Origin of the sequence: Sediminihabitans luteus, from assembly GCF_002797595.1 — a bacterium.
GTDB lineage: Bacteria > Actinomycetota > Actinomycetes > Actinomycetales > Cellulomonadaceae > Paraoerskovia > Paraoerskovia lutea.
Genome location: NZ_PGFE01000005.1, coordinates 1 through 57671 on the forward strand (window position 1 = coordinate 1; position 57671 = coordinate 57671).

At 70.7% G+C, this 57671-nt stretch carries 47 protein-coding genes, 3 tRNA genes and 2 pseudogenes (1 of these 52 running past the window's edge); 29 read left to right on the top strand and 23 right to left on the bottom strand.

The features are described 5' to 3' along the window. Window positions 1-70 precede the first annotated feature (70 nt). Window positions 71-409, top strand: coding sequence for a thioredoxin (gene trxA / locus CLV28_RS12905; protein ID WP_100423765.1), 339 nt, complete (start codon window positions 71-73; stop codon window positions 407-409). A gap of 102 nt (window positions 410-511) precedes the next feature. Here the strand turns inward: trxA and CLV28_RS12910 are convergent, their stop codons facing one another. From CLV28_RS12910 to rpmH, 8 genes are all read right to left on the bottom strand, one after another. Continuing rightward, complete coding sequence (locus CLV28_RS12910) at window positions 512-1624, bottom strand: ParB/RepB/Spo0J family partition protein (protein WP_100423901.1); 1113 nt, start codon at window positions 1622-1624, stop codon at window positions 512-514. A 557-nt stretch (window positions 1625-2181) separates the two neighbouring features. Then, window positions 2182-3168 carry a ParA family protein gene (locus CLV28_RS12915; RefSeq protein WP_157802657.1) on the bottom strand — a complete coding sequence of 329 codons (987 nt, stop codon included), beginning with the start codon at window positions 3166-3168 and terminating at the stop codon, window positions 2182-2184. 526 nt (window positions 3169-3694) lie between these two features. Further along, window positions 3695-4366, bottom strand: coding sequence for a 16S rRNA (guanine(527)-N(7))-methyltransferase RsmG (rsmG, locus tag CLV28_RS12920; protein ID WP_100423767.1), 672 nt, complete (start codon window positions 4364-4366; stop codon window positions 3695-3697). A 1760-nt stretch (window positions 4367-6126) separates the two neighbouring features. Next, window positions 6127-6639: a Jag family protein gene (locus CLV28_RS12925; RefSeq protein WP_100423768.1), complete on the bottom strand. Its 513-nt coding sequence runs from the start codon at window positions 6637-6639 to the stop codon at window positions 6127-6129. A gap of 53 nt (window positions 6640-6692) precedes the next feature. Then, window positions 6693-7913: a membrane protein insertase YidC gene (gene yidC / locus CLV28_RS12930; RefSeq protein ID WP_100423769.1), complete on the bottom strand. Its 1221-nt coding sequence runs from the start codon at window positions 7911-7913 to the stop codon at window positions 6693-6695. Between the two features lie 68 nt (window positions 7914-7981). After that, a complete protein-coding gene (gene yidD / locus CLV28_RS12935) occupies window positions 7982-8341 on the bottom strand; it encodes a membrane protein insertion efficiency factor YidD (protein WP_100423902.1) in 360 nt (119 codons plus the stop codon). A gap of 8 nt (window positions 8342-8349) precedes the next feature. Beyond that, complete coding sequence (gene rnpA / locus CLV28_RS12940) at window positions 8350-8751, bottom strand: ribonuclease P protein component (protein ID WP_100423770.1); 402 nt, start codon at window positions 8749-8751, stop codon at window positions 8350-8352. A 2-nt stretch (window positions 8752-8753) separates the two neighbouring features. Next, window positions 8754-8891, bottom strand: coding sequence for a 50S ribosomal protein L34 (gene rpmH / locus CLV28_RS12945; protein ID WP_100423771.1), 138 nt, complete (start codon window positions 8889-8891; stop codon window positions 8754-8756). 372 nt (window positions 8892-9263) lie between these two features. On the opposite strand from rpmH, the gene dnaA reads away from it, so the two are divergent. The 11 genes from dnaA to CLV28_RS12995 all read left to right on the top strand — a co-directional run bounded on the left by dnaA (window position 9264) and on the right by CLV28_RS12995 (window position 21686). Next, window positions 9264-10715, top strand: coding sequence for a chromosomal replication initiator protein DnaA (dnaA, locus tag CLV28_RS12950; protein WP_100423772.1), 1452 nt, complete (start codon window positions 9264-9266; stop codon window positions 10713-10715). A 575-nt stretch (window positions 10716-11290) separates the two neighbouring features. Then, entirely contained in the window at window positions 11291-12421 is a 1131-nt protein-coding gene (gene dnaN, locus CLV28_RS12955; RefSeq protein ID WP_100423773.1) for a DNA polymerase III subunit beta, read from the top strand. Between the two features lie 54 nt (window positions 12422-12475). Beyond that, on the top strand, window positions 12476-13369 hold the full coding sequence (gene gnd / locus CLV28_RS12960) for a phosphogluconate dehydrogenase (NAD(+)-dependent, decarboxylating) (protein ID WP_100423774.1): 894 nt from the start codon (window positions 12476-12478) through the stop codon (window positions 13367-13369). Between the two features lie 179 nt (window positions 13370-13548). Then, on the top strand, window positions 13549-14760 hold the full coding sequence (gene recF, locus CLV28_RS12965) for a DNA replication/repair protein RecF (protein WP_100423775.1): 1212 nt from the start codon (window positions 13549-13551) through the stop codon (window positions 14758-14760). Continuing rightward, window positions 14753-15358: a DciA family protein gene (locus CLV28_RS12970; protein ID WP_239073166.1), complete on the top strand. Its 606-nt coding sequence runs from the start codon at window positions 14753-14755 to the stop codon at window positions 15356-15358. Before recF ends, CLV28_RS12970 begins: the two co-directional genes overlap by 8 nt. Window positions 15359-15638: 280 nt before the next feature. Then, window positions 15639-17696, top strand: a complete 2058-nt coding sequence (gyrB, locus tag CLV28_RS12975; RefSeq protein WP_100423776.1) for a DNA topoisomerase (ATP-hydrolyzing) subunit B — start codon at window positions 15639-15641, stop codon at window positions 17694-17696. 171 nt (window positions 17697-17867) lie between these two features. Next, on the top strand, window positions 17868-20435 hold the full coding sequence (gyrA, locus tag CLV28_RS12980) for a DNA gyrase subunit A (RefSeq protein ID WP_239073180.1): 2568 nt from the start codon (window positions 17868-17870) through the stop codon (window positions 20433-20435). 4 nt (window positions 20436-20439) lie between these two features. After that, the gene (locus CLV28_RS12985) at window positions 20440-21318 is read left to right on the top strand and encodes a DUF3566 domain-containing protein (protein WP_100423778.1); all 879 of its coding nucleotides are present in this window, start codon (window positions 20440-20442) and stop codon (window positions 21316-21318) included. Window positions 21319-21378: 60 nt separating this feature from the next. Beyond that, window positions 21379-21452, top strand: a tRNA-Ile gene (locus CLV28_RS12990). Between the two features lie 28 nt (window positions 21453-21480). Beyond that, window positions 21481-21600, top strand: coding sequence for a DLW-39 family protein (locus CLV28_RS15855; RefSeq protein WP_211281473.1), 120 nt, complete (start codon window positions 21481-21483; stop codon window positions 21598-21600). A gap of 13 nt (window positions 21601-21613) precedes the next feature. Then, a tRNA-Ala gene (locus CLV28_RS12995) sits at window positions 21614-21686 on the top strand. A gap of 115 nt (window positions 21687-21801) precedes the next feature. On the opposite strand, the gene CLV28_RS13000 is transcribed toward CLV28_RS12995, so the two are convergent. Then, window positions 21802-22437 (bottom strand): CueP family metal-binding protein, encoded by a 636-nt coding sequence (locus tag CLV28_RS13000; RefSeq protein WP_100423779.1) that lies wholly within the window; start codon window positions 22435-22437, stop codon window positions 21802-21804. 183 nt (window positions 22438-22620) lie between these two features. Then, window positions 22621-23616, bottom strand: coding sequence for a hypothetical protein (locus CLV28_RS15595; protein WP_157802644.1), 996 nt, complete (start codon window positions 23614-23616; stop codon window positions 22621-22623). Window positions 23617-23789: 173 nt separating this feature from the next. Here CLV28_RS15595 and CLV28_RS13010 point away from each other — a divergent pair, with 173 nt between their 5' ends. Next, complete coding sequence (locus tag CLV28_RS13010) at window positions 23790-24329, top strand: peptidylprolyl isomerase (RefSeq protein ID WP_100423780.1); 540 nt, start codon at window positions 23790-23792, stop codon at window positions 24327-24329. A 194-nt stretch (window positions 24330-24523) separates the two neighbouring features. Further along, on the top strand, window positions 24524-25249 hold the full coding sequence (locus CLV28_RS13015) for a rhomboid family intramembrane serine protease (protein WP_308440376.1): 726 nt from the start codon (window positions 24524-24526) through the stop codon (window positions 25247-25249). 108 nt (window positions 25250-25357) lie between these two features. Here the strand turns inward: CLV28_RS13015 and CLV28_RS13020 are convergent, their stop codons facing one another. After that, window positions 25358-25615, bottom strand: coding sequence for a cell division protein CrgA (locus CLV28_RS13020; RefSeq protein ID WP_100423781.1), 258 nt, complete (start codon window positions 25613-25615; stop codon window positions 25358-25360). 280 nt (window positions 25616-25895) lie between these two features. On the opposite strand from CLV28_RS13020, the gene CLV28_RS13025 reads away from it, so the two are divergent. From CLV28_RS13025 to CLV28_RS13035, 4 genes are read left to right on the top strand one after another with little or no spacing between them, the layout of a single operon-like run. Further along, the gene (locus CLV28_RS13025) at window positions 25896-26654 is read left to right on the top strand and encodes a DUF881 domain-containing protein (protein ID WP_157802645.1); all 759 of its coding nucleotides are present in this window, start codon (window positions 25896-25898) and stop codon (window positions 26652-26654) included. After that, on the top strand, window positions 26651-27424 hold the full coding sequence (locus tag CLV28_RS13030) for a class E sortase (protein WP_100423783.1): 774 nt from the start codon (window positions 26651-26653) through the stop codon (window positions 27422-27424). Before CLV28_RS13025 ends, CLV28_RS13030 begins: the two co-directional genes overlap by 4 nt. 11 nt (window positions 27425-27435) lie before the next feature. Next, window positions 27436-27594, top strand: coding sequence for a hypothetical protein (locus CLV28_RS15710; RefSeq protein WP_170062674.1), 159 nt, complete (start codon window positions 27436-27438; stop codon window positions 27592-27594). Between the two features lie 22 nt (window positions 27595-27616). Further along, window positions 27617-28267 carry an aminodeoxychorismate/anthranilate synthase component II gene (locus tag CLV28_RS13035; protein WP_100423784.1) on the top strand — a complete coding sequence of 217 codons (651 nt, stop codon included), beginning with the start codon at window positions 27617-27619 and terminating at the stop codon, window positions 28265-28267. 169 nt (window positions 28268-28436) lie between these two features. On the opposite strand, the gene pknB is transcribed toward CLV28_RS13035, so the two are convergent. The 7 genes from pknB to CLV28_RS13070 are packed head-to-tail and all read right to left on the bottom strand — an operon-like array spanning window position 28437 to window position 38563. Continuing rightward, on the bottom strand, window positions 28437-30542 hold the full coding sequence (gene pknB, locus CLV28_RS13040) for a Stk1 family PASTA domain-containing Ser/Thr kinase (protein WP_100423785.1): 2106 nt from the start codon (window positions 30540-30542) through the stop codon (window positions 28437-28439). Beyond that, the gene (locus tag CLV28_RS16105) at window positions 30543-32543 is read right to left on the bottom strand and encodes a serine/threonine-protein kinase (RefSeq protein ID WP_239073167.1); all 2001 of its coding nucleotides are present in this window, start codon (window positions 32541-32543) and stop codon (window positions 30543-30545) included. Next, the gene (locus CLV28_RS13050) at window positions 32540-34003 is read right to left on the bottom strand and encodes a peptidoglycan D,D-transpeptidase FtsI family protein (RefSeq protein ID WP_100423786.1); all 1464 of its coding nucleotides are present in this window, start codon (window positions 34001-34003) and stop codon (window positions 32540-32542) included. The genes CLV28_RS16105 and CLV28_RS13050 overlap by 4 nt, the downstream gene beginning before the upstream one ends. Beyond that, entirely contained in the window at window positions 34000-36003 is a 2004-nt protein-coding gene (locus CLV28_RS13055; protein WP_203968132.1) for an FtsW/RodA/SpoVE family cell cycle protein, read from the bottom strand. The genes CLV28_RS13050 and CLV28_RS13055 overlap by 4 nt, the downstream gene beginning before the upstream one ends. Continuing rightward, window positions 36003-37283, bottom strand: coding sequence for a protein phosphatase 2C domain-containing protein (locus CLV28_RS13060; RefSeq protein WP_100423787.1), 1281 nt, complete (start codon window positions 37281-37283; stop codon window positions 36003-36005). The genes CLV28_RS13055 and CLV28_RS13060 overlap by 1 nt, the downstream gene beginning before the upstream one ends. A 7-nt stretch (window positions 37284-37290) precedes the next feature. Beyond that, the gene (locus tag CLV28_RS13065; protein WP_100423788.1) at window positions 37291-37839 is read right to left on the bottom strand and encodes an FHA domain-containing protein FhaB/FipA; all 549 of its coding nucleotides are present in this window, start codon (window positions 37837-37839) and stop codon (window positions 37291-37293) included. 10 nt (window positions 37840-37849) lie between these two features. Continuing rightward, complete coding sequence (locus CLV28_RS13070) at window positions 37850-38563, bottom strand: FHA domain-containing protein (RefSeq protein ID WP_100423789.1); 714 nt, start codon at window positions 38561-38563, stop codon at window positions 37850-37852. A gap of 316 nt (window positions 38564-38879) precedes the next feature. Here CLV28_RS13070 and CLV28_RS13075 point away from each other — a divergent pair. The 4 genes and pseudogenes from CLV28_RS13075 (at window position 38880) to CLV28_RS16350 (ending at window position 43615) form a co-directional block, all read left to right on the top strand. Then, a tRNA-Leu gene (locus CLV28_RS13075) sits at window positions 38880-38962 on the top strand. 987 nt (window positions 38963-39949) lie between these two features. Then, entirely contained in the window at window positions 39950-41008 is a 1059-nt protein-coding gene (locus CLV28_RS16110) for a DUF2599 domain-containing protein (RefSeq protein ID WP_239073168.1), read from the top strand. A 921-nt stretch (window positions 41009-41929) separates the two neighbouring features. Further along, a pseudogene (locus tag CLV28_RS16345) lies at window positions 41930-42511 on the top strand (MBL fold metallo-hydrolase); the annotation flags it as partial. Window positions 42512-42852: 341 nt separating this feature from the next. Then, window positions 42853-43615 (top strand): annotated as a pseudogene (locus CLV28_RS16350) (alkyl sulfatase dimerization domain-containing protein). A 60-nt stretch (window positions 43616-43675) separates the two neighbouring features. On the opposite strand, the gene CLV28_RS16120 reads toward CLV28_RS16350, so the two are convergent. Both CLV28_RS16120 and CLV28_RS13095 read right to left on the bottom strand, forming a co-directional pair. Continuing rightward, window positions 43676-44068, bottom strand: a complete 393-nt coding sequence (locus tag CLV28_RS16120; protein WP_239073181.1) for a DUF1214 domain-containing protein — start codon at window positions 44066-44068, stop codon at window positions 43676-43678. Continuing rightward, entirely contained in the window at window positions 44035-45024 is a 990-nt protein-coding gene (locus CLV28_RS13095; RefSeq protein WP_203968135.1) for a DUF1254 domain-containing protein, read from the bottom strand. The genes CLV28_RS16120 and CLV28_RS13095 overlap by 34 nt, the downstream gene beginning before the upstream one ends. Window positions 45025-45523: 499 nt before the next feature. Here CLV28_RS13095 and CLV28_RS13100 point away from each other — a divergent pair, with 499 nt between their 5' ends. From CLV28_RS13100 to CLV28_RS13110, 3 genes are all read left to right on the top strand, one after another. Continuing rightward, entirely contained in the window at window positions 45524-46342 is an 819-nt protein-coding gene (locus CLV28_RS13100) for a hypothetical protein (RefSeq protein WP_157802646.1), read from the top strand. 439 nt (window positions 46343-46781) lie between these two features. Further along, window positions 46782-49508 carry a pectate lyase family protein gene (locus tag CLV28_RS13105; RefSeq protein ID WP_100423792.1) on the top strand — a complete coding sequence of 909 codons (2727 nt, stop codon included), beginning with the start codon at window positions 46782-46784 and terminating at the stop codon, window positions 49506-49508. Window positions 49509-49681: 173 nt separating this feature from the next. Beyond that, on the top strand, window positions 49682-50110 hold the full coding sequence (locus tag CLV28_RS13110; protein ID WP_100423793.1) for a hypothetical protein: 429 nt from the start codon (window positions 49682-49684) through the stop codon (window positions 50108-50110). Between the two features lie 21 nt (window positions 50111-50131). On the opposite strand, the gene CLV28_RS13115 is transcribed toward CLV28_RS13110, so the two are convergent. Then, complete coding sequence (locus tag CLV28_RS13115; protein WP_203968136.1) at window positions 50132-51115, bottom strand: LacI family DNA-binding transcriptional regulator; 984 nt, start codon at window positions 51113-51115, stop codon at window positions 50132-50134. 121 nt (window positions 51116-51236) lie between these two features. Between CLV28_RS13115 and CLV28_RS13120 the strand changes: the two genes are divergently transcribed. From CLV28_RS13120 to CLV28_RS13135, 4 genes are read left to right on the top strand one after another with little or no spacing between them, the layout of a single operon-like run. Beyond that, window positions 51237-52943 carry an HAD family hydrolase gene (locus tag CLV28_RS13120; protein ID WP_203968137.1) on the top strand — a complete coding sequence of 569 codons (1707 nt, stop codon included), beginning with the start codon at window positions 51237-51239 and terminating at the stop codon, window positions 52941-52943. Window positions 52944-53001: 58 nt separating this feature from the next. Further along, the gene (locus tag CLV28_RS13125; RefSeq protein WP_100423795.1) at window positions 53002-54012 is read left to right on the top strand and encodes a DUF8171 family membrane protein; all 1011 of its coding nucleotides are present in this window, start codon (window positions 53002-53004) and stop codon (window positions 54010-54012) included. Then, window positions 54012-55787, top strand: coding sequence for an ABC transporter ATP-binding protein (locus tag CLV28_RS13130; RefSeq protein ID WP_100423796.1), 1776 nt, complete (start codon window positions 54012-54014; stop codon window positions 55785-55787). Before CLV28_RS13125 ends, CLV28_RS13130 begins: the two co-directional genes overlap by 1 nt. Then, entirely contained in the window at window positions 55784-56692 is a 909-nt protein-coding gene (locus CLV28_RS13135) for an energy-coupling factor transporter transmembrane component T family protein (RefSeq protein ID WP_100423797.1), read from the top strand. Before CLV28_RS13130 ends, CLV28_RS13135 begins: the two co-directional genes overlap by 4 nt. Before the next feature lie 6 nt (window positions 56693-56698). Here the strand turns inward: CLV28_RS13135 and CLV28_RS13140 are convergent, their stop codons facing one another. Beyond that, on the bottom strand, window positions 56699-57331 hold the full coding sequence (locus tag CLV28_RS13140) for a CoA transferase subunit B (protein WP_100423798.1): 633 nt from the start codon (window positions 57329-57331) through the stop codon (window positions 56699-56701). 1 nt (window position 57332) lies between these two features. Continuing rightward, window positions 57333-57671, bottom strand: partial view of a CoA transferase subunit A gene (locus tag CLV28_RS13145; RefSeq protein ID WP_100423799.1) — the final stretch only. The gene runs 408 nt beyond the window's last position; 339 of the gene's 747 nt are visible here — the last part of the coding sequence; its start codon lies beyond the right edge, outside the window; it ends in the stop codon at window positions 57333-57335.

Sequence of the window (57671 nt, forward strand, 5' to 3'; positions counted from 1 at the left end):
AGCAGGACCTCGCCGGCACCCCGGCCACCCCCAACCCCGAAGGACTTCCCACCGCACTCGAGGAGATCCGATGACCGACACCACCACCGCGACCGTCGCCGTCACCGACGACACCTTCAAGGAGATCGTCGCCGACTCCGAGATCCCCGTGCTCGTCGACTTCTGGGCCACCTGGTGCGGACCGTGCCGCCAGGTCGCGCCCATCCTCGAGGAGCTCGCCGGCGAGTACGCCGGGAAGGTCACGATCGCGAAGCTCGACACCGACGCGAACCCTGCGACGACCGCCGCCTACGGCATCGTCTCCATCCCGACGCTCAACATCTACGTCAAGGGTGAGCTCGTGAAGTCGATCGTCGGCGGTCGACCCAAGCGCGTGCTCGCGAACGAGATCGACGAAGTGCTCGCCTGAGGGGCAGTCCTTCCACGAGAAAGGGGCGCCTGACAGCCAGTGGCTGTCAGGCGCCCCTTTCTCATGCCCCGCGGTTCTCCACGGCGTCACTCGGGCCGGGTGTCAGGCGCTCTCGGCGCCCGGTGCACGCAGAAGTCCCGGGTCCTCCGGAGCCATCTTGTCGAGGATTCGGTTGAGGTCCTCGACCGACGCGAACTCGACCGTCAGCCGGCCCTTGTTCTTGCCCAGGTTGACGGTGACACGCGTGTCAAAACGGTCGGAAAGCCGCGTCGAGAGCTCGTCGATGGCCGCGATCCGCTGACCCGCCCGAGGGGCACGCTGCTGACGCTTCTCCTCGAGGCCGCCCATCGAGACGATCTCCTCGGTCGCGCGAACCGAGAGCCCCTCGGCGACGATGCGCTGGGCGAGCCGCTCGATCGCTGCGCCGTCGCTCAGGCCGAGCAGCGCACGCGCATGGCCGGCCGAGAGGACCCCGGCGGCCACGCGACGCTGGACCAACGGGGGCAGACGGAGAAGTCGCAGGGTGTTCGAGATCTGCGGGCGACTCCGTGAGATGCGGCTCGCGAGCTCCTCGTGAGTGCAGCCGAAGTCATCGAGCAGCTGCCGATAGGCCGCGGCTTCCTCGAGGGGGTTCAGCGCGCTGCGGTGCAAGTTCTCGAGCAGCGCATCGCGAAGCATGTCCGAGTCGTCGGTATCGCGAATGATCGCAGGGATCTGCTGGAGCCCCGCGGCCTGGGTGGCGCGCCAGCGCCGCTCCCCCATGATGAGTTCGAACGTGCCAGGTGCCTCGGGGTCGCGCCGCACGACGACGGGCTGCAGAACACCGATCTCCCGGATCGAACCGATGAGTTCGTCGAGCTCGGTCTCGTCGAAGACCGTGCGCGGCTGTCGCGAGTTCGGGTGGATCGAGAGAACAGGGAGCTCGGCGAAGGATGCGCCGGGCACAGGCACGAGCTCGGGACCGTCCGCAGCTGTTTCACGTGAAACCGGCTCGACATCCTCCGTCGACGGTGTTCGTGCATCAGACTCGTGGGCCATCGACCCCACCGGGGTGGTCTCTCCATCCGTGGACGAGGCCGACGATGTTCCATCCCCGTCCTGCTCGACCGTCGAGGACGGCACCGTGGACTCTGGCGCCGTGGACGCTGGCGCCGTGGTGGACGGGCCTGTCGTGCCGAATGTCGTCGTGCCGGATGTCGTCGCGTCTGATGTCATCGAGTCGGAGGCCGTCGTCGTGCTCTCCAGGTTCTTATCTGCCCCCGCAGCGTCCTCGACCGGCTGGATGGCCGTCTCACCGCCGCTGGGAGAACTGCGGTCCCCTGCGCTAGAGGTAGTCGCTTCGTCATCATGGGCGGAGCCGTGACCTGCAGCGTCACCGGCGACATCGCCGGGGGCCTCGGTGCCACCGTCATTCGTGGCAGCACTCGTGCCATCGACGGCACTGCTGCCCGCAGTGCTACTCCCTGCCGCGCCACTACCTTCCGCGCTACTACCTTCCGCACCGTTCTCCGTAGTGCCACTGCCGCCCGAGACACCGCCTTCCGCGCCCGAGCTCGACTCGGCCGTGTCATCAGCCTCGATGATCTCCTCGTCAGCCTCGCGGACGAGCGTCGCGACGGGGCTCGTGCCGTCGTCGGCACGGGCAGCATCATCCTGGGCAGGGGCGTCCGCCGGAGGCGCCGAGGGGAAGAAGACGTCCACCGGCCTGTCTCGATCGCCACTGGTCGGGATCAAGGCACCGAGCCCACGGCCCAACCCACGCCGACGTTCGCTCATCGAGCATCCTCCTCATGTGTACGCACCGGCGCATCGACGCGCGCTGCGAAGTGGTCGTGTCGCTCTGGTGCTGCACTTTGGCGGGTGGCGCCTCGCTCCGAGACCTCGCGTGCGGCCTCGAGGTATGCCAGTGCCCCGGTTGATCCTGGGTCGTACGTCATGACGGTCTGCCCGTGGCTCGGTGCTTCAGAGATCCGCACTGATCGAGGCACGGTCGTCCGCAACGTCTGGTCAGGGAAGTGGGTCCGCACCTCGTGGGCGACCTGCTGGGCGAGGTTGGTGCGGCCGTCGTACATCGTGAGCAAGATCGTCGAGACGTGCAACGATGGATTGAGGTGTGCCTTGATCATCTCGATCGTCCGCAGCAACTGCGTGAGGCCCTCCAGCGCGTAGTACTCGCACTGAATCGGGATCAGCACTTCACGACCGACCACGAAAGCGTTGACGGTGAGGAGGCCGAGGCTCGGTGGGCAGTCGACGAGTACGTAGTCGAGTGGTTCCATCCCGTTCTGGATGCGCCACTCGAGGTAATCGTCGAGCGCCCGGCGCAGGCGTGTTTCACGTGAAACGAGAGAGACCAGCTCTATCTCAGCGCCTGAGAGATCGATCGTGGCGGGAACGCACAACAGCCGAGGGATATCCGGACACTGCTGAACAACGGCACTGATCGGCTCCCCATCGACGAGAACCTCATAGACCGAGGGCGTCCCCGCGCGATGCTCGACACCGACCGCTGTACTTGCGTTGCCCTGGGGGTCGTTGTCGATGACGAGGACGTTGAGCCCTGCCTGCGCCAGCCCCGCGGCGAGGTTGACCGTTGTCGTCGTCTTACCGACGCCACCCTTCTGGTTCGCGATCGTGATCACACGCGTCGTCGCAGGCTTGTCGAACTGCCGTCCGTGCAGCTCAATGCGTCGGCGAGCGTCCATCGCAAGCTGCGCCGCGAGCGGGGTCGAATCGTCGATCGTCGGGAGACTCGCCATCAGCGCCGCGCGACGATCGTCATCGTGCGAGCGGATGGTCGCCGGCGGGAGCGACACGTGGCCCTCCGATCGAGCTCCATCAGGCCGCTCTGCTGATCCCTCTGTCACCACGGTCTCCTCTGCATCTCTCGTCTGCATCGTTGCACGTCAGCCCTCATATCGCGACACCTTCGCGCTCTCGCTCGGTCCCCCAGGTCCATGCACATGGTCCTCGCCCATGTCGTCCCAGACAGCGCGCAATGCTACTGACGCGAGTCTTGATCTCGAGTCCCCAGGACCCGGCGGTCGGCGCCTTACGGCGGGCGTTCGCCTGAAGCTCGACGTTCGACGCCCCACGCCCACACCCACGAGCCACACCCCCGACCCGCGACGACCGTCGAAGGACCACACACCGAACTCGACGAAGTCGGACATGCTGCGCCGCCGCCAGCAACGAATGCCGGGAACCCTCATGACTCCCCTCGATCGCGCTACGTCGCTCGCGCACAGGAACGTCGCTCGACGGGCACTCTCGGGTCGGGCACCATCAGACCGCCCGCTGGATCCGGACGACCGTCGTCGACTCCAGCCCGGGAGCAGTGACTGCCTCGATGATCTCCGGCTCTCCCATCGCGTACTTGCGCAGCACCTTTCGAGCACCAGGTACCTCACTCGCGACGTTGCGGCCCTTGAGGACCACCATCTCTCCCTGCTTGCTGAGGAGCGGCAGGGACATGCGAGCGAGCTTGTCGAGTGCCGCAACGGCTCGAGCCGTCACGATGTCGACCTCGAAGGCGTCGTGATACTCCTCTGCTCTGCCTCGAAGGATCTCGACGTTGTCGAGCCCGAGCTCGTCGACGACCTCCGCGAGCCATGTGCAGCGACGCTCCATCGGCTCGATGAGCTTGACTGTCAACGCCGGCCTCATCGCAGCGATCACGATCCCAGGAAGTCCCGCCCCAGATCCGATGTCGGCGAGTGTTCCCTGCGGACGGAGGTACGGGACCACGGCTGCAGAGTTCACGATGTGACGCTCCCACAGTCGCGGAAGCTCCCGTGGACCGATCAGTCCCCGCAACTCACCCTCGCGAACGAGCATCTCCGCGTAGCGGCTGACCTGGTCATATGCGCTGCCGAAGACCTCGCGAACCGCCGGGGACTGCGCGAGGTCGCGATCGACGCCGTCGGCATCTCCAGATACGCCGTGAGCTTCTGACATTCGATTCGTACTCCATCACTCGGAACAGTTGCTCGGTGACGTCAGCCTACCTAGTGGCCGGCGTCGATCGTGCATGCCCGGCCGTAGGCATGGACACTCTCCGTGCGCGACTACGCACGACTTCCTACCACCGCGCCAGGCAGTCCCAGTCCTCAAGCCCAGGGCGCGACCCCTCTCGATCGGCACCCGCTGTCGGCGCTTGCTGACCCATCGACGAAGCGGTCGAGTGTCGCGATCGGAGTGCCACGCGCAGTGGATGTTCCACGTGAAACAGCCCCGCGTGGTCACGTCTGTGCCTGATTGCTCATGTACCGGCGCCGCACGAGATGCATTGCTGCCAAGCTCGGTCGATCTGTTGTGCACGACGAGAGTTCCACGCGCGCTCGACCTCGTTCGCTGTGGTTCCACGTGAAACGCTACGCCGAGCCTCCCGTGGCTGTTTCACGTGGAACCTGGTCCGCACCCCCGCACCGCCCTCCGCGGCATGGCCTGACACGCACAGACGCGCATACCTCGCGAAGAACAGAGGGCGCCCCAGCGCCTACGACGGGAATGAATGCTGCTACACGAGCGGCCAGCCACGCACGCTGTGCTCCCGCGCGCGCTCGCGCGTCCGCGTATCCGCGCGTGCGCATCATCACGGCATTCCCCGCTCTCGTACACCTCAGTGAACGCTCGAGGACTACCGGGATCCAGCACGAGACGTTGCCCACAGACACTGACCTCCACGGCATACGTGTCGGCCGCACGGATGCGGAGCCGGTCTCGGCGGGGCGCGCGGAGAGCGTCGGCATCGAAGCGCGAAGCCGTCAACGTGTGGCAGAGCCTCGACCCCGGGGACACAGTGGGCGCGCCGAACCGCAATGTGGCAAGGACCGGTGACATCCGCGACGTGCTCCCGATCTCAGGAGCCGCACGCCGGAGGGTCTGCAGTCCTGTGGCGGCGTGGGATCAGGGTCGACGACAGAAGCAACGTTCACCACTGCCGTTCCACGTGAAACATGTGCCCCGCCTCACGACACCACACGTGAACGTGCACCCACATCACGGAGGAACGAGCGCCTCGCATGGCACGACGTACATGCGGTGCCGTGCACCCAGGTCGGACTCTGCTTGACCACGGTTGGACGGCGCACGCTGGTCGCGCGTCGGCGGCCAACCACTCGACTTCACGATCCAGCTGCGAGATGGAGTTGCAGGCCGACCGATGGCGCGCAAGCGGCCCATCGCCCCTGCAGCGCGAGGGACCGCCCGACCCGTCTCCACGAACGGGCAGCCACCCTCACCGACGGCAGGATGCGCATTCCCTGACGGAGTAGGCGCACCTTGGGCGGGTTCAGGGATGAACGAACCGCGAGCGGCTGACCCCGCCATCCTGCCGCGAAGACACGCTCTCGACGTTCGACAACAACCCGGCCCGTCATTGACGAGCACAAATTGACGAGCACAATGGAAGGCGCTGCTACCCAGACCCCACCCCGACCGCTGCGTGAGGTCCGCTGCGTGGGATCCGTTGCGTGGGGCTTCACCGTCAACGCACGAACGACAACGGTGACGTCGGCCGAGCTCCATCCCGGAGGACCGGCGGGCCTTGCGGCCAGACCGGTCGGACGGCCGAGCGCGGAGCTCGGAGTTGTTCGCACATCGATGGACGCGACCCGCTGCATCTGACGACTGCTGCACTGCACCAACGAGAACGGGGACCGCCGACACGTGTCGACAGTCCCCGTTTCACGTGGAACAGAACGTGATGGGTCGACTCAACTCTTCGGGCGAACGACCACGTAGCGCTGCGGGTCAGTGCCCACCGAGTCGCTCTGCAGGCCGGCGGCAGCCACCGCGTCGTGCACGACCTTGCGCTCGAACGCGTTCATGGGCTCGAGCGACACCTCGGCTCCCGAGCTGTTCGCGGTGCCGATCGCCTCCTCCGCCAGAGCCCCGAGCTCGACACGTCGGCGGGCCCGGAAGCCTGCGATGTCGAGCATCAGACGCGAGCGCTCCCCCGTCTTCGTCTGGACCGCGAGTCGCGTGAGCTCCTGCAGGGCGTCAAGCACGTCCCCGTCGTCACCGACGAGCACGTCGAGGGTTCCGTCGTCCGCGACGATCTCGACTGCGGCACGGTCGTGCTCGACGTCGATGTCGATGTCCCCGTCGAGGTCCGCGATGTCGAGAAGTTCCTCGAGGTAGTCGGCGGCGATCTCGCCCTCCTCCTCGAGCTGCTGCGTCAGGTTGCGTGGCTCATCGGCTGCGGGAGTCGTCTCGGTGCTCGCCATGTCGGTGCCCTTCAGTCGTGTCTCAGGTTCGTGCAACGTCGGTGGTGCGCGCGTCAGTCTGCTGCGCCAGGTCCCTTGGCCTTGGGCTGGGAATTCTTCCCTGCCGTCGATCCGGATCCCTTGCTCGAGCCGTTCGCGCCGCCCCCCGGCTTCGCGTTGCCCGCGGGCTTCGCCTTGGCCGAAGGCTTCGCAGTGCCCGCAGGCTCCGCGCTACCCGAGGCGTCCGCGGGCGATCCGCCCGAGGCGGCGCCGTCCGCAGCAGGAGTGCCGCTGGTCGAAGCGGTCTGCGACCCTCCCGAGGAACCGGCGGGCCGCTGCTGCCCGGCCGGCTTCTGCCGGTTCTTGCGCTTCGGCTGCTGACGCTGCCCACGGGGCTGCTCGATGACCGCCGTCGTCCCGCCGGTGCCCTCGTCGAGGGTGATGCCCTTCGCGGCAGCCTTCTTGGCCTGACGGGCCTTGAGCGCCTTCTCAGCTTCGGAACCCGGCGCCGGCATCTTGCGGATCGTGTAGAACTGCTGCCCCATGGACCAGAGGTTCGTCGTGGTCCAGTAGACGAGAACACCCACCGGGAAGTTGACGCCCGAGATCGCGAAGATCAGGGGGAACGCGTAGAGCATCATCTTCTGGGTCTGTGCGGCCGGGCCCTCGAGCGCCGCCTTCGGCATGTTCTTCATGGTCAGCTGGCGCTGAGTGAAGAACGTGGTCGCGACCATCGCGAGGATCAGACCGGCGATGACCAGCTTGACCTGGAGGTCGTCCGTCTGGAGGAACACGTCGGAGAGCTTCGCGCCGAAGATCGACGACTGCTCGATGTCGCTCGCGACGTCCTGGTTGATCGGACCGATCGTCTTGGCCGTGCCGTTCGCGATCCCCTCGAGGCCGTGGAGCACCCGGAACAGGGCGAAGAAGATCGGTGACTGCGCGAGGATCGGCAAGCACGAGGCGAACGGGTTCGTGCCGTGCTTGCGGTAGAGCTCCATGGTCTCGCGGCTCATGGCCTCACGGGACGCGGGATCCTTCTTGTTCTTGTACTTGTTCTGGATCGCCTTCATCTCGGGCTGGATCATCTGCATCCCGCGGGAGGCCTTGATCTGCTTGAAGAACAAAGGGATCAGGATGATGCGGATGATGATCACGAGGCCGACGATCGAGAGCACCCAGGCGAAGCTCGGGCCCTCTTGGAACCCGATGAACAGCAGCACCTGGTGGCACAGGTACATGATCCAGGCAACGACCCATTCGATCGGGAACAGGATCGTGGAGAAGAAATCCATCGTGGTTTGAACTCCCTAGCCTTCTGTCAGGTGCTGGTCGACGACGGCGTCGCGATCAGAGATGTGGGTCAGCGCTCGTGCTGGTGGTGCGCGTGGTCGGGACGGGGCGCACGCTCAGGGACGTCGTCGACTCCCCCACGGCTCCACGGGTTGCAGCGCAGGAGCCGCCAGACGGCGAGCCGGGTGCCGCGCAGAGCCCCGTGACGCTCGAGAGCGATCACGGCGTACTGCGAGCACGAGGGGTAGTACTTGCACGAGGCGGGCATCCAGGGCGACACGACGAGCTGATATCCCCGGACCAGGAGCACGAGCAGCGCGCGCGGGGCTCGCCCGAGGGCGGCGAGCGCACGCCGGGCAGGGCCTCGGCGGCGCACAGTCTCGTTCGGCTCCCCCGCGTCCACGTCAGGGTCGACGTGCCGGCTGCTCATGACGGTGGTCACGGAACCGGGGCGGAGGCGTCGCCGGGGCGCCCCGTGCTCGACGCGGCGACGCGCGCCGACACTCGACCGACGGTCTTGTGGAGATCTCCCCGCAACGCGTCGTAGGGCGCGGCGGCAGCACCTGGCAGGGCGCGGACGACGACCGTGCTGCCGACAGGGATCGCGTCGAGCTCGACGGCGGCCGCGGCACGGAGCCGGCGCTTCACCTTGTTCCTGTGCACAGCGTTTCCCACGGACTTCGAGACGACGAAGCCGATCTGGGGCACGCCAAAGCTCCCGGTCTCGTTCGAGGCCGGGAGCATGTGGACGACCACCGTGCTGCTACCGGCACGCACACCTCGTCGCACCGTCATCTGGAAGTCAGAGGAGCGGCGAAGGCGATGTGCCGGAGGGAGCACTCTCAGGCAGAGAGCTCGGCGCGGCCCTTGCGGCGGCGCGCGGCGAGGATGCTGCGGCCGGCGCGGGTGCGCATGCGCAGCCGGAAGCCGTGGGTCTTGGCACGACGGCGGTTGTTCGGCTGGAAAGTCCGCTTGCTCACGAGTGCTCCTGGAACGTCGGGGAGTCACACCGTCTTGTCCACGACGATGCAGTACTTCGGATGAATGGGCCCGTCCCAGGGTCCGCGTGTCGCTCGGGTGATCACCTGGTAGGGCGACCGATGATCGGTACGCGGGCGCGCGAAAGCGCCTAGAACGGCTGTATGACGTTACTCCGCGGCGGGCTCCGAAGTCAAACCCGGGTCGCACGGTCGCCCGGCCGAGCCCGTGCCGCCGGACGTCGGTCCGGCCCCCGGGAGCATCCTGCACAGGGTGTGGAAAACTTTGTGGACGAAGCTCCCCGTGCCAGACTCCGAGAGCCTGGATCGCGCTCCCCCGACCGAAGGACGGCCGTGCCGCACGCTGACGAATCGATGGACGACGTCTGGAACCAGACGATGTCCACGCTCGAGTCCAACCCTGACATGACGCGGCGCCAGCTCGCGTTCATCAAGCTCGCGAAGCCGATGGGGATCCTGGACGGGACCGTCTTCCTCGCGGTGCCGCACGAGCAGACCCGCACCTACCTCGAGACGACGGTGCGCGAGGAGCTCCTGGGCGCGATCGCGTCGGTGCTGGGTCGCGAGGTGCGCTTCGCGATCACCGTCGACCCGCAGCTGAGCGCGGAGCCCGCGGCCGGCCCCTCGCGCGACGCCGTGGCGGAGTCCCCGGCCTTCCCCGGCTTCCCCGAGCCCGAGGACGACGTGGAGCCGGGACGCCCGGCGATCGACCTGCCTGACGACGTCATGCCGCCCCGCCCCGTGGCGCCCGCGCCGCGCCGTCCCGCGGAGCCGTCACGCCTGAACCCGAAGTACGTGTTCGAGACCTTCGTCATCGGCGCGTCGAACCGGTTCGCCCACGCTGCCGCCGTCGCGGTCGCGGAGGCCCCTGCCAAGGCCTACAACCCCCTCTTCATCTACGGCGGCTCGGGGCTGGGCAAGACGCACCTGCTGCACGCGATCGGCCACTACGCCCACAACCTCTATCCCCACGTGCGCGTGCGGTACGTGAACTCGGAGGAGTTCACGAACGACTTCATCAACTCGATCGGTGAGGGCAAGGCCGGCGCCTTCCAGCGGCGGTACCGCGACGTCGACGTCCTGCTGATCGACGACATCCAGTTCCTGCAGGGCAAGGAGCAGACGATGGAGGAGTTCTTCCACACCTTCAACGCCCTGCACAACGCCAACAAGCAGGTCGTGATCACCTCGGACCTCCCGCCCAAGCAGCTCGCCGGGTTCGAGGACCGCCTCCGCTCGCGGTTCGAGTGGGGTCTCATCACGGACGTCCAGCCCCCGGACCTCGAGACCCGCATCGCGATCCTGCGCAAGAAGGCGTCGAACGAGAACCTCGCGGCCCCGGCCGACGTGCTCTCGTACATCGGCTCGAAGATCTCGTCGAACATCCGCGAGCTCGAGGGGGCGCTCATCCGGGTCACGGCCTTCGCGAACCTGAACCGGCAGCAGGTGGACCTCGCGCTCGCTGAGATCGTGCTCAAGGACCTCATTACCGACAACGACACGACCGAGATCACGCCTGCGGACGTGATCGCCCAGACGGCCGGCTACTTCGGCCTGACGATCGACGACCTGTGCGGCAGCTCGCGCTCGAGGGTCCTCGTGACCGCACGTCAGATCGCGATGTACCTGTGCCGCGAGCTGACGGACCTCTCCCTGCCCAAGATCGGCCAGCAGTTCGGCGGGCGTGACCACACGACGGTCATGCACGCGAACCGCAAGATCGCCGACCAGATGGCCGAGCGCAGGTCGACCTACAACCAGGTCACCGAGCTCACGAGCAGGATCAAGCAGCAGCACAGGGGATGACATCCCTGTGGATCGTGGTGGACGACCGACCTCGGACTGCAGCCCGTGCAGCCGGGCGTCGGTCGCACAGATGAAGGTGCTCGATTTCTCCCTGGATAGATGAGTAGTCGTCGTCATAGGGGTTGTGGATTCTGTGGGAAACGTGTCTTTCTGCAGGTCAGAGGCACATTCTGGCTGTGGGTGGACTGGGGGTCCAGGTGTGGAGAAGTCGCGCGTCCTGTGGGCGGCGACTTTTTCCCCACAGGCCGTCCACGGATGACCCCACCGCTGTCCACACCTTTCGGTACGTCGTCCACAGTTATCCACAGCGCTGTGCACAGCTGTGAACATTCGTCCTACGCCCAGACCATCCACAGGGTGTGGACAAGTAGCGGTCATCCACATGGATCTCCACAGACTGTGTGCAGAGGTCGGATGACTGCCACGAGCGCGACCCCGGCACCTGTGTGTCGCGAGCCGCGTGCGGCCGGTTTCCGGGATACTCGTCCTCGCGTAGTGTTCAAGCACGACCCCCCACGAGACCCGCGGATCGACGGGTCCCCGGCGGTGCGTCGTGTCGACGAGAGGGAGCAGGAATGAAGTTCCGGGTTGAGCGTGACGTCCTCGCCGATGCGGTGACGTGGACGGCACGCACCCTTCCGACCCGTCCCCCGGCACCGGTTCTCGCCGGCGTCCGGATCGAGGCGGACGCCGCCGGCACCCTGAGCCTCTCGAGCTTCGACTACGAGGTCTCGGCCCGGTCGGAGATCCCCGCGGAGGTGCGCGAGCCCGGCACGGTCCTGGTCTCGGGTCGCCTTCTCGCGGAGATCTCGCGATCGCTCCCCGCCAAGCCCGTCGACGTCGTGGTCGAGGGCAACAAGGTCGTCGTGACCTGCGGCGCGAGCCGCTTCACGCTCCTGACGATGCCCGTCGAGGACTACCCGGCGCTGCCCACGATGCCCGAGCTCACCGGCACGGTCAGCGGCGACGAGCTCACGAGCGCCGTCGCGCAGGTGAGCGTCGCGGCGAGCCGTGACGACACGTTGCCCCTGCTCACGGGCGTGCGCATGGAGATCCAGGGTGAGCGCATCACCCTCCTGGCGACCGACCGGTACCGTCTCGCCCTGCGCGAGCTCGTGTGGAATCCGACGGTCCCGTCGTACGAGGCCGTCGCGCTGGTGCGGGCCCGCACCCTGACCGACGTCGCGAAGTCGCTCGGCTCCTCGGGCAAGGTCAACGTCGCGCTGAGCGCCGACGGCGGGGTCAACCTCATCGGCTTCGAGGCGGGTGGCCGGCACACGACGTCGCAGCTCGTCGACGGCGACTATCCCCCGGTCCGTCGCCTCTTCCCGGACGAGACGCCGATCCACGCCGTCGTCCCGACCGCTGCGCTCATGGACGCCGCGAAGCGCGTGGCCCTCGTGGCCGAGCGGAACACGCCGATCCGGCTCTCGTTCAGCGACGGGCAGGTCGTGCTCGACGCCGGCCAGGGCGACGACGCGCAGGCGTCCGAGGCGCTCGAGGCGGTGCTCGTGGGCGAGGAGATCTCGGTCGCGTTCAACCCGCAGTTCCTGCTCGACGGCCTGGGCGCCCTCGGCACGGACTTCGTGCGCATGGGCTTCACGCACCCCAACAAGCCGGTCGAGTTCACGGGCCAGGAGTCGCTCGACGGCGAGTCGTCGAGCTCCTACCGCTACCTGCTCGTCCCCATCCGCTTCTCGAGCTGATCGAGGACGTACAACAGCACCATCTCCCGTCGTACAACTCCAGGAGGGGCAGTCATGCACATCGGTCTGGTGGGTCTCGGCAAGATGGGTGCCAACATGCGCACGCGGCTGCGCGCGGCGGGCATCGAGGTCACGGGGTACGACAGGGATCCGGCGGTGTCGGACGTCGCGTCGCTGGCCGACATGGTCGCCGCACTCCCGGCGGGGTCGAGAATCGTGTGGGTCATGGTGCCCGCGGGAGCGATCACGCACGGCGTCGTCGAGGAGCTCGCGGGCCTGCTGGTCGCCGGTGACGTCGTGATCGACGGCGGCAACTCGCACTTCGCGGACGACGCGGCGCACGCCGAGCTGCTCGCCGGGCACGGCGTCGGGTACCTCGACGCCGGTGTCTCGGGCGGCGTGTGGGGCCTCGAGAACGGGTACGGCCTCATGGTCGGCGGCGACGCCGCGACCGTCGAGGCCGCGATGCCGGTGTTCGACGCGCTCCGCCCGCCGGGGCCCCGCGAGGAGGGCTTCGTGCACGCCGGCGCCGTCGGTGCCGGTCACTACGCCAAGATGGTGCACAACGGCATCGAGTACGGACTCATGCAGGCCTACGCCGAGGGCTACGAGCTGCTCGCGGCCAAGGACGTCGTCACCGACGTCACCGGCACCATGAAGGCCTGGACGCGCGGCACCGTGGTGCGGTCCTGGCTCCTGGAGCTCCTGGTGCGCGCCCTCGAGGACGACCCCGAGCTCGCGGAGATCAGCGACTGGGTCGAGGACTCGGGCGAGGGACGGTGGACCGTCGACGAGGCGATCGAGTCGGCGGTGCCCGTGCCGGTCATCTCGGCGGCGTTGTTCGCACGCTTCGCGTCACGACAGGGCGCCTCGCCGGCGATGAAGGCCGTCGCCGCGCTCCGCCAGCAGTTCGGCGGCCACGCGACGAAGCCCGCGGACGGTGCCTGAGCCCGCGACCTCGGTCCACGCGAGGGCGCGCCGCCCGCATCCCCACCCCGTGTCGGCGCGCCGAACCACCCGCCCGGCACGATGCACCCGATCGCACTGCAACCGATCGCACTGCATCGCCTCGCAGACCCACCGCTCCACCGCCCCATCGCCCCGCACGACAGTTCGGTAGTCCCCTGATGTACATCTCTCACCTCTCGCTCGTCGACTTCCGGTCCTACCCGGTGGTCGACGTCGAGCTCGACCCCGGCGTCAACGCGTTCGTGGGCCAGAACGGCCAGGGCAAGACCAACCTCGTCGAGGCGGTCGGGTACCTCGCGACGCTCGGGTCGCACCGCGTCTCGGGCGACGCGGCGCTCGTGCGCGCGGGGGCCTCTCGGGCGGTCGTGCGCGCCCGTGTCGTGCGCGGGGACCGCGCGCAGACCGTCGAGCTCGAGGTGTCGCCGGGCAAGGCGAACCGCGCGCGCATCAACCGTGGTGCCGCGGTCCGGGCTCGCGACGTGCTGGGCATCGTGCGCACGGTCCTGTTCGCCCCCGAGGACCTCGCGCTCGTCAAGGGAGATCCCGACGGCCGGCGGCGCCTCCTCGACGACCTCGCGGTGCTGCTCCTCCCCCGGTCCGCGGCTCTCCTGAGCGACTACGACCGCGTGCTGCGGCAGCGCAACGCGCTGCTCAAGAGCGCGGGCGCGGCGACGCGCGGACGCCGCCGGCCGTCGTCCGAGGGTGACGCCGCACCCGACCTGCGCACCCTCGACGTGTGGGACGCCCGTCTCGCCGAGCTCGGGGGGCGGGTGCTCGCCCTGCGTGCCGAGCTCGTCGCGGCGCTGCAGCCGTACGTCGCGACCGCGTACGAGGAGGTCAGCGGCGGGCAGGGGCGTGCCGAGATCGCCTACCGCTCCTCGGTCGAGGGTGCGGAGCAGGACCAGGCCGCTCCCCCGTCGTCCGCGGCCGAGCTCGAGGCCAGGATGCTCGAGGCGCTGACGCAGGTGCGGCCCAAGGAGGTCGAGCGGGGCGTGAGCCTCGTCGGGCCGCACCGGGACGACCTCGTGCTGACCCTCGGTGGCCTGCCCGCGAAGGGGTACGCGAGCCACGGCGAGTCCTGGTCGTTCGCGCTCGCGCTGCGCATCGCGTCGTTCCGCGTCATGACGCAGGGCGTCCCCGACGACCTCGTGCTGCTCGCCGGGGCCTCGGACTGGGGCCCGGGTGGCGAGCCGATCCTGGTGCTCGACGACGTGTTCGCCGAGCTCGACGCGGCCCGCAGGGACCGTCTGGCCACGCTCGTCGAGGACGCCGGGCAGGTGCTCATCACGGCCGCGGTGGCCGAGGACGTCCCTCCCTCGCTCGGCGGCGTCACGTTCCGGGTGCAGCAGGGCTCGGTGACCCGTGAGTGAGGCGGACGGCGGAGAGCTCGTCGACCCGACGCCCCCGGACGTCCCCGGGGTCGAGGAGATCCTGCCGGTGCTCGACGACGACCGGCCGTTGCACGAGCGCATCTCGCTGACGCCGCCCGAGGCCGTCGCCCGGGCCGCCCTCGACCGTGCGCGGGCCGCGGCCCGGGCACGCGGCCTGCGACCGGGGACGATCCGGACGAGCCCGCTCGGCGAGCCGCACGTCGAGCGCAAGGGGCCGGACGCGCGGGACCCCCAGCTCCTCGGGAACCTCGTGGGCCACCTGCTCGCCGCGCGAGGCTGGACGCCCGACGTGACCGTGGGTGGTGTGATCGGGCGGTGGCGCGAGGTCGTCGGCGACCAGGTGGCCGACCACTGCACGCCCGAGTCGTTCGAGGACAAGGTGCTCGTGGTGCGCGCCGACTCGACGGCATGGGCCACGCAGGTCAAGATCCTGGTCCCGCGGCTCCTCTCGCGGCTCGCGCAGGAGGTCGGTGACGGCGTGGTCGAGGACGTCACGATCCTCGGTCCTGCGGGCCCGTCGTTCCGCCGTGGTCCGCGCACGGTTCGCGGCCCCGGACCTCGTGACACCTGGGGCTGACCGGACCCCCGGGGGCGGGCCACGCAAACCGTCCCCAAGCCTGTGGAGAACTCTTGTGGATGACGCGCCGGATCCGCAGGATCTGCGCGGTTCCGGGTACCATGGGTAGATCAATCCGCCCCCGGTGGACCACGTGCCCCAGGACCGCCCAGCGGTGACGGTGCGCGGTGCTCCGAGGTCGGGCCGAGATCCGTGCCGGACCACCTGACGGTGGCCCTTCGCGCGAGGACGAGGAGCGCTCCAACCCGTGGCAGACCATGACGAGACCACTGTTTCCGGCATGCAGGACGACACGGACGCCGTGAGCGGTACCGCACGCGCGACGTCCGGTACCGCACCCACGACGTCCGGGTACGACGCCGGCAACATCACCGTCCTGGAGGGCCTCGAGGCCGTCCGCAAGCGCCCTGGCATGTACATCGGGTCGACCGGTGAGCGCGGCCTCCACCACCTCGTGTACGAGGTTGTGGACAACTCTGTGGACGAGGCCCTCGCGGGGCACGCGACTACCATCGACGTGACCCTCCTGGCGGACGGCGGCCTGCGGGTCGTGGACGACGGCCGCGGCATCCCCGTGGCGATGCACCCGACCGAGGGTCGTCCGACCCTCGAGGTCGTCATGACCGTGCTGCACGCGGGCGGCAAGTTCGGCGGCGGCGGGTACGCCGTCTCGGGTGGTCTGCACGGCGTGGGCATCTCGGTCGTCAACGCGCTCTCGCGTCGCGTGCTGACCCAGATCAAGCGCGACGGCTACCACTGGACGCAGGAGTTCGCGGACGGCGGGACGCCGGCCTCGGAGCTCATCCGCGGCGAGCCGACCGACGAGACGGGCACGACGCAGACGTTCTGGCCGGACCCGACGATCTTCGAGACCGTCGAGTTCGACTTCGAGACGCTCCGCGCCCGGTTCCAGCAGACCGCGTTCCTCAACAAGGGGCTGCGGATCACGTTCACCGACGAGCGTCCGGCGCACCTCGACACGGGCGACGAGGTCGCGGGCGACGACACGCACGCCGCAGACGCCGTACAGAAGCCCCGTGTCGTCTCGTACAAGTACGACGGCGGCCTGGTCGACTACGTGACCTACCTGAACAGCGCGAAGAAGGTCGAGCTCGTCCACGCCGAGGTCATCGACTTCGAGTCCGAGGACACCGAGCGCATGATCTCGGTCGAGATCGCGCTGCAGTGGACGAGCGCCTACTCCGAGTCGGTGCACACGTACGCGAACAACATCGCGACGACCGAGGGCGGCACGCACGAGGAGGGGTTCCGGGCCGCGATGACGTCGCTCGTGAACACCTACGCGCGCGAGAAGAACATCATCAAGGAGAAGGACGACAACCTCACGGGTGACGACATCCGCGAGGGGCTCACGGCCGTCGTCTCGATCAAGCTCGGCGAGCCCCAGTTCGAGGGGCAGACCAAGACCAAGCTCGGCAACACCGAGGCCAAGACGTTCGTGCAGCGCATCGTGCGCGAGCGGCTGACCGACTGGTTCGACTCGCACCCGACCGAGGCGCGCGACATCATCCGCAAGGCCATCCAGGCGTCGCAGGCCCGCATGGCCGCACGCAAGGCCCGCGAGGCGACGCGCCGCAAGGGCCTGCTCGAGTCGGGCGGGATGCCCGGCAAGCTCCGCGACTGCCAGTCGAACAACCCCGCGGACTGCGAGGTCTACATCGTCGAGGGCGACTCCGCCGGCGGCTCGGCCGTGCGCGGACGCAACCCCGAGAACCAGGCGATCCTGCCGCTGCGCGGCAAGATCCTCAATGTCGAGCGCGCACGCCTCGACCGCGCGCTCGGCAACGCCGAGGTCCAGGCGATCATCACGGCGTTCGGCACGGGCATCGGCGAGGACTTCGACATCGTGAAGCTCCGGTACCACAAGATCGTGCTCATGGCCGACGCCGACGTCGACGGCCAGCACATCTCGACGCTGCTGCTCACGCTGCTGTTCCGGTACATGCGCCCGCTCATCGAGCACGGCCACGTGTACCTCGCGCAGCCGCCGCTCTACCGGCTCAAGTGGTCGAACGCCCCGCACGACTACGTGTACTCGGACCGGGAGCGCGACGTGTTCCTCGCCGCGGGCCAGGCCGAGGGCAAGCGGATCCCCAAGGACAACGGGATCCAGCGCTACAAGGGTCTCGGCGAGATGGACTACTCCGAGCTGTGGGACACCACGATGGACCCGGCGCACCGCACGCTGCTGCAGGTCACGATGGACGACGCCGCGGCGGCCGACGAGATCTTCTCGGTGCTCATGGGCGAGGACGTCGAGTCGCGGCGCGGGTTCATCCAGCGCAACGCCAAGGACGTGCGGTTCCTCGACATCTAGGCGGGAGACCCGCGGGGCGCGCGAGCGGCCGGGCGGGCGAGGGGCGGCCGACGCCGCTCGACGGAGATGTACAGATCACGACGTGCACGATGTGCATGCAGGCGACGTACGGATGACAGGACGAGGTAGACGGTGACCGACGAGACTCCCGAGCAGGACCAGACCGGCGGCGTGCCCACGGGCGAGGAGGCTGTCGCGGCCGCGGCGGCGCTGGCCGTGCAGCACGGGCGCATCGAGCAGGTCGACCTGCAGCTCGAGATGCAGAGGTCGTACCTCGACTACGCGATGAGCGTCATCGTGGGTCGAGCGCTCCCCGACGTGCGTGACGGGCTCAAGCCCGTGCACCGCCGCGTGGTCTACGCGATGTACGACGGCGGGTACCGTCCCGACCGCGCGTACTCCAAGTGCAGCCGCGTCGTCGGCGACGTGATGGGCAAGTTCCACCCGCACGGCGACAGCGCGATCTACGACGCGCTCGTGCGCCTCGTGCAGGACTGGTCGCTGCGCTACCCGCTCGTGGCCGGGCAGGGGAACTTCGGCTCCCCCGGCAACGACCCCGCGGCCGCCCCGCGGTACACCGAGTGCCGCATGGCCCCGCTGGCCATGGAGATGGTCCGGGACATCGACAAGGACACCGTCGACTTCCAGGACAACTACGACGGCCGCACGCAGGAGCCGGCGATCCTGCCCTCCCGGTTCCCGAACCTGCTGGTCAACGGCTCCGCCGGCATCGCGGTCGGCATGGCGACCAACATCCCGCCGCACAACCTGCGGGAGGTCGCGGACGGCGTCCGCTGGCACCTGGCCCACCCCGAGGCGTCGCGCGAGGAGCTGCTCGAGCAGCTCCTGAAGCTCGTCAAGGGCCCCGACTTCCCCACCGGCGCGACGATCCTCGGCCACAAGGGCATCGAGGAGGCGTACCGCACGGGGCGCGGCTCGATCACGATGCGCGCGGTCGTCAACGTCGAGGAGATCCAGAACCGGATCTGCCTCGTCATCACCGAGCTGCCGTACCAGGTGAACCCGGACAACCTCGCGCTCAAGATCGCGGACCTCGTCAAGGACGGCCGCATGCAGGGCATCGCGGACATCCGCGACGAGACCTCGGGCCGTACGGGGCAGCGACTGGTGATCGTGCTCAAGCGCGACGCCGTCGCGAAGGTCGTGCTGAACAACCTGTACAAGCACACGCAGCTGCAGGACAACTTCAGCGCGAACATGCTCGCGCTCGTCGACGGCGTGCCCCGCACGCTCAGCATCGACGCGTTCGTGCGGCACTGGACGACGCACCAGATCGAGGTCGTCGTCCGCCGTACGCGCTACCTGCTCAACGACGCCGAGCAGCGCATCCACATCTACCGCGGCTACCTCAAGGCGCTCGACCAGCTCGACGAGGTCATCGCCCTGATCCGCCGCTCCCCCGACGCCGACCAGGCACGCGTGGGGCTCATGGAGCTGCTCGACGTGGACGAGCGCCAGGCGCGCGCGATCCTCGACATGCAGCTGCGCCGTCTCGCCGCGCTGCAGCGCCAGGAGATCATCGACGAGCACGACAAGCTCGAGCGCGAGATCACCGAGTACCAGGCGATCCTCGCGTCGGAGCAGCGCCAGCGCGACATCGTGGGCGCCGAGATGGACGAGATCGTCGACAAGTACGGCGACGAGCGGCGCACGACGATCCTCCCCTACGACGGCGAGGTCTCGATGGAGGACCTCATCGCCGAGGAGGAGGTCGTCGTCACGATCACGCGCGGCGGGTACGTCAAGCGCACGCGCAGCGACAACTACCGGGCGCAGAAGCGCGGCGGCAAGGGCGTGCGCGGCGCGCAGCTGCGCGAGGACGACATCGTCGACCAATTCTTCGTCACGACGACGCACCACTGGCTGCTGTTCTTCACGAACCTTGGCCGCGTGTACCGCGCCAAGGCGTACGAGCTGCCCGAGGGTGGCCGCGACGCCAAGGGTCAGCACGTCGCGAACCTCCTGGCGTTCCAGCCGGGCGAGACGATCGCGCAGGTCATGGAGCTACGGGACTACGACGCCGCGGAGTACCTCGTGCTCGCGACGCGTCGCGGGCTGGTCAAGAAGACCCGCCTGTCGGAGTACAACTCGCCCCGCACGGGCGGCCTCATCGCGATCAACCTGCGCGAGGACGACGAGGGCGTGACCGACGAGCTCGTCTCGGCGCGCCTCGTGAACGCGGACGACCACCTGATCCTCGTCTCGCGCAAGGGCCAGTCGATCCGGTTCGAGGCGAACGACGACGCGATGCGTCCGCTCGGCCGCGCGACGTCGGGCGTGACCGGCATGAAGTTCCGCGACGGCGACGAGCTCCTGTCGGCCGACGTCGTCGAGGACGGCTCCGACCTCTTCGTGGTGACCGAGGGCGGGTTCGCCAAGCGCACGCGCATCAGCGAGTACCGCGTCCAGGGCCGTGGCGGCCTGGGCATCAAGGTCGCGAACCTCGTCGAGGCGCGGGGCGACCTCGTGGGCGCGCTCATCACCGAGGCGGACGACGAGGTCTTGGTGATCATGGAACGTGGCAAGATCGTGCGTTCGGCGGTGTCCGAGGTGAACCTCACGGGTCGGACGACGCAGGGCGTGACCTTCGCGAAGCCCGGCAAGGGCGATCGCATCATCGCCGTGGCCCGCAACGTCGAGCGTCGTCTCGAGGGGGATGGCGATACCGTGATCGAGGACGGGGCGCACGACGCTCCGGCGACGAGCGAGGAAGTCTAGGACGATGACGAGCAACGACCACACGACGACGGGCGCTGCGACCCGGCCCGCGGGGCCGGGCGTGCCGCCCCCGCCGCCCCCGGCGGCAGGTGCGGGCTCCGGTGCGCAGAACGGCACCGCGAACGGTTCGACCGGTGCTGCGAGCACCAGCCCGTCGAGCAACGGCCAGTCCGGCAACGGCCAGGCGAGCAACGGCCAGGCGAGCACCGGCACGGCCGGTTCCGGCGTCCGCAACAGCGCGGCCCGCGCGGCCGCGGCAGCCGTCGCGGCGGCGAAGTCCGCGGCGCAGCGCGTCGCGACCGTCTCGGTGACGTCGGAGGACGAGCTCGACGAGCGCACCGTCAAGCGCGTGCCGGGCAGCGGCGCGGCGAGCACGAACCCCACGCCGTCCGAGGGGGCGTCGAGCACGGCCGGGGCTCAGCGTCCCACGCAGAGCGTCCCGCCCCGCCCGAGCACGGCCCGTACGGCGTCGGCGACCGCGGCCCCGACGGCGGCGCAGCCCCGCCCGGCGGCCGACGCCGGCGTGCGCCGCGTGCGGCTCGTCGTCTCGCGCGTGGACCCGTGGTCGGTCATGAAGCTGTCGTTCATCCTGGCGTTCGCCGTCGGCATCATGACGGTCGTCGCGATCGCGATGTTCTGGGGCGTGCTCAACGGCCTGGGCGTGTTCACGCAGATCAACTCGCTGATCATCGGGATCGTCGGCGAGGAGACCAAGGTCGACGTGCTGCAGTTCGTCGCGTTCGACCGGGTGCTCTCGCTCGGTGCGCTCATCGCGATCGTGAACCTCGTGCTCATGACCGCGATCGCGACGATCCTCGCGTTCATCTACAACATCGTCGCCGCGGTGGTCGGTGGGATCCACCTCACACTGACCGACGAGTGATCGGTTTGGGTTCCACGCGAGGGGTCGTGTAACGTCTACCCTCGCGTGGAAACGCGAGAAGGGCCTATAGCTCAGACGGTTAGAGCGCTTCCCTGATAAGGAAGAGGTCAGAGGTTCAAGTCCTCTTAGGCCCACTGCCAGACACCCGATGGAGGGGAAACCATGAAGAAGTTCCTGCTGCTCGCACTTGCCGCCGGCGCTGGGTTCCTCCTCTGGCGCAAGTACTCCGAGTCGTCGGACGAACGCGACCTCTGGGCAGAGGTGACCGACACCTTCGAGTGATCGGCGATCACGCGGGGCCATGGCGCAATTGGTAGCGCACCTGCTTTGCAAGCAGGGGGTTGGGGGTTCGAGTCCCCCTGGCTCCACCCCACATCACGCAAGAGCCCGGCCGTCTCGGCCGGGCTCTTCGTCGTTCAACGGCAGGCCGTCCGGGCGGGCGGCACGGCAGCCCCCAGGCAGCCCGAGTCGCGGGCCAAGACCTCAGGTCAGCTGCAACGTCGTCAGGCACGTGTCGGCGTCGTCCGAGGTCGTGACCTGCGTCGACGCGGCGCGTCCGTCGACCTGCACCCGCACGGTGAGCTCGCGGTCGCGGGGGAGCCACAGGCCCACGAACCCGTTGTCGGCGGCGGTGCGGGTGTCGTCGACGAGGGTTTTGCCGGTCGCGTCGTCCACCACCGTGAGTGCGACCTCCGCCCCACCGAGCTCGCCGCGGCAGGTGGTCAGCGAGTGCTGCGCGCACGGGTGCGTGGCGGAGACGTAGGGCGCGAGCGAGAGGTAGAACGCGTCGTCGGGCAGGGGGAGCGTCGCGGTGCCGGCGGGGGAGTCGAGGACGACCTCGCGCGGGCGCACGGACGCCGTGAGGTCCGCGGGCCGCTCGGCGAGCGGGGTCGCCTCGAGCGCGTCGACGACCTGGACGGCCTCGAGCCCGTCGAGCCCGTAGGGCGCGAGTACCGCGTCGGCGGACGTCGCGGAGCCCACAGCCCCGGCGGCGCCGGCGTCGGACGTCGCCGCGGGGGAGCGGCCGTCGGCGCGATCGTCGGCGGAGCAGCCAGCGAGGGCGAGCGTGGCGAGGGTCAGGACGCCCGCGAGGGCGGTGCGGGTGCGGGTGTGCGGCATGGTTCCTCCGTGGTCGGTGGCGGACGCCGCACGGTACCCCACGGGGGTATGGCTTCCCTGGGAGGTCGCTGACGGGCCACGAGGCGAACGCACCACGACACCGATGCATCGGACCCGGCGCAGGACCTCCGGACGCACGAGACCCCCGGACGGTGCGTGCACCGTCCGGGGGTCCAGGTCAGGTCAGGGGCGCGTGCCGGGCGTGTCGCCCGTCGCGTCGTCGACCGCGTCGGCAGCCGACTCTGCGGCGTCCGAGGTCGCGTCCGCGGCGTCCTGCGCACCGTCCGCGACGGCGTCCGCGGCGTCCTGCGCCGTGTCGGACGTCGCGCCGGCGGCCTTGCGGGTCGTCGACCGTGCGCGCGAGGTGGCCTTCTTCGCGGCGTCCTTGGTGGCCTGCGTGGCCTCCTCGACGACCTCGCTGACCTTCTCGCCCGCCTCCTTGCCCTTGGCGACGGCGGCACCCGCGGCCTCGCCGACGGCCTCGGCCGCCGAGCCGGCAGCGTGCTTGGCGTCCGCCACGACGTCGTCGAAGCGCGGGGAGTCGGTCGGCTCGGCCCACGGGTCGCTCGTCGGCTGGGCGCGGCGCCACAGCACGAACGCCGTCCCGGCAGCGCCGAGCCCCACGACGGTCCACAGGACCTTGTGGGACTTCTTGTCCGCCTTGGCGGCGGCCTTCTCGGCCTGCTTCGCGGCCTTGTGCGCCGACTTCTCGGTCGCCGCGAGAGCCTTGCGCGCCTTGCGCGAGAGCTTCTCGACGGTGTCCTCGGTCGATGCGGCGAGGTTCTGCGACCCCGCGGTCGCGGCGTCGGCGGCCTTGGCGGCCGCGATGTTGACGGCGGCGACGACCTTCGGGATGTAGTCGCTCACGATCTTGTCGTGCGCGGTGTCGATCGCGGGGGACGCCTTGGCGGCCGCCGCCTCGACGCGCGGCGCCGCGGCCTGCACGCCGTCCTGCCAGGCCTTCTCGACGCGGGGCTTGGCCCACTCGCCGAACTGTCCCGCCCGCTCCTTCGCCTGCCCGGCGAGCTGCGTCGCGGTGGGGCCGACCTTCTCGCCGGCCTCCTGGAGCGTGGCGGCCAGCGCGGCGGCCTGCTCCTTGATCTTCTCGGTGTCCACGAGCTTGCTCGCGTCGAGGTTCTCGACCGCCTCGCTGGTGGACCGCTTGACCCCGTCGAACATGTGGTTCCCCGATCGTCGTCCGGTGACTTCTGCGTCCACTCTGCCACCGGGCCCATCGGCTCGCACGCGGCCGGGGTGCGGACTGCGTCACGCCCCTGTGGAGAACCTGCGCACATGCCGCCGCGGCGTCCACAGCCCCTCGCGGCGGCGGGGCGTCGTGCGAGAATGGCGCCATGTTCGCAACCCTGCACACGACGGCCGGTGACATCCGGATCGAGCTCTTCCCGAACCACGCACCGAAGACGGTCCAGAACTTCACGGGCCTGGCGACGGGCGCGAAGGAGTGGACCGACCCCCGTTCGGGCGACAAGCGCAACGACCCGTTCTACGACGGCCTGATCTTCCACCGCGTGATCGACGACTTCATGATCCAGGGCGGCTGCCCCCTGGGCACGGGCACCGGCGGCCCGGGCTACACGTTCAACGACGAGATCCACCCGGAGCTCGCGTTCGACCGCAAGTACCTGCTCGCCATGGCCAACGCGGGCTCGCGCCGCAACCCGGTCACGGGTGAGGTCGAGGGCACCAACGGCTCGCAGTTCTTCATCTCGACCACGCCCACCCCGTGGCTCACGGGCAAGCACACGATCTTCGGCGAGGTCGCGGACGACGCGTCGCGCGCGGTCGTCGACGCGATCGGCACCACGAAGACGCGTCCGGGCGACCGCCCGGTCGAGGACATCACGATCACCTCGGTCACGATCGAGGACTGACCATCAGCCAGCCGCCGTGGGGAGCGCAGGCAGGGTCCGGCGCGTCGCCCGAGATCCCCGTCTGCCCGCGACACCCTGACCGCCCGTCGTACGTCCGCTGCCAGCGGTGCGGACGTCCGGCGTGCCCGGAGTGCCAGCGCCCCGCGGCGGTCGGCGTGCAGTGCGTCGACTGCGTCGCGCAGTCCGCACGCGCCATGCCGACGGTCCGCACGGTGTTCGGCGGCACGGTCCGCGAGGGCCGTCCCGTCGTCACGCTCACGATCATCGGCATCTGTGCCGCGGTGTACGTGCTCGAGCTCGTGCTCGGGACGGCGTTCATGCAGGAGTTCTGGTTCAGCCCCGCGTCGGGTCAGGACGAGCCGTGGCGGTTCGTCACGGCGGCGTTCCTGCACTCCACGAGCCCGCTGCACATCCTGTTCAACATGTACGCCCTGTGGATCGTGGGCCCGCCGCTCGAGCAGGCGCTCGGGCGCGCACGCTACGTCGCGCTCTACCTGCTGGCCGCGGTCGGCGGGCAGGTCGCTGTGCTGCTCGCGGCCGAGCCGGGCATCGGTCAGGCCTGGTGGCAGACGACGTGGACCGGTGCGGTCGTCGGCGCCTCGGGGGCGATCTTCGGGCTCTTCGGCGCGATCTTCTTCGTGATGAAGCGCCTCGGGCGCAACGCGAACCAGATCCTCGTGCTGCTCGCGATCAACCTCGCGCTGCCGTTCTTCGTGGGCGGTCTCGCGTGGCAGGCGCACGTCGGCGGCCTCGTGGTGGGCCTCGTGCTCGGCGCGGTGTTCGCCTACGCGCCCCGGGAGCGGCGAGCGTTGTGGGGCGTGCTCGGGCCCGTGCTCGTCGGGGTCGTGCTCGTGCTGCTCACGGTGTGGAAGTACAGCACCGTCGTGGTGCCGACGCTGCAGCTCCCGTTCGGCGGGTGACGCGCCGCGTCGTGAACGACGCCCGTGGAACTACACCGCTGTAGTTATCCACAGGGTCGTCCACATGGGGACAACTTCGTGGACATCCACGGCGCCGTCCCGCAGCGGCTACTTCCAGCGGGTCGTGAGACCGAAGCCGGCGATGATCAGCGCGAAGCCGACCGCGAGGTTCCAGTTGCGCAGCGCAGGGATCGGCAGGTCGGCGCGGCCGCTCGTGAGGTAGAAGAGCACGATCCACGCGAGACCCACGACGAGGAGTCCGAGCATCGTCGGGGCGAGCCACCGCGGGTTGACGCTGTCGGCCTTGTAGGTGGCGGGCTCGCTCGCGGGCGAGTTCTTCTTCTTGCGACGCTTCGACACGGGCACGAGCGATGCTCCTGGAGGACGGCCGGCCGGAGTCCGGCGGCGATGGAGGACACGAGGCGGGCGGTGCTACGGGTGGGACGGGACGAACGGTGACGCAACGAACGGTGACGCAACGAAACGGTGACGCACAGGGTGGAAAACCGGTGAAGCCGGTGAACCACGTCCCGCAGGACGCCGCACGTCAACTAGCGTAGTGGGCGTACCGCACGGGTCCGTGCACGGTACACCAGGCGGCGGGGAACTCCCGACCCGGCGAGACCGACAGGGAACGAGGCGAGCGGTGAGCCACTCCGCAGGACCAGCGTCGCCCGTCCGTGAGCGGACGGCGCCCCGGCGCCGCAGCGTGCGCGTCCTGACGGTCGCGCTCGTTCTGGCCCTCGCCGGCGCGATCTTCGGCGTGAGCGCGCGCACCGCACGCGGGGACGAGGGCCGCACGCCCGACGACCTCGCGCAGCTCGTCGCGAACGAGTCCGACCGCGTGACGGACCTGCAGGAGCAGTCCGACGCCCTGCAGGCCGAGATCGACGCGCTGTCGGTCGAGAACGAGACCCCGGTCGAGGGCAGCCCGGGCGAGGCCGAGATCACCGCGAACCGCATCGCCGCGGGCACGACGGCGCTCACCGGGCCGGGCCTGCGGGTCGCGCTCGACGACGCCCCTCCGGGGAACTACCCCGAGCAGTTCCGTCCCGACGACCTCGTGGTGCACCAGCAGGACCTGCAGGCCGTCGTCAACGGCCTGTGGGCCGGGGGAGCCGAGGCGATGACGCTCCAGAGTCAGCGGGTCGACCCCACGACGGCCTTCCGCTGCGTCGGCAACGTCCTCGTGCTCAAGGGACGCGTGTACTCGCCGCCGTTCGTGGTCGAGGCGATCGGGGACCAGGACGCGATGCGCTCCGCGCTCGACCGCGCGCCCGACGTCCAGGCGTACATGAGCTACGTCGACGCGGTCTCGCTCGGGTGGCGGCTCGACGAGGTCGCCAAGATCGAGGTGCCGCGCAGCGACCAGGTCACCCTCACGTACGCGCAGGTGCAGGGATGAGCGCGCCGGCCGCCGTCCGGCACGCGCGACCCGTGCGCGGGCCGGGTGTCGTCAGCCACGTCGTCGGCGGGATCGGCGAGCTGCTCATCACGCTGGGGCTGCTGCTGGGGCTCTTCGTCGTCTGGCAGCTGTGGTGGACCGACGTCCAGGGCGACAAGTTCCAGGCTGAGGTCATCGAGCAGCTCGACTGGGCCCCGCCGCCCGTCGTCGACACGGCCCCGGTCGAGCGCACCGACGACCCGCCCGTCATGGAGGAGCCCGCGGTCGGCGACGTGTTCGCGCAGTTCTACGTGCCGCGGTTCGGGGCCGACTACGTCAAGCCCGCGGCGGAGGGCGTCGACAAGGCGACGATCCTCGACACGATCGGGATCGGCCACTACCCGGGCACCGCGATGCCCGGCGACCTCGGGAACTTCTCCGTCGCGGCGCACCGCACCACGTACGGCAAGCCGTTCAACAAGATCGCGGACCTCCAGGAGGGCGACCCGATCGTCGTGCGCACCGAGGACACCTGGTACGTCTACAGGGTCACCGAGCACCTGATCGTCTACCCCGACCAGGTCGACGTCATCGCGCCGATCCCCGGGACCAAGGCCGGCGACCCCGTCGTCGAGCCCACGCAGCGGCTGCTCACCATGACGAGCTGCCACCCCATGTTCTCGGCCGCGCAGCGGTACATCGTGCACGCCGAGTTCGCCTACTGGTTCCCGGTGAGCGAGGGCGTGCCCCAGGAGCTGACCGAGGCCGGCATCTCGCCGGCCGAGTGGTGAGGAGGAGCGACGTGTACGGAGCCCTGTGGAACGCGATCCCCGGACCCTGGTGGGTGCGCCTGATCGTCATGCTCGCGCTCGCCGCCGCCGTGGTCGCCGTGTGCTTCGAGTGGGTCTTCCCGTGGCTCTCGGAGTACATGCCGCTCAACCAGCAGACCGTGGGGGAGTAGACGCGTGCGTGATACTGGACCCATGACACGCATCCTCGTCGTCGACAACTACGACTCGTTCGTCTACACGATCGTCGGCTACCTCGACCAGCTCGGCGCCAGCACCGTCGTCGTGCGCAACGACGCCGTGCCCGAGCCCGACGAGGACGGCGTGTTCCACGACGAGGACGGCACCCCGTTCGACGGGGTGCTCGTCTCGCCAGGCCCCGGGACGCCCAAGGAGGCCGGCAGCAGCGAGGACGTGATCCGTGCGTGCGCGCGCTCGCGCACCCCGATGCTCGGCGTCTGCCTGGGGCACCAGGCCCTGGCCGAGGTCTACGGCGGCACGGTCACGCACGCGCCCGAGCTCATGCACGGCAAGACCAGCCTCGTCGAGCACGACGACACCGGCGTGCACGCCGGACTGCCGTCGCCGTTCACCGCGACGCGCTACCACTCGCTCGCCGTGATCCCCGAGACCGTGCCCGACGAGCTCGTCGTCACCTCACGCACCGCGTCCGGCGTCGTCATGGGGCTCCAGCACCGGGACCTTCCGCTGCACGGCGTGCAGTACCACCCCGAGTCCGTGCTGACCGAGGGTGGGCACCGCCTGCTCGCCAACTGGCTCGAGACCTGCGGGGCGGACGGCGCGGTCGCTCGCTCCGAGGGCATGGCACCGCTCGTCCGGGCCTGAGCCAGCACGGCCGGCGGCTCTGCGCCGAACGCAGCATCGACGAAGGGCGGACCCCCGCGGGGATCCGCCCTTCGTCGTCGATCACTTCTCGGCCGGCCGTGAATGGTCAGCCGGTCAGCCTGACGGCTTGGCCCCTCGGTCGGGCCGGTCGACCATCAGGTCGGGACGCTCAGCCCTGACCGCCTCCGTCGTCGCCGCCTCCGTCGCCGTTACCCCCACCGTCGCCCCCGCTGTTGCCCGGGTCCTCGGTGGGCTGAGCCGGGTCGGAGGTCTGCGGGCCCGGACCGGACGAGACGACGAAGTTGATCTTGGTGTCCGGTCCGATCTGCACGCTGGACCCTGCCGCGGGGTCGGTGCGGATCACGATGCCGGCCGCGTACTGGGTCGACTGCTCGGTCGAGCTCGACCCGGCGTTGAGGCTCTCCTGGGCGAGGGCCTCGGTCGCCTGCTCGACGGTCATCCCGGCGACGTTCGGCACCTGCGTGGTCTCGGCCGCAGGCTCCTTGGCGACCTTGAGGTCGACCGTGATCTCCTGCTCGACCTCGCCCGGGCTCGGGGACTGCTCGAACACCGTGCCTGCGGCGTACTGCGCGGTCTCGGTCTCGGTGAACGTCGCCCGCAGGCCGATGTCGGCGAGCGCGGCGTCGGCCTCGTCCTTCGACATGCCCGTGACGTCGGGCAGTGTGACCTTGCCGGTCGAGGTGACGAGGTTGATGGTCTCGCCGGCCTTGACCGCGTCCCCGGCGGGCGGGTCGGTGCGGATGACGTCGTCCTTGCCGATGCTCTTGTGGTTCTCGGTGTCGACGGACCCGACCTTGAGGCCGGCATCCTCGAGCTTGGCCCGCGCGTCGTTCTGGGAGAGGCCGCTGACGTCGGGGACGGTGGTCGAGTCGGGGCCGGTCGAGAAGTACGCGGTGACCGTCTTGCCGTGCGCGAGCTCGGTCCCGCCGGCCGGGTCCTGCTCGAGGAACGTGCCCTCGGGCTCGTCGGAGGCCTTGTCGACCTGCTCGAACACGAAGTCGGCGTCCTCGATCTGCTTCTTGGCGCTCTCCGGCGTCGCGTCCGCGGCGATCGTCGGGACGGGGAAGAGCTCGGGACTGTCGTCCTGTCCCATCATGAGGATGATCGTGACGATCGCCGCGATCGCGACGACGCCGATCGCGATCAGCGTCCACATGAGGCCCTTGCGGCTCTTCTCCTCCTCGGGCTCCTCCTCGACCGCGACGGGCTGCGTGCCGGTCGCGCCGACGGCACTCTGCGTGGCGGTGCCCCAGGGGCTCGGCGGCGTCGCTGGCTGCATGACCTGCGTCGCGTCGCCCGCGGGCGGCATGTACTGCGTCGCGGCGGCGGCACCGGCGAGGCCGGCCGCGCTCGCGGCCGCCGCGACCATCGCGATCGGCCCAGCGGAGATCGCCCCGCCGCGCGCGGCGGACTCGAGGTCGGCACGGAACTCGCCCGCGCTGCTGTAACGGTCCGAGCGCTCCTTGGCGAGCGACTTGAGCGTGATGCGGTCGAGCACCTCGGGCACGTCGGGCGCGATGTCCGACGGCTTGAGCGGCGTCTCGCGCACGTGCTGGTAGGCGACCGCGACGGGGGAGTCGCCCTGGAACGGCGGACGGCCCGTGAGCATCTCGAACAGCAGGCAGCCGGTCGAGTAGAGGTCGCTGCGGGCGTCGACGGTCTCGCCGCGCGCCTGCTCGGGCGACAGGTACTGCGCGGTGCCGATCACCGCGTGGGTCTGCGTCATCGTGGCGGCCGAGTCGGCCATCGCGCGCGCGATGCCGAAGTCCATGACCTTGACCGCGCCGGTCGGCGTGATCATCACGTTGGCGGGCTTGATGTCGCGGTGCACGATCCCCGCGTGGTGCGAGTACTCGAGCGCGGCGAGCACGCCCGCGGTGATCTCGACGGCCTCCTCGATGGGAACGGAGTGGCCGTCGCGCACGATGTCGCGCACGGTGTGGCCCTCGACGTACTCCATGACGATGAACGGCACGTGCACCGAGGCGCCCTGCGCGTCGGTGTGGACGTCCTCGCCCGTGTCGTAGACCGCGACGATCGCGGGGTGGTTCAGCGCTGCGGCGGACTGCGCCTCGCGCCGGAACCGGGCGAGGAACGACGGGTCACGAGCGAGGTCGGAGCGCAGGATCTTGATCGCGACGGTGCGACCGAGCCGGGTGTCCCGGCCGATGTGAACCTCAGCCATCCCGCCGCGGCCGATGAGCTCACCGACCTCGTAGCGGGCAGCAAGTACCCGAGGTGCGTTGTCCACCACTCACACGTCCTTCGGTGTCGTCAGTTCCGCGAGGGCGTCCGTACGCTCCGCGATAGGCAGCATCATCCCATCGACGGGCGCGATCCCGTCGACCCCGGGCAACGATCTGGTCACGATCCCGGACATCGCGGACGTGTCGCCCACGGGCGAGCAGCCCGCCAGGGCGATCACGAGCACGACGACCAGGAGGCCGAGCAGCGCCACGAGCGGCCACGAGATCCCGCGCGGCGACCCGCCGACGCGCAGTCCGGTCGTGGTCGACGTCCGGGTGCGCTCCTGCGCCGCGCGCTGGGCGGCGCGCGTGCGGGCGGGCGCGCCGGCGGCGTCGCTCGTCGGGTGCCCCGCGCGTCGCGGGTCGGACGTCGCGCGCCCACCAGCGACCTCGTCGCTCGACCGGCTGCCGGGCCGGAGCATGCCGTGCGGCGAGCGCACGGCCGGGGCGGAGTCCGAGATCGGTCCGCTCGAGCCTGCGGCGCGTGCCGCGGCCCGTGTCGACGGCGTGCCCGACCGCGTCCCGTCGGACGTCGCTCGGTGGCCCCGGTCGGCGTCGGACGTCGCGCGGTGGCCCGCCCGCGTCGCGCCGCGCGTCCCGGGGGCGTCGTTCCCAAGGGTTCCGTGCGTGCCGGCGACCCCGTGCTTGCCAGGAACACCGTGCTTGCCAGGAACATCGTGCGTGCCCGGAACATCGTGCGTGCCGGAGGTGTCGCCGTGCTGCCGGTCGGCGCCCGCCCTGCCCGCCGAGCGCGGGGGGAACGATCGCGGACGGTCGGCGGGGGCGTCGTCCGCCCCGGGCACCGCGGACGACGCGGCGGCTGCCGCGGGCGACGCGCCGGGACGTGCGCCGGCCGAGGTCTCGGTGGGGCGCTGCCACGGCGGGGCGGGCGGCGGGGGAACGGGGCCGGGCTCGGCGCCCGGGCGCGTCGAGGACGTGCCTGACCGGGACGCGGCCGACCGGGACGACCCGGACTGCGGTGAACCGGACTGCGGTGATCCCGGCGCCGACCCGGACCGCGCTGCCGCGCGCGACGCGTCGTCCTCGCGGAGCTCGGCCGGGCGCGGGGTCGCGGGACGGACCGCGCCGGGTCGGGCGGCGTCCGCGGACGGACCGTCCTGGGGTGCGGCGGGACGCTCGTCGCGGCGGGACTTCGTGGTGCGCGCAGGCACGCCCCAGGGGTCGCGCGCGAGACGCACGGCGATCTCGTCGAGCTGCTGCGCGAGCGCGGCACCGGTACGCGGGCGGCGCTTCGGGTCCTTCGCGAGCATCTTCATGATCACGGTCGCGAGCTCGGGGTCGACCGTCGACGGCAGCGGCGGGACCTTCTCGTTGACGTGCGCGACCGCGATGTCGACGGGCGTCGCGCCCGTGAAGGGGCGGCGGCCCACGACCGACTCGTACGCGACGATCCCGAGCGCGTAGAGGTCGGACGCTCCCGTCGCCGCCTGCCCGATCGCCTGCTCGGGCGACAGGTACTGCGCGGTGCCCATGACCATGCCGGTCGCGGTCATCGGCACCTGGTTCGCGGCGAGCGAGACCCCGAAGTCGGTGATCTTCACCTCGCCCGACCGGTCGAGCAGGATGTTCCCGGGCTTGACGTCACGGTGCACGACGCCCGCGACGTGCGCGGCGTGCAGGCCGCGCGCGGTCTGCGCGAGGATCGGCAGCAGGCGCGGGAGCTTGATGATCGGTTCGCGCTCGAGGAGGTCGGCCATGGGTTCGCCCACGACGAGCTCCATGACGAGGAACCCCGAGCCCTGCTGCTCGCCGTAGTCGTACATCTGCGCGATGTTCGGGTGCGACAACGCGGCGCTGTTGCGGGCCTCGGTGCGCAGGCGCGCGAGGAAGTCCTCATTGCCCGCGTACTCGGCACGCAGCACCTTGATCGCGACCTCGCGGTGCAGCGCACCGTCGTTCGCGACCCACACCTCACCCATGCCGCCGATCGCGATGCGGCGCACGAGCGTGTACCGGCCCCCCAGTACGAGGCCCTTGGCCGGTGTCACCTGCCGAGCACCGCCTGCATGACGGCCTTGGCGATGGGCGCGGCGACCGCGCCGCCCGTGGCCTCGCTGCCGGCCGAGCCGCCGTGCTCGACGATCACGGCGACCGCGACCTGCGGGTCGTCGGCCGGCGCGAACGACGTGAACCAGGCGTGCGGCGCCTGCCCGGGCACGTTCTCGGCCGTGCCCGTCTTGCCCGCGACCTCGACGCCCTGGATCTGCGCCGACGTGCCCGAGCCGTCCTGGACCACGCCGATCATCATCTGCGTGAGCTCGTCGGCGGTCTCGGCCGACACGGACCGGCGCAGCTCCTCGGGCTTGGCCTCCGAGACGACCTTGAGGTCGGGCGTGCGCACGGTCTGCACGAGGTAGGGGGCCATCTGCACGCCGTCGTTCGCGATGGCCGCGGAGACCATCGCCATCTGCAGCGGCGTCGCCTTGACCTCGCCCTGCCCGATCGACGCGCGCGCGAGGTCGTTCGAGTCGAAGTCGTCCGCCGCGGGCGGGAACTGGCTCGGCGTGACCGTGAGCGGGATCGAGAGGTCCTGGTCGAACCCGAACTTCTCGGCCTGCTCGCGCATCGTGTCGTCGCCGAGGTCGACGCCGAGCTGCGCGAACGCGGTGTTGCACGAGATCCGCAGGGCGTCCGCGAGCGACATCTCGCCCGTGGGCGAGCAGCGCTCGTTGCCGAAGTTCTTGAGCGTGTCGGTCGAGTTCGCGTACTGGTACTGGTCGGGAGCGGGGACCTCGGTGTCGGGCTCGTAGTCGCCCGACTCGAGGGCCGCTGCGGACGTCACGAGCTTGAACGTCGAGCCGGGCGGGTAGGTGTCGCCCGCGATCGCGCGGTTGAACATGCGCTTGTCGTCGGCGCTGACCGCGTCCTGGTACGCCTGGCCCGCCGCCCCGAGGTCGTGCGACGCGAGCGGGTTCGGGTCGAACGACGGCTTGCTCACGAGCGCGAGGATCTTGCCGGTCTTCGGCTCGATCGCGACGACCGCCCCGCGCTGGTCGCCCAGCGCGTCCCACGCGGCCTGCTGCACGTCCGCGTCGAGCGTGAGCTCGACCGACGAGCCCTGCGGCTGCTCGCCCGTGAACAGCGCCGTGAGGCGCGACTGCCACAGGTCGTCCGCGGTCCCGTTGAGGTACTCGTTCTCGGTGCGCTCGAGGCCCGTCGAGCCGTTCGGGATCGAGAAGAAGCCCGTGACGGGCGCCCAGAGCGGCCCGTTCGCGTACTCGCGCTGGAACCCGTAGGGGTCGTCGACGGGGCTCGAGCTCGCGATGGGCGAGCCGTCGACGACGATCGGGCCGCGGTCGACCCCGAACTCGTCGTAGACCGAGCGCTTGTTGCGCGGGTCGGCGTTGAGGTCGTCGGCGCGGACGAACTGGATGTACGTCGTCGCGACCATGAGCGCGAGGAACATCGCGAGCACGAGGACCGCGACGCGGCGGATCGGGACGTTCACGCGTCGCTCCTTCCGGGGGGTCCGGCCGGGGGCCGGGGGTGGTCGTCGGTGCTGCTGGTGCCCGTGTCGTCGCCGCCGTCGGGGTTCGCTGTGTCGGACGCCGGAGCCGGGCTCGCGTCGGTGGCAGGCCTCACGCTCGGGGTCGGCGTGCTCGGGGTCGGCGTGCTCGGGACGCTCGCGCTCGGGGTCGGTGCGCTCGGTGGCCGGGGCACGGGCGTGATCGACGGGACGGGCGTCGTCGAGGCCACGGGCTCGTCGGCGGCCGGGGCGGGGTCGGGCGCGCCGTCGAGCGTGCTCTCGGTGGGCTCGGCACCGTCGTGGTCGGCACTGTTGTGGTCAGCACTGTCGTGCCCGGCACTGTTGTGGTCGGCACTGTCGGGGTCGGCACCGTCGTGCCCGGCAAGGCCACCGGCCGTCGCGTGATCCACGGCGACGGCCCCGGTCGCGTCGTCGTCCCTGATCTCGTCGCTGCTGTTCTCGCTATCGCCGATCACGGGCACGAGCTCGGTGCCCTGCTCGTCGGCGCCTTCGGCGGCCTGCGCGCGGCGACCGCCGGGGCCGACGACGATCGGCGACGCCTTGCCCACGTCGGGCTCGCCCACGGCGTCGACGGTCTCGACGTGGTGCACGATGCCCCCGGCCGCGACCTGCCCGCGCACCGGCAGGGCGGAAGGCCGGCGGGCGGCGTCCGACACCCGCAGGAGGAGGGCCACGATGATCCAGTTGGCCAGCACGGACGACCCGCCCTGCGCGAGGAACGGCAGCGTCAGGCCGGTCAGGGGGATGAGGCGGGTGATGCCGCCGACGACGACGAACACCTGGATCGCGATGGCGAACGCGAGACCGCCCGCGAGGAGCTTGCCGAACCCGTCGCGCACGCCGATCGCGGTGCGCAGGCCGCGCTCGACGAGCACGAGGTAGAGCGCGAGGATCGCGAGCAGGCCCGTGAGGCCGAGCTGCTCGCCGAGCGCGGTGTAGATGAAGTCGGAGTACGAGAACGGCACGAGCTGCGGGTAGCCCGCGCCCCAGCCGGTGCCGAACAGGCCGCCGTTGGCGAGCGAGAACCAGCCCTGCGCGAGCTGGAACGAGCCGCCCGGGTCCTTGTCGTAGACGGTCTGGTCGAACGTGTGGAGCCAGCCCTCCATGCGCTGCTGGATGTGGCTCACGGTCAGGATCGCGAACGTCGCCCCGGCGGCGAGCAGGCCGAGGCCGATCACGATCCAGCTCACGCGTTCGGTCGCGATGTACAGGACCACGACGAACAGGCCGAAGAAGAGCAGGGACGTGCCGAAGTCGTTCTCGAACACCAGGATCGCGAGCGACGCGACCCACACGAGCATGATCGGCCCGAGGTCGCGCAGGCGCGGCAGCTGCAGGCCCAGCACCTTGGGGCCGGCGAGCGCGAGCGTGTCGCGGTTCGTCACGAGGTACCCGGCGAAGAAGATCGCGAACGCGATCTTCGCGATCTCGGCGGGCTGGAACGAGAAGCCCGCGACGTTGATCCAGATGCGCGCGCCGTAGACCTCGGTGCCGATCGGGGTCAGCGGCAGCATCACGAGCACGAGGCCGACGACCATCGCGGTGTACGTGAGCCCGCGCAGCGCGCGGTGGTCGCGCAGCCAGACGACGAGCACGACCGCGAGGATCACGGCCACGCCGCTCAGCGCGAGCTGGCCGGCCGCGAGGTCGGACTCGCCGCCCGCGGCGATCTTGGTCGCGTCGTAGCGGTAGATCGCCGCGAGGCCGATGCCGTTGAGCGCGACCGCGATCGGCAGGATCACCTGGTCGGCGTAGGGCGCGCGCCAGCGCAGCACGAGGTGCATGCCGAGGCCGAGCACGATGATGCCCGCGCTCTGCAGGTAGAAGTCGCCCGGCAGCGACCCGTCGACGCGCATGCTGACGGTCGCGTACGCGCCGATCCCGAGCGCGAACGCCAGCAGGAGCATGACGAGCTCGGCGCCGCGGCGCGGCGTCCTCGCGGTCGGCTCGATCGACACCATCACGGGCTCGCGGTGGGCTCGGCGGTGGGTGCCGCTGTCGTGGGCGCGTCCGTGGGCTCGTCGGTGGGTTCCGCGGTCGACGGCGTCAGGACGGCCTCGTCCGAGATCTCGCTCGCGCGCGAGACGGCATCCTCACGGCTCGACGCCGGGATCGTCTCCTCGAGGCGGTTCTGGTAGAGCTCGGGCAGCGACGCGACCAGGGTGCCCGTGGTCTCGACGGGCGACGAGAGCGAGATCGGGCCGAGGTCGGTCGGGACGCCCTGGTAGACCGCGACCTCGCCGTCGGCGATGCCCACGAAGTACTGCGTCTGCGTCCACGCGTACCCGGCCCAGCCCGCGATGCCGAGGCCCACGAGCAGCAGCGTCGAGCCGATGACCGGCACCCACGGGCGCCGGGGGTCGTCGCGCACGTCGGCGTCGTCCTCGGGCAGCTCGGGGAGGTCGACGTCCTCGGGGTGCTCGGGCGCGGGGGGCAGCAGCTCGGCCGACGCGGCCGAGCCCACCACCTGGGGGGCGGACGCCGGAGCCGCGGCCGCGGCGTCGTCGAGCGCGTCGAGGTCGACGACCTCCGTCACGACGGCCGTGATGTTGTCGGTGCTGCCCGCGCGCAGGGCGAGCTGCACGAGGCGGTCGGCGCACGCGTCGACGTCCGCGACGCCCTCGAGCGTGGCCGTGAGCTCGTCGGGGCTCACGAACCCGGAGAGGCCGTCGGAGCACAGGAGCCAGCGGTCGCCCGGGCGGGCGTCGTGCAGCGACATGTCGGGCGTGAGGTCGACGTCGAAGTCGCCGAGCACACGCATCACGACGTTGCGCTGCGGGTGCGTCTCGGCCTCCTCGGGCGAGATGCGGCCAGTGTCGACGAGGTGCTGGACGAACGTGTGGTCGGTCGTGGCCTGCGTGAGCACGCCGTCGCGCAGCAGGTACGCGCGCGAGTCGCCCAGGTGCGCGAGCACGAGCTGCGGGCCCGCGAGCAGCAGCGCCGTGACGGTCGTGCCCATGCCCGTGAGCTCGGGCGACACCTCGGTGCGGTGCACGAGGTCCTGCCGGGCGCCGTCGACCGCCTCCTCGAGCGCGCCGAGCGCGGCCTCGGCCGCGGGGCGGGGCTCGTCGAGACCCGTGAGCGCCGCGATCGTCAGGGCGGAGGCCACGTCACCCCCGGCGTGCCCGCCCATGCCGTCGGCGACGACCAGGAGGTTGTCCCCGGCGTAGCCCGAGTCCTGGTTGTTGGAGCGCACGAGCCCGACGTCGGACCGTGCGGCGTACCGCAACGCGATGTTCACTTCGGTGCTACCCCTGGAGCTCAACGGTGCTCTGGCCGATCCGGACGGGCGTGCCCGGGCTGATCTGGACGACGCCGGAGATCCTCTTGTCGTGGATGTAGGTGCCGTTCGTGGAGCCGAGGTCCTCGACGTACCACTGGCCGCCCTGCGGGAAGACGCGGGCGTGCCGCGACGAGGAGTAGTCGTCCTCGAGCACGAGCGTGCACCCCGGGGCGCGGCCGATCAGGATGGCCTGCGACGTCAGGGGGATCGTGGTGCCGCGCAGCGCGCCCGTCGTCACGACGAGTCGCGTGGGGCCGGCGCTGCGGGCGGGGGTCGCAGGCGGGGCCGCCGGGGCGGCGGCGACACGCTGCGGGGGAGCGGCGGCCGCGCGCGGGGCCTGGCCCGCGCTGCGTCGTCCGGCAGGGGACGTCGCCGGGACCGGACGCTTGCGGGCGTCCTTGGTCGAGCGGGACCCGAACAGGTCGCGCCGGAGCACGCCCACGACGGAGAGCACGAACACCCACAGCAGCACGAGGTAGCCCAGCCGCAGCAGGGTGAACGTGAGCTCGCTCATACCGGCGGGATCACCACTCCTCGTCTCCGTGGCGCTCGGGTGCGCCCGTCCAGAACATGATGCGTGTACGACCGATGGTCAAGGTGTTGCCGTCCAGGAGCGTAGCGGCTGGAACCTGGTGCCCCTCGACGTACAGGCCGTTGGTCGAGCCGAGATCCGTCGCGACCACGCCGTCGGGCGTGACGCGGATCTCGAGGTGACGGCGCGAGACACCCGCGTCGTCGACCACGATGTCGGCCTCCGCACCACGGCCGATGACCGTGACCGGGCCCGTGAGCAGGTAGCGCTGGCCGTCGATGTCGACCAGCGGGTGGCGCGCGTTGGGCGAGGCCGTGGCCGGCGCCGTGGCGCCGCGCACGCTCGCCGAGCGCAGCTCGAAGCGACCCGGGTGCAGGTCGAGGTTCTCCTCGAAGCTCACGCTCACCGGGCCGACGAACGCGTAGTGCTGGCTCGCGGCGTACTCGGTGACGTTCGTGGCGAGCTCGTCCGCGAGCGTCTCGGCGCCCCACCCCTCGATCTGGGTGAAGTCGTCGCCCGACAGCTCGATCGTGAACTCGTTCGGGGCGACGGTGCGGTCGCGGCCGACGACGGCGGCGCGGTCGTCGACCTCGCGGCGCAGGGCGCTCGCCAGCTCGACGGGCTTGACCTCGCTGCGGCCCACGCGCGCGAACGTGTTGTTCACGACGCGCTCGACGCCCTTCTCGAAGCGGTCCAGGACTCCCATGCCACCTCCCTCCGTTGCAGTGCTCGCGCCGTGCCCTCGGGCACGGCCTCGCGCCCGCGCAGCGCGCAGGCGATCCCCCCGATGGTAACGACCGGCAGGGACGCCAGCCCCCTGGGATGCGGCCCGAGATGTGGAAGTCCTGGGAGTATCCGGAACGGGTGTCGGATATCCACAGTTCCGTGATCGGGCCGTGACCCGCTCGTGATCCCTGGCGAGATGTCGGACGGCGGGTGGGCGGGGTCGCGTCCAGGGCTGTCCGGGGCCGGCCGAGGCGATGCGGGGACCACGCCCGCACCGTGATATCTTTCTACGGCGCGCGCGAGTGGCGGAATGGCAGACGCGCTGGCTTCAGGTGCCAGTGTCCGAAAGGGCGTGGGGGTTCAAGTCCCCCCTCGCGCACAGTGGGGCTGTTGTCGATAGGCAGCCGATGTATTGACGAATCTCCCGTCCGGAGTCATCCGGGCGGGAGATTCGTCGTTTCAGGGGGTCCGATGGCGCCTTGGTCGGCGGATCGAGCGTCCTGAGGTCGCTCGGAGGGGCTCTGCTACCCGGTTTCGCGGGTGATGGGGCGGGTTGGGGCGCGCCGAAGCGTCGGGGCCCGCTGGGTAGTGACGTGGTCGAGCGACGTGATCGGTCAGGGGCCGCGAGTGCGGTAGATCCAGTCGGGGTCGTCCAGGTCAGGCTTCTCGTCGAGCGTGATCTGCCATGGGTCGGGCAGCTCACGCTCGAGGTACCACTGGTGCAGGTGGCGCATGTTGTAGCCGGCGAACGAGTTGAGTCCCTGAAGTGGGGCTCCCCGTTCCCGAAACCCCCGGCCGGTCGATCCGGTCGGGGGTTTCGCCATTCCGTGGGGTCGGTTCGTGTCTGGCGGCATCGCCGGGGATGCCAGACGGCGCGTGGCGCGGTTTCGCGCGGTCGTTCAGCCGCGAAGGTGCGTGGTTGCGGGCACCTGGCGTTGCCCGTGGGCGCGGCGATTCGGCCGAGATCGTCCTCTCCGTCGTTCAGGTCGTCCTCTTGTCCGAGGCGCGCTGCTCGGGCGGAGGGCCGCGTCGGTGACGTCGCCCACGGCGTGTCGAATGCTCGTGCAGGACCGCCTCCCGAGGAAGGAGGTGGCGAGATGACGAAGTCATCGAAGTCGTCGGGTAAGCCCTCGAAGTCTGCACTCTCGAAGGCCGTCGAGGCACTCGGCAGCGTCTCGTCGAGCAAGTAGGCAAAACCTAAGGCCGCCCGACGCTGGGTGAGGGCTGAACCGGTGCACGGGTGGCCTTGAGAGAGCCTCCAACAGGTCCGCACGAGACAGTGTTGCTTTCGTGCCCGTCTGCCGCTAATGTCAGCGAAATCCCGTGAGCAATTCGCAACGATGCATCGGGGCTAGGTCGTGCTCGCTTGGCGGGCACTCGAGGCTGGAGGGCAGCAGTCATTCTAAAGAGAAAGTTCGGCGCCATCGTAGGCGCCGCAGCAATTGGTCTTGGACTGGGCACAGCCCCACCAGCCATCGCTAGCGGGCAAGGCAGCGCCGCCATTGCAATCGATGCGATCGGGGACATCGCTCCGGAGTCCCTCGATGCGGTCGCCACGAACGACGGCGTAGTCGTCTCTGATCCGAGCGGTATGGAGATTCCGAGCGGTATGGAGCCGGGTGAATTCGAGCGGTCTATGGTCGAGAACGCGCTGATCGACCCGACCGATCCGGACAGCGAAATCAAGGTGGATGTTCCCGACGACCCGGCCGACGGGATCACCGTGGAGCAGGCCGGATTCGAGAGTTTCGTCATCGGTCTCCCGAACAGCGATCTCGCTGACGATGCGGAGTACGGTGATCTCGACATTGTGACCTATGACAACAACGACGGGTCAACGACCGTACCCATCCTCAATCCGGATGGAACCGTGCAGATCACAACCGTGATCTCCGGACTCGACGCTCCGACACGGTACACCTATCCGATCAACCTCCCGAAGGGCGGCGAGCTCGTCGACGCCGGCGATGGATACTTTGCCATCCTGCAAGCCGACGCGACTCCCCTAGCAATGATCGAACCTGCCTGGGCTCTCGATGCGGACGGAAACGACGTCAATACCCACTATGAGATCGAAGGGAATTCTCTAGTCCAGGTTGTGGAGCACGGAGCGGGGACCGCGTATCCCGTCGTTGCTGACCCTGCAGTGGTGGGAAAGTACATCAAAAAATTCACTATTACAGAGAAGTCAAATGGCTTCACATTCGGCGTCTATCCGGTTAACGCCTGGAATGTTACGGTGAGTCCAGACGAGTACTATGCGGAGTACAAGCTGTACGTCAACTCCCACTATGAGGGGCAGAAATACTACGACCAAATCAGGTGCCACTGGGACTTCGCACCCTTCAAGACCCCGTGGAACATCGATTCCTGGCGTCCGAACGTTGGGTACGCCAAGACCGTTCTGGCCAAGTGCAACCCGTGACGAAGACGTCGAGAGCACGCCGACCGTGGAAGCTGCTCATGATCCTCGGCGGTTGCCTAATGGTCGCAGCGGCAGCTGCTGCGATAATCGAGGGGTACGCGTCAGACGCGCAGGAGCGCGTCGGTAGCTCGGTCCTCGACTTGACCCTCGCGGTCGTGTCCGTTCTCGTCACAATTGTTGGGGCAATTGGATACGCCCGGTCGAACAGGATCGAGCGCACCGCGTCCCAGGGCCACGAACACAACGGTGAACCAGGGTCTGACAGGTAGGTGATGGACCCTGGCGGACCGAGGTGCCCTTCTGGATGTACCCGTCAGGAGGTTTAGTGACAGTTCGGGCGGCGGGGGTAGGTGAGGTCCTCCCTCTTGTCAACCGGAATGGCACCAACCTCCTGGCAGGGTATGCCTAGCCGGTGCATCCGCCTGGCTGCCCTCACCTCGGCGTACGGGGTCCGGGACTTGCCGAAACCGCCCACAGTGAGAGGGCTTCGTTCCGAGGCTGTCAGCAAGTGAGAGAGGCCCCGACCGGGAACCCGGTCGGGGCCCCTCTCGTCGGCAAGGGCAGAGGAACTCCGAGTCCGCGGGGCAGGCCGGCCCTCGCGTCGTGGCACCGGTTGCAGTACCCGCGGTCGAGGGGGACCGTCAGCGAGGGAAGCGCGTCCGGCGCGCCCCGCAGTCCCCGCCCACCGAGGGAGAAGACGTGCCGTACGCGCCGAAGGACGCCACCCCCACCACCGCCGCCACGAGCGAGCACGCACGCGTGCTCTACGCGCTCGACGACGTCGAGGACTTCGACACCGCCCGTCGAGGAAAGATCGCGGACATCCCCGCGGGCAAGGTCCTGCTCGACGACGGGAGCGTCGCGTACGACGAGTCGACGCTCGCGTTCCTGGACGACGACGCCGCGCGCAGCCCCGACACGGTGAACCCGAGCCTGTGGCGCCAGTCGCAGGTCATCCACGAGCCCGGGCTGTACAAGGTCGTCGACCGCCTGTACCAGGTCCGGAACAACGACATCGGGAACCGCACGATCGTCGAGGGAGACGACGGACTGGTCGTCATCGACTGCACGACGGGCGTCGAGGTCGCGCAGCAAGGCCTGGCGCTGTTCCGTGAGCACGTCGCGGACAGGCCCGTCGTCGCGGTGATCTACACCCACACGCACATCGACCACTACGGCGGGGTCAAGGGAGTCGTCGACGAGGCCGACGTCGCCTCGGGGAAGGTCCCGATCATCGCGCCCGGGACGATCGCGTCGTTCGACAAGTTCGCGATCGGGGAGAACGTCGTCGCGGGCAACGCGATGAGCCGGCGCGCTGCCTACGCGTTCGGGAACCTCCTGGTCAACGACGCGCAGCAGATGATCACCTGCGGCATCGCATCCATCGGTGGGCACGGGATCACGGTCTCCTACATCTCACCGGCGGACCCGATCACCGAGACCGGACAGGTGCGCTCGATCGCCGGGCTGACGTTCGAGTTCCTCTACGCGCCCGACACCGAGGCGCCCGAGGAGATGCACATCTGGATCCCCGAGCTCAAGGCGCTCACGTGCGCCGAGAACGCGAATCAATCGCTGCACAACATCCAGACGCTCCGCGGCGCACGCACGCGCGACGCCCGGAACTTCGCGCGGTACCTCGACGAGACGATCGTGCGCTGGGGTGACGAGGTCGAGGTGCACTTCGGCCCCACACATGGCCGGTCTGGGGCAACGCGAAGGTCGTCGCCTTCCTGGAGTCCCAGCGCGACACCTACAAGTACATCCACGACCAGGCCCTGCGGCTCGCGAACAAGGGATACACGCCCCTCGAGGCCGCAGCGGTCGTCGAGCTGCCCGAGGCGCTGCGCCGGCAGTGGTTCAACCGGGGCTACCACGGCACGCTGCACCACAACGTGCGGGCGGTGTTCACCAGGGAGCTGGGCATGTGGGACGGCGACCCGGTGTCGCTGCACCCCCACACCCCGGTCGACACCGCGGCGCGTTACGTCGCAGCCTTCGGGCGCGACGCGATCCTCACCGAGGGGCGCCGCGCGTTCGACGAGGGCGACTACCGCTGGGCGACGCAGATCCTCCACCACCTCGTCTTCGCCGATCCGGACGACCGTGAGGCCAAGAACCTCCTGGCCGACGCCTACGAGCAGCTCGGATACCAGGCGGAGGGTCCGCAGTGGCGCGGCATCTACCTCACGTCGGCGCGCGAGCTGCGCGAGGGAGTGATCTCCGCGCGGTTCGCGAGCGGCAGCCCCGACACGATCGCGGGGATGCCGATCGACATCCTGCTCGACTACGCCGCCGTGCACGTGATCGGCGAGAAGGCCGCCGATGTCGACGTGCGGTTCGACGTGGAGTTCACCGACCGGGAGGAGATCTGGTCGGTCCGAGTCGCGACCGGCGTGCTCAACGCCCGCTCCGGGGCGTCGACCACCGCTCCGCTCACGGTCCGTGCCCAAAGCGCTTGCCGCCGCCGTGGTCTTGCAGCCCGCGGCGGCGACACGGCTCGCGACGGCAGGGAAGGTGACGCTCGACGGAGACACCTCGGTGCTCGACGCCTACGCGGCGGTGCTCGACGAGTTCGACCCGAACTTCCCGATCGTCACCCCGTAGCGGCCGGCGGGACGCCCTCGGGGGCCGGGCGACACCCGGTCCTCCGAGGGCGTCGCGCCGTCAGTCGAGGGCCACGACGTCGGGAAGGGTCCAGGACTTGTCGAAGAGCGCGCTCGTGGGCCCGTAGAAGCGGACGAGGATCTCCAGGCGGCGGTCGGGGTGGCTGGGGAGCCAGTTCGACGCACCGCCCTCGGGCGGCGTGGGACCGACGTGGAGGTCGACCGACCCGTCGTCGTTCGTGCGGAGTCCCGGGGTGGTCGACGCGCGGCTCGCGTACGGGACCTCGCGCACGAGGGCGTGCGTCTCCCGGTCGTACGCGGTGGCCGACCAGTAGAGCTCGACCGGCGGGTCGGCCGGGACGGTCAGACGGTAGTGGCGGCTGCCCTCCAGCGGTCTGCCGTCCGCGTCGCGGATGCTAATCAGGTAGAACTGGCCGGCGCCCGTGTGCTTGATGCCCGAGAAGGCCCAGTAGTACGCGCCCCCGCGGGCGTCGACGGGTACGAGTCCGGGGCGTCGAACCCCGTGCTCGCCGCCTTGACGAGCTCCGGCGAGGCGGGGAGCGCCCACCCGGTGCCGGGGATGAAGGGCGTCGCGAAGAACGACACGTACTGTCCGTCGAGCCACTCCCGGGCCTCGCCCGCAGCGTCGGACAGCGCGGCGCGCGTCTCGTCGTCCGGCGCGAACGTGGTGCCCTTGGCGATGCCGAGCGAACGGAGCACGTCGATCATGACCCGGTCACGTTCGAGCCACGGCTGGTGCTGGACGAAGTCGGCGAGGACCTCGAAGAAGCTGACGTCGTAGGCGATCGTCGCGTCGAAGTCCGCGTCCGCCGCGTCGACGAACACCGTGTCGGCGGGCGCGCCGGCCTCCGACAGCGGGTAGACCGCCAGCTGCTTGCCGTAGGCGACGGCGGCCTCGACGTCGGAAGCCTCGCCGCTCGCGATGCTGGAGCGCAGCAACGCGTAGCCGACGTCGACCTCTGACCGGAGCGGGACGTAGCCCGGGGGCACGTCGCCTTCGAAGGCCGGGGGAAGGATCAGGTAGCGACCTCCGGCGCCCTGGTCGACGCCGGCCTTGCCGACGTCCTCCAACGGGACCTGCCACCCGTCCATCACCGACCCGATGATGGCCGCACCGTCGTCCGTGGCGGCCGGGATCTCCAGCACGACGGGTCCCTGGCTCACGTCGTAGAACGGCATGAAGTAGATCGCGTCCGGGTTCGGGGTCAGCGTCTGGTTGCGCCAGTCCAGCAGCCGCGACCAGTACACGACCTGGTTCGGCCCGCACCCGAGGCGCTCGGCGGCGTCCCGCATCAGCGCGTAGTTCACGGCAGGGATGCCCCACGCCGCGGCGTCGACCCCGCGGCGCCGGACGGTCCTCGTGTGCCGCTCGTCGTTCGCGCTCGCCATCGTCCGACGCTTCGTCGTCGCCGTCGTGTGCTCGTCACGATAGGCGCGGGACGAAGGCCCGGCGCGGCGGGGCGTGGCCGGTGCGCGGGCCGGTCGTGCTCACGTGTCCGGGGCGGGCCTGGCGGACACGTGCGGACACCGCGCGCCCTCGAGTCGAGGCGCACTTCAAGGAGTCGTCGTGAAGGATCCGGACGGGCCTGATCGCGGACCTTCGATCAGGTGGATCCCAGCGGGACGACGTACGGGGCGCGGGAATGCGCGAGCTGTTGACCCACCCGAGTGACGGCTGCCCTTCACGCTGGTTGAGCGTGTCACGACGATTGGCGCCATCGACCGCGAGCAGTCCTCGCTCCGGGCGGGAGTGTGTTTCGCGTCCCGGGGCAAGGCTCGGACCGGCTGCAGCTCGTCAGTGTCGCCTGACGAGCGCGCGCGCGGCCGTGTGCGTGGTTGCCCTAGGGTTCGGCTCGCCGGACAGCCGAACCCACGTGGAGGACGTCGTATGACCAGGTCAGTGCAGCTCGTCGTGAGAGCGGTGGTGCTCGCCGGCATCGCGCTGGGTGCGGCCGGGTGCAGCGCCGGGGCCGCGGACGTGCGGGCCGACGGTCCCGCTACGGCGACGGGCACGGCGACGGCCGGCGGAGGCACGCCGGTGTCGGCGGCGCCGGACGGGGGCTCCTCGCCCGAGAAGCGGGAGCCCGGGCAGGGGGAGGAGCTCGAGATCGTCGAGTCGGCTGCCTGGCCGGGCGAGATGGGCGACCTGGCCTATGCCGTCGTGGTCGAGAACCCCTCGGACGAGCTCGCCTACTTCTCGTCAGGCTTCGACATCTCGGTCATGGGCGTGGACAACCAACAGCTCGACGCGTCGACCACCTACGTCACCGTCGCCCCAGGAGCGCGTACCGCGATCATGGGAGGGTTCAGCGACATCTACGGCCGCGGCGCGACGTACCTGATGGTCGACACGCCCGAGGTCGCGACGGTGGTGGAGCCTGGATCCGTCGGCTACTACGAGGTGCTGGACGCGGAGATCATGACCCGCGCCGACGGCCGCACCGGCATCTCCGGCTCGGTCGTCTCACACTTCGCCACGGATCAGGAGCACTTCGGGGTGGCCGCGGTGCTGCGCGACGCCGACGGGGAGATCGTCGACGCGGCCGGGGGATTCGTGCTCGCCGAACCGGACGGGCCGGTCCTCGACACGTTCGCGCCCGGCACGACCGCTTCCTACTGGGTGGACCTCGACGTCGACGGGGCAGCAGACCTGGTGCCCGAGGTCTTCGTCGTGCCGGCCGGTACCGGGCAGGGACCGAACCAGTAGCAGGACCGCTTGAGCTTGGCGGCCAGCGGTCGGCGTTGGGTCGTGGTCAGCGACACCGGCGCGGTCAGGCCATGAGGCACCCGGGATTATCACGAGGTGCGCCTGAAAAGTCCATAGTCTCCTGGGGTTGTCACCCGGTAAGCGCTGTCCTACGATCGAGAAACCGGTTACTCGCCACGTATGGACTGTTTCGTCGAGTTCCTCCCCAGCGCCGGGGTGGGCTCGGCAGGCGAACCCGAGCGACGTCGTCCGAGGAGGTGCGACGCCCCACGGGAGGAATGGTCCCGACGCGAGGGGCCGGCGCGAGAGCTGGACGACCGCCCGCACCGACGCGGAGCGGCCGACGTCGGCCGTGCTCAGAGCCGACCGACGGACGGTACGTACCACCGCACTGCCCGGAACCGAAAGGTTCCTCTTCAACGACGAAGTGAGGCACACGATGAGACGACCAGTCGCACGACGACTGCTCGCAGCGAGCACCGCGATGTCCCTGGCGGCCGTGCTCGGCGTGACAGCACTGACCACGACCGCGCAGGCGGCGGTCACGGGCACCGCGACCGGGTTCGCGACCCAGAACGGCGGCACCACGGGAGGTGCGGGCGGGCAGACCGTCCGCGCCACCACGGGCACGCAGATCCACGCGGCGCTGTGCAACCGCGCCAGCAGCGACACCCCGATCACGATCGAGGTCGAGGGAACGATCAACCACGGCAACACCGCGAAGGTGTCCGGCGACAGCTGCAACACCGCGGCCGGCGTGATCGAGCTCAAGCAGATCAGCAACGTCACGATCGTCGGCGTCGGCTCCGGCGCGACGTTCGACCAGCTCGGGATCCACATCCGGGACTCGCAGAACATCATCATCCAGAACGTGACCGTCAAGAACGTCAAGAAGTCGGGCTCCCCGACGTCGAACGGCGGCGACGCGATCGGCATGGAGTCCGACGTCAGCAACGTCTGGGTCGACCACGTGACGCTCGAGGCGTCGGGCGGGGAGTCGGCGGGCTACGACGCCCTGTTCGACATGAAGGCCGGCACCAAGTACGTGACATTGTCCTACAGCGTGCTGCGCAACTCGGGCCGCGGTGGCCTCGTCGGGTCGAGCGACAGCGACCTGCAGAACGGTCCGGTGACGTTCCACCACAACCGCTACGAGAACATCGACTCGCGCACGCCGCTGCTGCGCGGCGCGACGGCCCACATCTACGACAACTACTACGTGAGCCTCAACGAGTCGGGCATCAACCCCCGGGCCGGCGGCAAGGCGAAGGTCGAGAACAACTACTTCAAGGACTCGAAGGACGTGCTCGGCACGTTCTACACCGACCTGCCGGGCTTCTGGCAGGTCTCGGGCAACGTGTTCGACAACGTGACCTGGTCGCCCTCCGAGGACGAGTTCAACCCGGCCGGTCCGAACCCCACGTCGACGACGTCGATCAGCATCCCGTACGCGTACAAGCTCGACGCGGCCAGCTGCGTCCCGGCGATCGTCACCGCGACCGCCGGTGCGGGCAAGGGCATGAAGGTCTCGGACGGCTCGTGCAGCCCGACGACGCCGACGCCCACCCCGACGGCGTCGCCCACCGCGACCCCCACGGCGTCGCCCACCGCGACCCCGACGGCCACGCCCACGGCTCCGCCCGCGACCGGCGCGATCTACGCCGCCCCGAACGGCAGCGCGAGCGCTGCCGGCACCCTCGCGGCACCGACCACGATCGCCGCGGCGATCGCCCGTGTCGCCCCGGGCGGGGAGATCTACCTGCGCGGCGGCACGTACGCGCTGACCGACACGATCACCATCGAGCCGGGTAACGACGGCAAGGCCGGCGACCGCACGCTGCTCGCCGCCTACCCCGGCGAGAAGCCGGTGCTGGACTTCTCGGCGCAGGCCGAGGACCCGGCGAACCGCGGCCTGGCCATGGGCGGTGACTTCTGGCACGTCCGCGGGATCGTCGTCCAGCACTCGGGCGACAACGGGATCCTGGTCGGTGGCAGCGACAACGTCGTCGAGCGGGTCGTCACGCGGTTCAACCACGACACGGGCCTGCAGATCGCCCGCCTCGTCGCCGGCGCGCCGAAGGCCGACTGGCCGGCACGCAACCTCGTCGTGAGCAGCGAGTCGCACGACAACGCCGACTCGGACGGCGAGGACGCGGACGGCTTTGCGGCCAAGCTCACCGTCGGTGAGGGCAACGTGTTCCGCGACGACGTGTCGCACAACAACATCGACGACGGCTGGGACCTGTACGCCAAGACCGAGACCGGCCCCATCGGCGTCGTGACCATCGAGAACTCGCTCGCGTACGAGAACGGCACGCTCACGGACGGCTCGCAGGCCGGCAGCGGCGACCGCAACGGCTTCAAGCTGGGCGGGTCCGGGATCAAGGTCGACCACGTGATCCGCAACTCGATCGCGTACGACAACGGCCACCACGGGTTCACGTACAACAGCAACCCGGGCTCGATCACGGTCGCGGGCAACGTGGGCATCGGCAACCTCGAGCGCAACTTCGCGTTCGACCAGGGCACCCACGTGTTCAGCGGGAACCTCTCGTGCGACGGCGGCTCGAACGACAAGACCGTCGGCACCGACGCGGGTGGTAACCAGTTCTTCTCGGGGTCGGACGCCGCAGCCTGCGCCGCGTACGACGGCGCCCTCGCGTGGTCGTTCGGCTCGAACGGCGCGCTGAACGTCTCGTTCGGCGGCGAGCCCGTCGACCCGACGGACCCGACCGACCCGCCCGTCGACCCGACGGACCCGCCGGTCGACCCGACCGACCCGCCCGTCGACCCCCAGCCGTCGGGCACGAACCTGAGCCTCGGCGCGGGGTCGGACGGCTCGAGCAAGGCGAGCGGCACGAGCTACGGGGCCGTGCGTGACGGCGACCTCGCGACGTACTGGTCGCCCAACGGCTCCACGGGAACGATCTCGATCAAGTGGGGCACCGCGACGCGCGTCTCGTCGGTCGTCATCCGCGTGGCCTCGGGCGGCGGCTCGCTCGGGTCGTGGCGCCTGGTCGACAACGACACGGGCGCGGTGCTGAAGACCGGCAGCGGCGCGGGCACGGCGACGTTCCCCGCGACGTCGACCAGCAAGATCAACCTCGAGATCACGAGCGCGTCGGGCACGCCGCGCATCGCCGAGCTCGAGACCTACGGCGGCTGACGCCGCACGTGTGACGTCGCCGCAGCGCACGAGCCCCCGGCCGGGAACTCCCGACCGGGGGCTCGTGCGTGCGACCGGTCAGGATCCGAGAAGCGTGCGCGGCTCGGGATTCCTAGCCTGGACGCAGCACCACGGCGGGAACGGCCCGCCGGCCGTGCACCGAGGAGGCGACGATGGCAGGGGACGGGTTCAGCGCGGACGAGCGCGCGGCGATGAAGGAGCGTGCCGCCGAGCTGCGGGCCGAGGGCAAGAAGGGTGCGAAGAAGGCCGACGAGCTGCAGGCCCTGCTCGACAAGGTCGCCGAGATGGAGCCCGACGACCGCCTGCTCGCCGAGCGCCTGCACGCCGTGGTCGCGCAGCACGCGCCGGGGCTCTCGGCCAAGACCTGGTACGGCATGCCCGCGTACGCGACACCTGCAGGCAAGGTCGCGATCTTCTTCCAGCCGGCCGCGAAGTTCGGCTACCGGTACGCGACGATCGGGTTCCAGGAGGACGCCCACCTCGACGACGGCGACCTGTGGCCGACGACGTACGCGGTGCTCGCGTGGACGCCCGAGGTCGAGCGGCGCGTGGTCGATCTCGTGGTGCGGGCCGTCTCCTGACGGCGTGGGGCGCGTGCCGGCTCAGGTCGACGCGCGCACCGTGAGCGTGGGCCGCAGCACCTCGTGCTGGTCGTCGGTGCGCCCCCCGAGCCGCTCGACGAGCAGCGCGACGGCGCGCGCCCCCATGCGTTCGCGCGGCTGGTTGACGCTCGTGAGCCGGGGTCGGGTGCGGCGCGCGAGGGCCGAGTCGTCGTACCCGACCACGGCGAGGTCGGCCGGGACGCGCAGCCCGCGGTCGAGCGCGTGGTCGATCACGTCGAACGCGGCGACGTCGTTGCGGGCGAACACGGCGTCGTAGCCGTCGTGGATCGCCTCGTCGAGGGCGTCCTGGAGCGCGGGGCCGCCGGGGGAGCGGTCGACGACGCGGACGACGTCGGCGAGCCCGTGCCGGGACATCGCGGCCTCGTAGCCCCGGCGTCGTGCCAGGGCCGCCGGGCGGCGTCCGCCCGTGACGTGCGCGACGCGGGTGCGGCCTGCGGCGACGAGGTGGTCGACCGCGAGGGCCGCGCCGAGCTCGTCGTCGTTGGTGACCGAGTCGATGCCCTGCACGGGGGCGTGGCTGCGGCCGACCATGACGAGGGGCGTGCGGCGTGCGGCGGCCGCGAGGTGCTCGTCCTCGAGCCACGAGCTGATGACCACGAGGCCGTCGACGTTGAGGCCCGTGAGCGTGTCGAGGTGCTGCGCGAGGCGCCCACGGTCGCGCGACCCGTGCACGAGCAGGACCGACAGGCCGTGCGCCTCGGCGGCCTCCTCGACGCCCGCGACGATCTCGGTGTGGTACGGGTTCTCGAGGCTCGAGATGACGACGCCGAGCAGGTGCGTGCGCCCCTGCACGAGGCCGCGCGCGAGCACGTTCGAGCGGTAGCCGAGCTCGTCGGCGATCACCTGGATGCGCTCGCGCGTGCGCTCGCCGACGCCGGGGTCGCCGCGCAGGGCGAGCGACACGAGGGACTTGGAGACGCCGGCGCGGGCGGCGACGTCGCGCAGCGTGGGACGGGGGGTCACGGCCCCATCCTGGCACGTCTGCGGGTCCGGACTGGAACGTTCCAGATCGTCGACCGCCGTTCATCCGCGCGTCGCCCGCCGGACCGTCGGGGGTCGCGGTCCGTCCCTAGCGTCGTCGTCCGTGACCACTGACCTGCCGACCCTGCCCCGCCCCGCGGACGTGCTGCCCCTCGGGCTGCGCACGCGACCCGACGCCCTGCTGCTCGACTTCGGCGGCGTCGTGTTCGAGACGACCAAGCGCCCCGAGGCGCTGCGGGGCGTCGCGGCCGAGCTCGCCGACGAGCTCGCCCGCGCGGGCCACGACGTCCCGGCCGACCGGCTGCACGACGTGCTCGCGGGCGGACTCCGGGCGCTCAAGGACTGGAAGAACGCGGCGAGCCGACGCCTCGAGCCCGCCGAGCTCGACCACCGCACGATCGTGCGCGAGTTCCTCTGCTCGCCGCTGCCCGCACCGCAGCGCGAGGTGCTCGCCGGCAGCGCCGGGAGCATCCTGCAGCGCCTGACCGCCGAGCTCTCGGAGCACGTCGTGCGGCCCGGGATCCTCGAGCTCCTGCGCACCGCCCAGGAGCTCGGCGTGCGCCTCGGCATCGTCTCGAACGCGCACTCGGGCCGCGCGCACCGCGCCCTGCTCGACGCGCACGGCCTCGCCGACGCGTTCGGCGTGCAGGTCTACTCCGACGAGGTCGGGCTCCGCAAGCCGCACCCCGGGATCATCGACCTCGCGGCGCAGGCCCTCGGGACGACGTCCGCGCGCACCTGGTACGTCGGGGACACCCAGGACAGGGACGTCGTCGCCGGACGACGTGCGGGCGTCAGCGCCGTCGTCCTGACCCGGCACCACCGGACCGACACGCCGCCCTACCCCGTCGACGAGCGCGCCGACGCGGTGCTCGACACCCCCGCAGGGCTCGTCGCGCTGCTGCGCGACGCCGTGCCCGCCGTCCGCGCTGTGCCCGCGGTGCCCGGCAAGCCCGCAGCGTCCGTTCCCGCAGCGGCACCGGCAGGGTCCGCGAGCGCGTCCCCGTGCCCCACCCCGCCCTCGGCGCTGCTGCTCGACCACGGGGGAGTGCTGGTGACGTCCGTCCCCGAGGACGCCGCCCGGCGGGCCTTCGCCGCGCACCTGGCCCACCGCCTCACCGTCGCCGGGTACCCGGTCGACGCCGACGCCGCGCTCGCCGCGGTCGACGCGGGCCGCGCGCGCCACAAGGCGTGGAAGCTCGAGAACGAGGCCGCGCACGCGCCCGGGTGCGTGCCCGAGATCGACGCCACGACCTACTGGGTCGACCTCGTCGGCCCCTCGCTCGTCGCGCTCGGGCCGGGCGTGCCCGCGTGGCTGCGCTCCGAGGCGCACGCGCTCATGGTCGAGCACGCGCGCAGCAAGAGCACGCCCACGCTGCGCCCCGGGGTGCGCGCGCTGCTCGAGCACGCCCGCGCGCAGCGCGTGCCCGTCGCGATCGTGTCGAACACCGTGTGCGGCCGGGCCGTGCGCGAGGAGGTCGAGCGGTTCGGCCTCGGCCACCTCGTGGGCGTGCACGTCTACTCCGACGAGCTCGGCGTGCGCAAGCCCGACCCCGCCACGGCGCGCGCCGCGCTCGCGGCGCTCGGCGTCGACCCGGCGTCCGCGTGGTTCGTGGGCGACAAGCCCCACCGCGACGTCCTCGCCGCGCGCGGCGCCGGGGTCGGGACCGTCGTCCTCGTCCGGGGCGGGTCGACGCCCGACGACGTGCTCGACGCCCTCGACCCGGCGCTCGCGCCCGACCACCTGGTCACGGAGGTCGACGAGCTGCTCGACCTCTGGGCCGCCACGACCCCGGCCCGCTCGCGGTGAGCGGGACCGGCCGCACGACCGTCCGACACGACAGAGCGACACCACAGGAAGGCACACCATGAGCCGCTCGCCGATCCCGGCCGCGACCGGAACGACGCCCGACCCGACGACGTCCGGAACCACGACCACCGACCCGGCGCCCGGGACGCCGACCCCCGAGCCCCGACGCAGGATCCGCCTGCCGCACGACCCCGACGGCATCTCGAGCGCGCAGAAGCTCATGATCCTGGTGCTGTCGATGACGCTGTTCGGCGTCGCCGACATCGTGACCGAGCTCGTGCCGAGCATCGAGGTCGGCCCGCTCGAGCTCGAGGTCGCCTACTTCGCGTTCATCCCCGTCGTGCTCGCCGCGCTGTTCTGCCCCCTGTGGGTCGCGATCGGCGCACCGCTCGGCGAGATGGTGTTCTCCGACATGATGCTCGGCGACTTCTCGGGGCTCGGCGAGCTCGAGGGGTTCCTGCAGCTGTTCGTCGGCATCTACGTCGCGGGGTGCCTCGTCAAGGACCCGCGCCGGCCCGCCCAGCTCGTCGCCGCGGCGCTCGCGCTCGTGTCGATCGACAAGGTCAGCTCGGGGCTGATCGACGTCGCCAAGGTCGTCGTCGGGATCGACCCCGAGACGCTCGAGGAGTCCGACGGCCTGCTCCGCGCCGTGATCGTCTCGGAGGGCCTCGAGCTCGTCATGGCGCTCGTCATCACGGGCGTGCTGTTCGGCGCGCTGCCCGCGATCTGGCTCGCGCCCCGCCTCTACGGCACCATCGAGCCGCTCATGGGCCTGCGCCCGCGCGACCCCCAGAACCCGCCGCGGCTCGTCGGGCCTCGCGGCGTGCCGTTCTGGGTCATGGCGCTGCTCGGGATCCTCGGCGCGGTCGCGCTCGGGATGCTCTCGCAGTGGGAGGAGTTCGTGGGGCGCGACGAGGGCGTCACGACCGTCGGCGCGTTCGAGCCCGACTTCGTCGACCGGTACGGCGACGGGTTCCTGTGGGTCGCGCTCGCCGTGGGCGTCGCGGCGCTGCTCGCCGTCGTCGTCCTGATCGCCGTGGTGCGCGCCCGCCGCAAGGACGCCCGCTGATGGCCCCGCCGACCGCGGCCGTCGAGGTGCGCGGCCTGACCTTCCGCTACCCGGGCGCCGCGCACGACACGCTGCGCGGGGTCGACCTGCGGATCGAGGCGGGCGACTTCGTCGCCGTGGTCGGCGGGAACGGCTCGGGCAAGACGACGCTGTGCAAGGCGTTCAACGGGCTCGTGCCCCACTTCTGGAGCGGCGACCTCACCGGGACCGTGCTCGTCGACGGGCGCGACACGGCCGACCTCTCGGTCGCCGAGCTCTCGCACCACGTCGGGTACGTCTACCAGGACTTCGGCAACCAGCTCGTCCGCCCCACGGTGCGCGACGACGTCGCGTTCGCGCCCGTGAACTTCGGCCTCGCCGACTGGCGCGAGCGCACCGACGAGGCGCTCGAGGCGCTCGGCATCACGGCCATCGCCGACCGCTTCACGTGGCAGCTCTCGGGCGGCCAGCAGCACCTCACGGCGCTCGCGGGCGCGCTCGCGCTGCGCCCCTCGGTGCTCGTGGTCGACGAGCCCGTCGCCGAGGTCGACCCGGCCCGCGCCGCCGAGATCTACGAGCGGCTCGCCTGGCTCAACCGCACGCTCGGCACCACGGTCGTCGTGATCGAGCACCACGCCGAGCTCGTCGCGCGCTACGCGCGCTCGGTCGTGCTCATGGCGGACGGCGCACCGGCCTGGCACCTGCCCGTGGCCGAGGCCCTCGCCCGCACCGACGACCTCGCCGCCGCGGACATCCCCGCGCCGCAGGTCACGGCCGTCGCACGGGCGTTCGCACCGACCGGCCCCGTGCCCCTGACGGTCCCGCAGACCGTGCGGTGGCTCGAGGAGCGCGAGGTCGGGCCGCGGGTGGCCGGCCGTCCGGGCGGGGAGGCGCCGGAGGTCGAGGTCGGGGCCGGGGCGCGCCCGGGCGGGGAGGTCGCGTCCGTGCCGGACGAGCCCCGCGTCGTCGCGCACCTCGAAGGGGTCGGCCACGGCTACCGGGCCGTCTCCGGACCGCGCACCGAGGTGCTCACGGGCATCGACCTCACGCTCCGCGAGGGCGAGCGGGTCGCCCTCGTGGGGAGCAACGGCGCGGGCAAGTCGACCCTGCTCACGCTGCTCGCGGGGCTCGCCGTGCCGCGGGCGGGCGTCGTGCGCGTCGACGGGACCGACACGCGCGACGTGAGCGCGGCCGAGCTCGCCGACACGGTCTGCTACCTGTGCCAGCGGCCCGAGGAGATGTTCCTCCAGGACTCGGTGCGCGCCGACGTCGCGATGCACCCCGCCGGACGACGCGTGGCCGGGACGACCGAGCTCGTCGAGGAGGTGCTCGAGCGCATGCAGCTCGGTGACGTCGCGCACCGCGACGGGCGCCTGCTCTCGGGCGGGCAGCAGCGCCGCGCGACGCTCGCCGTGGGGCTCGCGATGCGCCCGCGCCTGCTGCTGCTCGACGAGCCCACGTCGTCGCTCGACCTGCGCAGCCGCGACGACGTGATCGCGATGCTCACGGCGCTCGCCGAGCACATCCGCTGCACGGTCGTCGCGACCCACGACATGCACCTCGTGGCCGAGTGGGCCGACCGCGTGATCGTGCTCGACGGCGGCCGGGTGCTCGCCGACGCGACGCCGGCCGAGCTGTTCGCCCGCCCGGACCTGCTCGAGCGGGCCCGGCTCGTGCCCCCGCAGGTCACGCAGCTCGGGCTCGCGCTCGGCCTCGACCCCGTGCCGCTCTGCGTCCCCGACCTCCTGCGCCGCCTGACCCCCCGCACCCCGACCACCGCAGGAGCCCCCGCATGACGGCGCAGCCGACCCTCGCCCCGATCGACGCCCCGAGGCCCGCGCCGAAGCCCGCGCCGAGGAGCGCGCCGAAGGGCCGCCGCCGCGGCGACGGCGACGGACTCTCCGTCGAGTGGGTCAAGCTCGAGCTCATGCGGGTCGCGTACGCGACCCGCGGCGGGTTCCTCGCGCACCGTGACCCGCGCGCGGTGCTCGGCTGGTACGTCGTGTGCGGCGTCGCGCCCTGGCTCACCTACTCGACGACCGTGCTCGCCCTGCTGTTCGTGCTCGCCCTCGGCGCGGCGCTCGCGGCCCGGATCGGCCCGCTCCTGCTCGGGCTGTTCGCGCTCGGCCTCGCGGGCCAGGCGGTCTACGTGCTCGCGCTCGTGTGGTTCCTGGGCGGCGACCCCACGGCGATCGAGGGCATCGTCACGATCCAGCTCAAGCTCGGCGCGGTCTCGCTCGTGAGCATGGCGGCGTTCGTCTCGCTCGACCCCGAGAAGCTCTCGGACGCGCTGCTCGCGCTGCGCGCACCCGCGGTGCTGGGGTTCGGGGTGAGCTACGGCTACCGCATGGTGCCGCTGCTGATCGACGAGTTCCACACGATCATCGACGGGCACCGGCTCCGCGGGGCACCCGCCCGCGGGCACGGCCTGCTCGGGTGGCGGACGGCGCGTCGCGTCGCGGTCATGACCGTCCAGGCCTTCTACCCCCTCATGCTCAACGCGGCCAAGCGCACGCGCACCACCGTCGAGGCGCTCGAGACGCGCGGGTTCACGTACGCCGCGCACGACGACGCGGGCCGGCGGATCCGACTCGCGCACCTGCGGATCGGGGTCGGGGACGTCGTCCTGCTCGTCGTCAGCGTCGCCGTCGTCGTGGCCGCGTTCGTGGTCGGGGCGGCGTACCCGGGCGTCCTGGGCTGACGGGCGTCACCCCGCGGTGACGGTCGCCCCGGTCGCGGCGCGGAGGTCGTCGAACGTGACCCCGGGGGCCAGCTCGCGGAGCACGAGCCCGTCGACCCGCACGTCGAGCACGCCGAGATCGGTGATCACGCGGTCGACGACACCCTGCCCGGTCAGGGGGAGGTCGCACCGTTCGACGAGCTTCGGTTCCCCGTCCCGTGCCACGTGGTCCATGAGGACGACGACACGGCGTGCGCCCGCCACGAGGTCCATCGCCCCGCCCATGCCCTTGACCATCTTCCCCGGGATCTGCCAGTTCGCCAGGTCGCCCCGGGCCGAGACCTGGAGCGCCCCGAGGACCGCGACGTCGACGTGCCCGCCGCGGATCATCGCGAAGGAGGCCGCCGAGTCGAAGCAGCTCGCCCCGGGAGCCGCCGTGATCGTCTGCTTCCCGGCGTTGACGAGGTCGGCGTCCTCGTCCCCCGGCTCGGGGTAGGGGCCGATCCCCAGGAGCCCGTTCTCGCTCTGCAAGGTCACGTGGACGCCCGGGAGCAGGTGGTTCGCGACGAGCGTCGGGATGCCGATGCCGAGGTTGACGTAGTCGCCGTCGCGCAGCTCGGTCGCGGCGACGGCCGCCATCTGGTCTCGTGTCCAGGGCATGTCAGGAATCTCCGTTCCGCGGCGGCACCAGGCTCGGCCGCTCCCGCAGGGTCAGCTTCTCGATGGGGCGCGGCAGGTCCGTCGTGACGAGGCGCTTCACGTGGATCCCGGGCGTCATGACGTCGTCGGGGTCGAGGTACCCGTCGACGTCCGGGTCGAGCAGGTGCTCGACCTCGGCGACGGTGACGAAGGAGGCGGTCGCGACGAGCGGGTTGAAGTTGCGCGCGGTGAGGCGGTAGCGGAGGTTGCCGGCGGCGTCGCCCGTCGCCGCGTGCACGAGCGACAGGTCGGCACGGATCGCGCGCTCCAGCAGGAAGGTCCGGCCGTCGACGTCGATGGT

Excerpts from the sequence above, each read along its gene's own strand:
- CLV28_RS12910 (WP_100423901.1), bottom strand. The coding sequence starts at position 1,624 with ATGACATCAGACGCGACGACATCCGGCACGACGACATTCGGCACGACA.
- CLV28_RS13035 (WP_100423784.1), top strand. The coding sequence starts at position 27,617 with ATGACACGCATCCTCGTCGTCGACAACTACGACTCGTTCGTCTACACG.
- CLV28_RS13100 (WP_157802646.1), top strand. The coding sequence starts at position 45,524 with ATGACCAGGTCAGTGCAGCTCGTCGTGAGAGCGGTGGTGCTCGCCGGC.
- CLV28_RS12915 (WP_157802657.1), bottom strand. The coding sequence starts at position 3,168 with ATGGCGAGTCTCCCGACGATCGACGATTCGACCCCGCTCGCGGCGCAG.
- CLV28_RS13140 (WP_100423798.1), bottom strand. The coding sequence starts at position 57,331 with ATGCCCTGGACACGAGACCAGATGGCGGCCGTCGCCGCGACCGAGCTG.
- CLV28_RS13135 (WP_100423797.1), top strand. The coding sequence starts at position 55,784 with ATGACGGCGCAGCCGACCCTCGCCCCGATCGACGCCCCGAGGCCCGCG.
- CLV28_RS12985 (WP_100423778.1), top strand. The coding sequence starts at position 20,440 with ATGACGAGCAACGACCACACGACGACGGGCGCTGCGACCCGGCCCGCG.
- CLV28_RS13095 (WP_203968135.1), bottom strand. The coding sequence starts at position 45,024 with ATGGCGAGCGCGAACGACGAGCGGCACACGAGGACCGTCCGGCGCCGC.
- dnaA (WP_100423772.1), top strand. The coding sequence starts at position 9,264 with ATGGACGACGTCTGGAACCAGACGATGTCCACGCTCGAGTCCAACCCT.
- CLV28_RS13105 (WP_100423792.1), top strand. The coding sequence starts at position 46,782 with ATGAGACGACCAGTCGCACGACGACTGCTCGCAGCGAGCACCGCGATG.
- CLV28_RS13130 (WP_100423796.1), top strand. The coding sequence starts at position 54,012 with ATGGCCCCGCCGACCGCGGCCGTCGAGGTGCGCGGCCTGACCTTCCGC.
- yidD (WP_100423902.1), bottom strand. The coding sequence starts at position 8,341 with ATGAGCAGCCGGCACGTCGACCCTGACGTGGACGCGGGGGAGCCGAAC.
- gnd (WP_100423774.1), top strand. The coding sequence starts at position 12,476 with ATGCACATCGGTCTGGTGGGTCTCGGCAAGATGGGTGCCAACATGCGC.
- CLV28_RS13010 (WP_100423780.1), top strand. The coding sequence starts at position 23,790 with ATGTTCGCAACCCTGCACACGACGGCCGGTGACATCCGGATCGAGCTC.
- gyrB (WP_100423776.1), top strand. The coding sequence starts at position 15,639 with ATGCAGGACGACACGGACGCCGTGAGCGGTACCGCACGCGCGACGTCC.
- CLV28_RS13000 (WP_100423779.1), bottom strand. The coding sequence starts at position 22,437 with ATGCCGCACACCCGCACCCGCACCGCCCTCGCGGGCGTCCTGACCCTC.
- yidC (WP_100423769.1), bottom strand. The coding sequence starts at position 7,913 with ATGGATTTCTTCTCCACGATCCTGTTCCCGATCGAATGGGTCGTTGCC.
- CLV28_RS12925 (WP_100423768.1), bottom strand. The coding sequence starts at position 6,639 with ATGGCGAGCACCGAGACGACTCCCGCAGCCGATGAGCCACGCAACCTG.
- recF (WP_100423775.1), top strand. The coding sequence starts at position 13,549 with ATGTACATCTCTCACCTCTCGCTCGTCGACTTCCGGTCCTACCCGGTG.
- CLV28_RS15595 (WP_157802644.1), bottom strand. The coding sequence starts at position 23,616 with ATGTTCGACGGGGTCAAGCGGTCCACCAGCGAGGCGGTCGAGAACCTC.
- trxA (WP_100423765.1), top strand. The coding sequence starts at position 71 with ATGACCGACACCACCACCGCGACCGTCGCCGTCACCGACGACACCTTC.
- CLV28_RS13125 (WP_100423795.1), top strand. The coding sequence starts at position 53,002 with ATGAGCCGCTCGCCGATCCCGGCCGCGACCGGAACGACGCCCGACCCG.
- CLV28_RS13015 (WP_308440376.1), top strand. The coding sequence starts at position 24,524 with ATGCCGACGGTCCGCACGGTGTTCGGCGGCACGGTCCGCGAGGGCCGT.
- CLV28_RS13055 (WP_203968132.1), bottom strand. The coding sequence starts at position 36,003 with ATGGTGTCGATCGAGCCGACCGCGAGGACGCCGCGCCGCGGCGCCGAG.
- CLV28_RS13070 (WP_100423789.1), bottom strand. The coding sequence starts at position 38,563 with ATGGGAGTCCTGGACCGCTTCGAGAAGGGCGTCGAGCGCGTCGTGAAC.
- rsmG (WP_100423767.1), bottom strand. The coding sequence starts at position 4,366 with ATGTCAGAAGCTCACGGCGTATCTGGAGATGCCGACGGCGTCGATCGC.
- CLV28_RS13110 (WP_100423793.1), top strand. The coding sequence starts at position 49,682 with ATGGCAGGGGACGGGTTCAGCGCGGACGAGCGCGCGGCGATGAAGGAG.
- dnaN (WP_100423773.1), top strand. The coding sequence starts at position 11,291 with ATGAAGTTCCGGGTTGAGCGTGACGTCCTCGCCGATGCGGTGACGTGG.
- CLV28_RS13065 (WP_100423788.1), bottom strand. The coding sequence starts at position 37,839 with ATGAGCGAGCTCACGTTCACCCTGCTGCGGCTGGGCTACCTCGTGCTG.
- CLV28_RS13030 (WP_100423783.1), top strand. The coding sequence starts at position 26,651 with ATGAGCGCGCCGGCCGCCGTCCGGCACGCGCGACCCGTGCGCGGGCCG.
- CLV28_RS15855 (WP_211281473.1), top strand. The coding sequence starts at position 21,481 with ATGAAGAAGTTCCTGCTGCTCGCACTTGCCGCCGGCGCTGGGTTCCTC.